General features: G+C 73.1%; 34 protein-coding genes, 3 pseudogenes and 1 riboswitch. Of the genes and pseudogenes, 20 read left to right on the forward strand and 17 right to left on the reverse strand.

Features of this window, described 5'->3' with window-relative positions; translation table 11 throughout:
* Positions 1-18 precede the first annotated feature (18 nt).
* The gene (locus ACIP93_RS35775; protein WP_401766245.1) at positions 19-213 is read left to right on the forward strand and encodes a hypothetical protein; all 195 of its coding nucleotides are present in this window, start codon (positions 19-21) and stop codon (positions 211-213) included.
* Positions 214-225: 12 nt separating this feature from the next.
* Positions 226-492: pseudogene (locus ACIP93_RS35780) on the forward strand (hypothetical protein); the annotation flags it as partial.
* Between the two features lie 2,479 nt (positions 493-2,971).
* Here the strand turns inward: ACIP93_RS35780 and ACIP93_RS35785 are convergent.
* Positions 2,972-3,427: a DUF2000 family protein gene (locus ACIP93_RS35785; protein ID WP_401766248.1), complete on the reverse strand. Its 456-nt coding sequence runs from the start codon at positions 3,425-3,427 to the stop codon at positions 2,972-2,974.
* Here ACIP93_RS35785 and ACIP93_RS35790 point away from each other — a divergent pair.
* The 3 genes from ACIP93_RS35790 to ACIP93_RS35800 all read left to right on the forward strand — a co-directional run bounded on the left by ACIP93_RS35790 (position 3,426) and on the right by ACIP93_RS35800 (position 6,051).
* Entirely contained in the window at positions 3,426-4,415 is a 990-nt protein-coding gene (locus ACIP93_RS35790) for a helix-turn-helix domain-containing protein (RefSeq protein ID WP_401766250.1), read from the forward strand. The two genes, ACIP93_RS35785 and ACIP93_RS35790, sit on opposite strands and share 2 nt — an antisense overlap.
* A 64-nt stretch (positions 4,416-4,479) precedes the next feature.
* On the forward strand, positions 4,480-5,601 hold the full coding sequence (locus tag ACIP93_RS35795; protein ID WP_401766252.1) for an FAD-dependent oxidoreductase: 1,122 nt from the start codon (positions 4,480-4,482) through the stop codon (positions 5,599-5,601).
* A gap of 66 nt (positions 5,602-5,667) precedes the next feature.
* On the forward strand, positions 5,668-6,051 hold the full coding sequence (locus tag ACIP93_RS35800) for a hypothetical protein (RefSeq protein ID WP_401766255.1): 384 nt from the start codon (positions 5,668-5,670) through the stop codon (positions 6,049-6,051).
* Here the strand turns inward: ACIP93_RS35800 and ACIP93_RS35805 are convergent.
* Positions 5,993-10,969: a hypothetical protein gene (locus ACIP93_RS35805; protein ID WP_401766258.1), complete on the reverse strand. Its 4,977-nt coding sequence runs from the start codon at positions 10,967-10,969 to the stop codon at positions 5,993-5,995. The two genes, ACIP93_RS35800 and ACIP93_RS35805, sit on opposite strands and share 59 nt — an antisense overlap.
* Before the next feature lie 57 nt (positions 10,970-11,026).
* Positions 11,027-11,611 (reverse strand): HPP family protein, encoded by a 585-nt coding sequence (locus tag ACIP93_RS35810; RefSeq protein ID WP_401766260.1) that lies wholly within the window; start codon positions 11,609-11,611, stop codon positions 11,027-11,029.
* Positions 11,612-11,846: 235 nt separating this feature from the next.
* On the opposite strand from ACIP93_RS35810, the gene ACIP93_RS35815 reads away from it, so the two are divergent.
* Complete coding sequence (locus tag ACIP93_RS35815) at positions 11,847-12,467, forward strand: CGNR zinc finger domain-containing protein (protein WP_401766263.1); 621 nt, start codon at positions 11,847-11,849, stop codon at positions 12,465-12,467.
* A gap of 91 nt (positions 12,468-12,558) precedes the next feature.
* Here the strand turns inward: ACIP93_RS35815 and ACIP93_RS35820 are convergent, their stop codons facing one another.
* Both ACIP93_RS35820 and ACIP93_RS35825 read right to left on the reverse strand, forming a co-directional pair.
* On the reverse strand, positions 12,559-13,047 hold the full coding sequence (locus ACIP93_RS35820) for an NUDIX hydrolase (RefSeq protein ID WP_401766265.1): 489 nt from the start codon (positions 13,045-13,047) through the stop codon (positions 12,559-12,561).
* Positions 13,048-13,335: 288 nt separating this feature from the next.
* The gene (locus ACIP93_RS35825) at positions 13,336-16,197 is read right to left on the reverse strand and encodes an ATP-binding protein (RefSeq protein WP_401766268.1); all 2,862 of its coding nucleotides are present in this window, start codon (positions 16,195-16,197) and stop codon (positions 13,336-13,338) included.
* 210 nt (positions 16,198-16,407) lie between these two features.
* Here ACIP93_RS35825 and ACIP93_RS35830 point away from each other — a divergent pair, with 210 nt between their 5' ends.
* Together ACIP93_RS35830 and ACIP93_RS35835 are read left to right on the forward strand one after the other, a co-directional pair.
* Positions 16,408-16,764, forward strand: coding sequence for a VOC family protein (locus tag ACIP93_RS35830; protein WP_401766271.1), 357 nt, complete (start codon positions 16,408-16,410; stop codon positions 16,762-16,764).
* Between the two features lie 114 nt (positions 16,765-16,878).
* Positions 16,879-17,331 (forward strand): pyridoxamine 5'-phosphate oxidase family protein, encoded by a 453-nt coding sequence (locus ACIP93_RS35835; RefSeq protein WP_401766273.1) that lies wholly within the window; start codon positions 16,879-16,881, stop codon positions 17,329-17,331.
* Positions 17,332-17,349: 18 nt separating this feature from the next.
* Here ACIP93_RS35835 and ACIP93_RS35840 read toward each other — a convergent pair whose 3' ends face one another.
* The 3 genes from ACIP93_RS35840 to ACIP93_RS35850 form a co-directional block, all read right to left on the reverse strand.
* The gene (locus tag ACIP93_RS35840; protein ID WP_401766276.1) at positions 17,350-17,784 is read right to left on the reverse strand and encodes a VOC family protein; all 435 of its coding nucleotides are present in this window, start codon (positions 17,782-17,784) and stop codon (positions 17,350-17,352) included.
* 55 nt (positions 17,785-17,839) lie between these two features.
* Positions 17,840-19,384, reverse strand: coding sequence for a SulP family inorganic anion transporter (locus ACIP93_RS35845; protein ID WP_401766329.1), 1,545 nt, complete (start codon positions 19,382-19,384; stop codon positions 17,840-17,842).
* Between the two features lie 96 nt (positions 19,385-19,480).
* Complete coding sequence (locus ACIP93_RS35850; protein ID WP_345227578.1) at positions 19,481-20,119, reverse strand: carbonic anhydrase; 639 nt, start codon at positions 20,117-20,119, stop codon at positions 19,481-19,483.
* Between the two features lie 359 nt (positions 20,120-20,478).
* Positions 20,479-20,552, forward strand: a riboswitch (cobalamin riboswitch).
* Between the two features lie 130 nt (positions 20,553-20,682).
* Between ACIP93_RS35850 and ACIP93_RS35855 the strand changes: the two genes are divergently transcribed.
* The 3 genes from ACIP93_RS35855 to ACIP93_RS35865 are packed head-to-tail and all read left to right on the forward strand — an operon-like array spanning position 20,683 to position 23,625.
* Positions 20,683-21,792 carry a FecCD family ABC transporter permease gene (locus ACIP93_RS35855; protein ID WP_401766278.1) on the forward strand — a complete coding sequence of 370 codons (1,110 nt, stop codon included), beginning with the start codon at positions 20,683-20,685 and terminating at the stop codon, positions 21,790-21,792.
* Positions 21,792-22,571, forward strand: coding sequence for an ABC transporter ATP-binding protein (locus ACIP93_RS35860; RefSeq protein ID WP_345227994.1), 780 nt, complete (start codon positions 21,792-21,794; stop codon positions 22,569-22,571). Before ACIP93_RS35855 ends, ACIP93_RS35860 begins: the two co-directional genes overlap by 1 nt.
* A 13-nt stretch (positions 22,572-22,584) precedes the next feature.
* Positions 22,585-23,625 carry an ABC transporter substrate-binding protein gene (locus ACIP93_RS35865; protein WP_401766281.1) on the forward strand — a complete coding sequence of 347 codons (1,041 nt, stop codon included), beginning with the start codon at positions 22,585-22,587 and terminating at the stop codon, positions 23,623-23,625.
* 111 nt (positions 23,626-23,736) lie between these two features.
* Here the strand turns inward: ACIP93_RS35865 and ACIP93_RS35870 are convergent, their stop codons facing one another.
* From ACIP93_RS35870 to ACIP93_RS35880, 3 genes are all read right to left on the reverse strand, one after another.
* A complete protein-coding gene (locus tag ACIP93_RS35870; RefSeq protein ID WP_401766284.1) occupies positions 23,737-25,209 on the reverse strand; it encodes a VWA-like domain-containing protein in 1,473 nt (490 codons plus the stop codon).
* 35 nt (positions 25,210-25,244) lie between these two features.
* Positions 25,245-26,474: an AAA family ATPase gene (locus tag ACIP93_RS35875; protein WP_401766287.1), complete on the reverse strand. Its 1,230-nt coding sequence runs from the start codon at positions 26,472-26,474 to the stop codon at positions 25,245-25,247.
* Between the two features lie 166 nt (positions 26,475-26,640).
* Positions 26,641-27,981 carry a hypothetical protein gene (locus tag ACIP93_RS35880; protein ID WP_401766332.1) on the reverse strand — a complete coding sequence of 447 codons (1,341 nt, stop codon included), beginning with the start codon at positions 27,979-27,981 and terminating at the stop codon, positions 26,641-26,643.
* Positions 27,982-28,274: 293 nt separating this feature from the next.
* Here ACIP93_RS35880 and ACIP93_RS35885 point away from each other — a divergent pair, with 293 nt between their 5' ends.
* Positions 28,275-29,201: a LysR family transcriptional regulator gene (locus ACIP93_RS35885; protein WP_401766290.1), complete on the forward strand. Its 927-nt coding sequence runs from the start codon at positions 28,275-28,277 to the stop codon at positions 29,199-29,201.
* A gap of 16 nt (positions 29,202-29,217) precedes the next feature.
* Here ACIP93_RS35885 and ACIP93_RS35890 read toward each other — a convergent pair whose 3' ends face one another.
* Positions 29,218-30,066: an NAD(P)H-binding protein gene (locus ACIP93_RS35890; RefSeq protein WP_401766293.1), complete on the reverse strand. Its 849-nt coding sequence runs from the start codon at positions 30,064-30,066 to the stop codon at positions 29,218-29,220.
* A 102-nt stretch (positions 30,067-30,168) separates the two neighbouring features.
* Between ACIP93_RS35890 and ACIP93_RS35895 the strand changes: the two genes are divergently transcribed.
* Entirely contained in the window at positions 30,169-30,651 is a 483-nt protein-coding gene (locus tag ACIP93_RS35895; RefSeq protein ID WP_401766296.1) for a MarR family winged helix-turn-helix transcriptional regulator, read from the forward strand.
* A 134-nt stretch (positions 30,652-30,785) separates the two neighbouring features.
* Positions 30,786-31,532: a GNAT family N-acetyltransferase gene (locus tag ACIP93_RS35900; RefSeq protein ID WP_401766299.1), complete on the forward strand. Its 747-nt coding sequence runs from the start codon at positions 30,786-30,788 to the stop codon at positions 31,530-31,532.
* A 74-nt stretch (positions 31,533-31,606) separates the two neighbouring features.
* Here the strand turns inward: ACIP93_RS35900 and ACIP93_RS35905 are convergent, their stop codons facing one another.
* A complete protein-coding gene (locus ACIP93_RS35905; protein WP_345227598.1) occupies positions 31,607-32,134 on the reverse strand; it encodes a GNAT family N-acetyltransferase in 528 nt (175 codons plus the stop codon).
* Positions 32,135-32,210: 76 nt separating this feature from the next.
* On the opposite strand from ACIP93_RS35905, the gene ACIP93_RS35910 reads away from it, so the two are divergent.
* Positions 32,211-32,546 carry a deoxyxylulose-5-phosphate synthase gene (locus ACIP93_RS35910; RefSeq protein WP_401766302.1) on the forward strand — a complete coding sequence of 112 codons (336 nt, stop codon included), beginning with the start codon at positions 32,211-32,213 and terminating at the stop codon, positions 32,544-32,546.
* Positions 32,547-32,587: 41 nt separating this feature from the next.
* On the opposite strand, the gene ACIP93_RS35915 is transcribed toward ACIP93_RS35910, so the two are convergent.
* Both ACIP93_RS35915 and ACIP93_RS35920 read right to left on the reverse strand, forming a co-directional pair.
* Complete coding sequence (locus tag ACIP93_RS35915) at positions 32,588-35,131, reverse strand: FtsX-like permease family protein (protein WP_401766304.1); 2,544 nt, start codon at positions 35,129-35,131, stop codon at positions 32,588-32,590.
* A complete protein-coding gene (locus tag ACIP93_RS35920; RefSeq protein WP_401766307.1) occupies positions 35,128-35,979 on the reverse strand; it encodes an ABC transporter ATP-binding protein in 852 nt (283 codons plus the stop codon). Before ACIP93_RS35920 ends, ACIP93_RS35915 begins: the two co-directional genes overlap by 4 nt.
* A gap of 388 nt (positions 35,980-36,367) precedes the next feature.
* Here ACIP93_RS35920 and ACIP93_RS35925 point away from each other — a divergent pair, with 388 nt between their 5' ends.
* From ACIP93_RS35925 to ACIP93_RS35945, 5 genes and pseudogenes are all read left to right on the forward strand, one after another.
* On the forward strand, positions 36,368-37,105 hold the full coding sequence (locus ACIP93_RS35925) for a DUF4232 domain-containing protein (RefSeq protein WP_401766309.1): 738 nt from the start codon (positions 36,368-36,370) through the stop codon (positions 37,103-37,105).
* A 285-nt stretch (positions 37,106-37,390) separates the two neighbouring features.
* Positions 37,391-38,230, forward strand: a pseudogene (locus tag ACIP93_RS35930) (RimK family alpha-L-glutamate ligase); the annotation flags it as partial.
* A 329-nt stretch (positions 38,231-38,559) separates the two neighbouring features.
* The gene (locus tag ACIP93_RS35935; protein WP_401766312.1) at positions 38,560-39,411 is read left to right on the forward strand and encodes a RimK family alpha-L-glutamate ligase; all 852 of its coding nucleotides are present in this window, start codon (positions 38,560-38,562) and stop codon (positions 39,409-39,411) included.
* Positions 39,369-40,208, forward strand: a complete 840-nt coding sequence (locus tag ACIP93_RS35940; RefSeq protein ID WP_401766335.1) for an inositol monophosphatase family protein — start codon at positions 39,369-39,371, stop codon at positions 40,206-40,208. Before ACIP93_RS35935 ends, ACIP93_RS35940 begins: the two co-directional genes overlap by 43 nt.
* Positions 40,209-40,250: 42 nt before the next feature.
* Complete coding sequence (locus ACIP93_RS35945; RefSeq protein WP_401766314.1) at positions 40,251-40,796, forward strand: hypothetical protein; 546 nt, start codon at positions 40,251-40,253, stop codon at positions 40,794-40,796.
* Here the strand turns inward: ACIP93_RS35945 and trxA are convergent.
* Positions 40,762-41,142 (reverse strand): thioredoxin, encoded by a 381-nt coding sequence (trxA, locus tag ACIP93_RS35950; protein ID WP_401766316.1) that lies wholly within the window; start codon positions 41,140-41,142, stop codon positions 40,762-40,764. The two genes, ACIP93_RS35945 and trxA, sit on opposite strands and share 35 nt — an antisense overlap.
* A 71-nt stretch (positions 41,143-41,213) precedes the next feature.
* Positions 41,214-41,558: pseudogene (locus tag ACIP93_RS35955) on the reverse strand (MerR family DNA-binding protein); the annotation flags it as partial.
* Between the last annotated feature and the right edge of the window lie 96 nt (positions 41,559-41,654).

Raw genomic sequence — 41,654 nt, forward strand, 5'->3', positions numbered from 1 at the left:
GGGCCCGCTGTGTCACGTGTGCTCGCGAAGGACGGCACCGTCTACCTGATCGGCCACTGCCGGGCGAACCGTGCAGGCAAGGGCGACAACGGGGTCCTCCAAGCGTTCATCGGCGAGAAGCCGTTCTCCCGGGCCGCGACGGCCGACAAGGACGGCAACTCGCATTTCTACAGCGGGGAATGCGAGAACCCCGACGGCGGGCGCGGCCCGTAGACGACGGCCCAGATGGAGAACATCGAGCGTGTTTCGGCGGCCGTGTGCCGGGCGCACGGCTGGAGGGCGGAGAGCGTGATCGGTCACCTGGATCAGCGAACCGGAGGAGGTCGACCCGAAGGGGTTCACGATGAGCGGGCTCCGTCAGCGCGCGGCGGCACGACTGAGAGGCAGGCCGGGGGCCGCAGGCTCCTTGACGTACACGGGTCGGGGAGGGGCGACACCCTCTCTGCGATCGGTGAACGGCACGGCGTGAACTGGCAGGCCCTCGCGCGCGAGAACGACATCGTCAAACCGTTCACCGTCCACCCGGGTCAGAACCTCAAGATCCCGCGAAGCAGGAGGCACTCATGTCTGACGCCAACCAGAGGACCCTTCGTACCGGCCTTCAGACCTTCCCGGGTATCGCGGCCGCACTGCCGCTGATCGTCGACGCGTCCGGGATTCCTTAATCCACTGCCGGTACGGCAGCCGCCGTCACGGTCGCGGCAGGCGTTACCCGTGTCATGGCCCTGCCGGTCGTCCACCAACTGCTCCTGAGCTGCCTGTACCGCAACGAGTCCGTTCACGAGCCCTGCGCCCGACACGTCGAACCGGCACGGCTTTCGCAAAGGGTGGGGTGGCTGACCGGAAGAAGCGATCTCGCCGAATCACCGGAGCACGGTGAGCCGTTGACAACGCGGCGCTCTGAGGACAGAGGCGGCGTGGCCGGCGGCGAAGGCAGCATCAGAAGCGGCATGGCCGACAGGATCGTTGAACCATGCCGAGGTTCGGGCGGCCAGTTGCCGAGATGCGTCGAGGCGGCCGATGCCTATGACAATCGCCGCAAGCTCAAGGATCAAGCCCCAGGCTCTGAGCTGAATCCGGAGGTCAGGGACAGGAACTCGGCCGGACACGGTGCAGCGGGCAAACGGTGTCGATTGCCCGTAGCGGAGCCGGGTACAGGGCGCGCGCTCACCTCAAGGTCTCCGGATAGAGCGTCAGAAGCCTGCAGGCAAGAGGCAAAAGCCATCAAACTTCTGCCGACCGTTTGTGCATTCAGTCACCCACAGGGTGTGTGCGTTAGGTCACACAACTGGGCGAGTGCCGCCAATGAGCAGGCTCCTTGCCATATTTCGCGGTCAAGCCGCGGATCAACATACGGTCAACTGTCGCGCTCTGCCGCTTCATCAAGGCAAGATGGGGACCGTCGCGTCGGGGGGTGCGTGATTACCGTCACACCTGCATCCTTTGGCTTGCTTACGCGACAGTAGTCAGTATCGGGACATGACGAAGGCCCCACCCCTTGCCCGCGAAGCTCAAGGTGGAGCCTTCTGCCACTACACCGACTGCGATGCGGCCCCGACCTTCAGGTCGGGGCTCTTCGCGTCAATGGGCCAGAAACTCTCGCACGATCTTGTAGATCGCGTAGAGCGGCCCCAGCCAGCGGATGCACTTGTAATGCCGATCCTCTGCCTCGTGCTGTCGGCGGTCCTCCGGCTTTGCGGCCATCGGATTCACCCCCCTCTCATGGGGTCCACGACCTTCGTGAACACCGCGGAGAGGTCCACGACGCTCAGGCCCCAGAGGGTGATTGGTAGAGGTACCTTAGCGTCGCGTTGCGTCCGTTGCTGTTCGAGCAACTGTGCATCAGGACAGGGGAAGCGCGGCACTCAGTGCCATAGAAGAGGCGCTCAAGATCGCCGGAGTGCCAATACGGCCGGGGGGCAACGGGCCTACCTGTGCGGCGTCCTGACGGATAGTTCGGGGACGGAGTGCCGGTTCCCGTCCCCGGGGTAGCGTAAATCACATTTGGAAGCACGCATTCCGCCACTCTTTTCGGGCCCTGTACACGACAAAGCGCACCGGGGTACGGAATCCGCACCCGCCGGAGCCGACGGAAAGCCTCTTCGTGCACCTGCAACGACCTGCATATATGCGGCACTTGCCAGGTCATCGGCAGGGCCTCCATGGGAACCATCACATTCTTCGCCGTCGGTTCCGGTTCCGACCTGCCGTCCGCCTTCTCAGCCGCCCACGACCCCGCCGCTCGGCGTCGGCGGCATCGCACCCCGGGCCGTCTCACCACCAAGACCGAAGCCGTCCCCATCGAACCCGACGTCCACACGTACAGGGTCGCTCTGCTGCGTACCGCTCTGCTGCGTACCGAAAGAACTCCTGGACGCCTTCGCCCCCCTGCACCAAGGGCAAGCGGGGCCTGCCGGAGTTTGGAGTACGACCGACGGCGACGCTGGGCGAGGACACTCCTCGCCACCCAGCGACACATCGAGGCCGCCCGCCGCCGCCCTTTCACCACCAGCGGCAAGGACAACTGACGAGGGTCAGCGACCACGTTCACCCCGACTGCCGCCCAGGAGCAGCGCCCCCTGGCCCGCCTCCCCCACCGGACCCACGGGACCCATGGGACCCACCGGACCCACCGGACCCACCGGACCCACCGGACGGTAGCCGCTCACGACGGAGATCACCTCCCGGCCATCGACCACACGGGACGGCTGTTCCTGCTGAGGCGCCGTACCGTAGCCGACGTCCGCGCCCGACTGCTCCTGGCCCCACCGCCTGGCAGGCACCTGCCGTCGGCTGGCACATGATGCGCAACCAGCGGGAACGTTGTGCCGCCGAACTGTTCAACTACGACGCCCATGGGGCGGGGGAGAACGTCGGGGCCGATGAGGGGTTCCCCCTCACACGGCCTGTCCGACGTGCTGGCCCGCGGCTACGAGGACGCCTCCGCACGGCTCCGTTGCCCCGCTTTCGGTCACGGGTGCATCCGCGCCCCCTTCAACACCTTGTCCACCGCGTTCTTCGGGCCGTACACCGCGATGCCCACCAGGTCGAGCCCGGATCGGCTCACGGCTCGTACGGCGGCGCGGTTGTCGCGGTCGTTGCCGGTGCGGAACAGGTCCGAGGTGAAGACGGAGAGAGGCAACGCCCTCGCCGTGGCCCTCGTGTGCGCGGTGGTCAGGTCTTCCTTCGTTCCTTCGAAGACCAGCACCGGCTGGCGGAACATCGGCAGGTACGCCGTGTCGTCGGCGTCCGTGTAGGGTTCGCCGATCACTTCGGGAGCGGCCGCGCCCAGGCCGCTGACCAGGAAGGCCGTGACGTTCAGCCGCTGCCAGGTCTCCAGGTCCTCGCGCAGCAGGACCGCGATCTTGGTGTCGAAGCGGACGGGGGCGGTCGCGGCGGACGCGGAGGTGGTGGTCTCGTTTCTCATGCTGCGAGACTCGCTCGTCGGGCAGCGGTCCGTCTTGTACGTTCCTGGCGTGAGCACTCCAGTCCCCCGACGTGCGAAAGCCCCGGAAGTGAAAGCCTGGCAGCCGCGGGTCCCGGGGGTCGTCGAGGTGTTCCACGCCCACTTCACGGAGCACGCGTATCCAATGCACGTCCACGACTCCTGGACGCTGCTCATCGTCGACGACGGGGCCGTACGGTACGACCTGGACCGTTTCCGGCGCGGCACGCCCGGTGACACGGTGAGCCTCCTGCCGCCACACGTCCCGCACAACGGTTCGCCCGCCACCGCGCACGGTTTCCGCAAGCGTGTCCTGTACCTGGACTCCACCCAGCTCGACGACAGCCTGATCGGCGCGGCGGTCGACGGCCCCGACCTGACGGACCCCCGCCTGCGTGCCCGAGTGGGACAGTTGCACGCCGCCCTGGCCCACCCCGGCGACTTCTTCGAGGCGGAGAGCCGACTCGCGTTGGTGCGCGAGCGGCTCCATTTCCATCTGCGGCCCCGCCTCCTGCACTCCGGCCCCGTTCCCGGCCGTCGGGTCGCCCGGGACCTCCGCGAACTCCTCGACGCCCGCCTGCACCAGGGAGTCACCCTGGACGAGGCCGCCGGCCTGGTGCACGCCCATCCGACCCATCTCATCAGGGCGTTCAGCAGTGCGTACGGAATCGCACCACACCAGTACCTGGTGTCCCGCCGGGTCGACCACGCCCGCCGACTGCTCCTCGACGGGCGGCCGCCGGGCGAGGTGGCGACGGCAGTCGGCTTCTACGACCAGTCACACCTGACCCGCCACTTCAAGAGGGTCGTGGGCACCACCCCGGGCCGTTACGCGAAGGGCCCCGCGAGAAGGACGACGCCGTGCGCTCCCGGACGACGACGGAGCGGGACGACCGGCACCGCCACAGACACCGGTGGCTTCACCGCCATCGGCAGCGGCAGCGGCAGCAATGTCGGGGCGATCTGCTGAGCTCCTGCCCCCATTTCGGTGGCGGCGTACGAAAGACGCGTCGAACGACGTACGTTGGGTCCCCATGAGCCCTCGTACAGCTGTAGTGGGCAGCGGCCCCGGCGGGCTTGCCTGCGCCCGCGTCCTGCACCGGCACGGTCTGCCCGTCACCGTCCTGGAGCGTGACCCGTCCCGCGACGCCCGACCGCCGGGCGGCACGCTCGACCTGCACGCGAACCTGGGGCAACTGGCTTTGGACAAGGCCGGGTTGCTCGCGGAGTTCCAGAAACTGTCCCGCCCCGAGGGTCAGGCCATGCGTATTTTGGACACGGACGGCACCGTCCTGCGCGACTGGCGGCCCGGCCCCGACGACCTGGCCAATCCCGAGATCGACCGCGGGTTGCTGCGCGACCTGCTGCTGGGCCCACTGGAGGTCCGATGGGGGCGGGAGGTGACGGAAGTGGTCCCGCGGGCCCCTGGCGACGGCACGCTGGTGCGCTTCTCGGACGGGCGGGAGGAGACGTACGACCTCGTGATCGGTGCGGACGGCGCCTGGTCCCGAGTCCGTCGAGCGGTTTCGTCCGTGGCCCCGCGGTACACGGGTGTCACCCTGATCGAGACCTCCCTGGACGACGTCGACGTCCGCCACCCCGAGCTCGCCCGGCTGGTGGGCGACGGTTCGGTGGCGGTGTACGGGGCGAACCGCTCAGTGGTGGCCCAGCGCAACGGCGGGGGCCACGTCAAGGTGTACGCCCAGGTCCGCACCCCGCTCGACGGGCTGAGGGGCCTCGACCCGTCCGACGCGGAGGCGGTACGGTCGCGCCTCCTGACCCTGTTCGACGGCTGGGCCGAGCCCGTCCTCGACCTCCTCCGCCACGGCACGGCCTACGTCCCCCGCGCCCTGCACGCCCTCCCGATCTCCCACACCTGGACCCATGTCCCGGGAGTGACGCTCCTGGGCGACGCCGCGCACCTGATGCCGCCGCTGGGGGCGGGCGCGAACCTCGCCCTCCTGGAGGGTGCGGAGCTCGCCGAACTCATCGCCGAGAACCCCGGGGACCTGGACGAAGCCACCCGCGCCTTCGAACAGCGCATGTGGCCTCGCGCCGAGACCTGGTCGACCATCACCAGCGCGGGCCTTGACCGCCTGATCGGCCCGGACCCCGCCGAGGCCCTTGCCCTCTTCGACGAGGTCCAGTCCCCCTGAGGTCACCACGGTCCCCTGTGCGGCCGTCCGCGGTGAGGGCCGGCATCACACCCGGTAGGAAAGGTGGTGAGCGGGATCGAGAAGGCTCCGTACAGTGCCGGCAGTCGGGCCATCGGCTGGGGCGTGTTCCTGGGGTCCGGATACGTCGCGTCCGTCCTCCTGAACAGTACGTGGACCGTGTGCGAGACAGGCGTCAATGCCTCGGCCAATCTCCTGGATCTCGTCGTGGCGTCGACAACGATGGCAGCGGTGTCCACTTCTGTGTGGTGGCTCATGCGCGGCCTCACGGGCCGGCGCGGACTGCTGCTTCCGCTGCTGTTGACCGTTCCCGTGTGCGCGGTACTGCTGTGGCCCTTGATGGCGATCTGGCATGCGCCCGATGGCTATCCGGTCAGCCACTGCCCGCCCGACAACGTGCCGCCGTGGTGGCCGGACCAGCTTCCGCTGTAGACGGCGGCGCGGGTGGGCCCGGCAGGACCGGCCGACGTGGGCCGCCCTGGCCAACGCTTCCCGCGCCGGTGCCGGTGGGGTCCGGGGAGACGTTGATGCGTCCGTCATGAGCGGGCCGCCGCCACCCCTCCCACGCCTGCGCGAACATCTCGTGCAGCGGTGCGGTCGGCAGCACCCGCAGGTACGGGGCCGCGATCCGGTCCCGCCACAGCGGGCGCACCGCGTACGCGTCCAGCTTGGCGGTCTCCAGCGGCAGGTGCGGCGCCTTGAGCTCGGTCCACTCCCCCGGCAGGAACAGGGTCCGCCCGGCCCTGGCCCGCTTCTCCTCCAGCACCGCGCCCGTCGCGAGGAGTTCGGCGCGTGCCTGCGCGTGCTGCTTGGGGTTCCAGCCGTTCCACCGGCGGACGTCGCGGTCGGTGGGCGCGGCGAGCGTGGCGAGCTGGAGGTAGAGCGCCGCCGCGTCCGCACCGGTGCCCAGGTGGGCGGCCGCCCGGGCCACGAGTTCGGGGCAGGACTGCCGGGGGTCCGCCTCGTACGCCCCGTCCGGTACGGCCCCGGAGCGCGACCGGTGCATCATGCGCTCCAGGCCGCCGCCCGCCACCAGCGGTTCCAGCCGGGCGAGTTCCTCGGTGAGGCCGGTCTCCTCGCCCAGTCTGCGCAGCGCCTCGGGGCTCTCGACGAGCGCGGGCCGCAGATAGGCGGCGCCGCCGGGAGCGCACACGACGAGCACTCCGGAGTCGTACGGGACGACGTCGAACGGCCCCTCCTTCTTGCGTGCGTCCATCGCCACCGGCAGCCGGGCCGGCCCGAACCGCCCGGCGATGTCCTCCGGTGTACCCGCGAGCTTCCCGCGCCGCACCTCCACCAGCATTTCGGGCCGGGCGAGTTCGGCACGCAGGCGTTCGTGGAGGTCGTACGATCCGGCCGTCGCCGGGTCGCCGACCGGGCGGTCCGTCCACGCCCAGGCCAGTACCGCGGCGATCACTCCGTACGGCAGGCCGACCTGCGTGCGGTGGGGCAGCGGCGGCCCGGCCGGGGGCACGGCCCTGACCTCGACCCCCGAGCCCCACGCGGTGGCCGCCAGTTCCCAGCCGACGGCGGGCACCGTCGTGCCGCCGGCCGCCGCGTAACCGCCCGCGAGGCGGCGGGCCCACACTTCGCCGAGGTCGAGACCGGATTCCAGGGCGTCGGCCGTCGCGTCGTCGACGGCGGGCATGGCCTCCAGGCGTGCACACCAGACCGCCGCCATGCGCTCCGCGGCCGCCTCGACCCCGCCGGGCCGCCACAGTTCGGTGGGGTCCTCGGGCATCGCGGCGGCCAGAAGGGCGCGGCGGCCGTGGTCGCCGAGGCGGCCGCACAGGTCTTCGTACGTTTCGACCGTCTGCGGGGACGCTCTGTACGGGGCCTTGCGGGCGAGGGCACGGGCGGCGTCGCGGTCGGGCCCGCCGACGAGACCGGCCACGACCAGTCGGGCCAATGGCCTTCGCACACCCGTCAGTTCGGCGAAGCGCGCGGCCGCCGACTCGGGCAGCGCGACCGGGCCGTCCGCGTCCACGGCGGCGACCAGTGCCCGCAGCCGGGCGGCGTCGTCGCGGGAGACGGTGACGGGACGGGCGCCGGGCAGGGGTTCCGGCGCGTTCTCAGCTTCTGCCTGTCCTTTTGTCTGCTGGTCGGCCGCTGTCACGTACCAGCTCAGTCTGCCGCCGGCCCGCAGTCCCGCCGAGGCCACCGCCGCGCCCGTGCCGCGCAGCGCGTCCAGGGCCTGCGGATCGTCCGTGCGGCCGGCCCACCAGCGGCTGCCCGCCCGGGCGAACGGCTGGTCGGCCCAGGTGTCCAGGAGGGCGAGCAGCGCGGCACGGGAGACGTCCGGGGTCGGGGCCACCGCCGCCCGCCAGGCAGCCGCGTCGATCGTGCCCAGGAGCTGCGACCAGTCGTGCGGCGGCGCGGGCGGCGAGAGGCGGCGCACTTCCTCCCCGACCGTCCCGGCCAGGCAGGCTCCGTCCGTGGCCAGGGCGGTGAGCGTCGCCGGGAGGGCCGCCTCCGGGCCGGGCCGCCGGGAGGTGGTGGAACCGTCCACGACGAGTCCGTGCAGGGCGGGGACCAGATCGGTGTCGGGGGCCGACCGGCGGGGGGAGGCGGGCGGGGCCTGGGCGAGGAGGGCGACGCGGTGGCGCAGGGCGCGGCGGCGTCGCTCGACCCGGGCCGCCCGCCGGGTCACGGCCACGACCGCCTCGACGAGGACCGGATCGGTCACGGCGGGGAGTTCACGGGCCACCACGGGCCGCAGCGTGTCGGCTCCTGCTGCTCCTGCTGCGCGCGAATCGGCCGCCGCGCGCGGGTCGGCCGCCGCCTCCCCTTCGGCGAGCGCCGCCGCGAGCAAGGTCTCCGCCGTCTGCGCGGTGACGGCGCGCAACGCCCGGGAGGCGGCCGGTTCGCGGGTGCGCAGCAGGTACCAGAAGGCGGGCGGGAGGGCCGCACCGTGGGAGACGGTGACCCGGCGGGTGGAGTTCACCGGGCGGGAGTGCTGGGGCGCGGTGTGTCCGTCGAGTTCCCACAGGAGGGTGCCGTCCGCCGTGTAGGCGCGTACTCCCGTACGGGTCTGGGCCTCGGCCAGGACGACGTCCTCCACCGCGCCCCCGGGTGCGGCCCACAGGCCCCACGGCTGTTGGCCCTGCCGGTCGACGTCGAAGCGGGCGCTGCGGCCGTCGATGCTCTCGACCAGGTAGTGGTCGGGGGCGTGGTGGCGGTGGCGGGTGCGGAAGAGGACGCGGGTGCCGACGAGTCCGTCCCTGGCTCCGAGGGGGGAGTCGGTCGTGCCCGCGGGCAGCGGAGCGAGGTGGAGGGCTTCCCGGGCGAGGGACAGGTCGGCCTCGGTGCCGGGGTCGGGGGCGCGGCCGGGGAAGTCGGGCAGGGGGCGCACGCCCTGGCGCTCGCCGGTGACCCGGTGGACGGTCTCCCAGGGCCTGCGGCCGAAGACGGCGTTGGTCCAGACGTGGACGCCGTCGCTGAGCTGGAGTTCGTCGCGGTCGATCCCGGCGGTCTCGCCGGGGCGCAGCACGCGCCCGCCACCGTGCCGTCCGCCGCCGTCGGCGGTCTCGAACTGGAAGCCGTACGCCCCGTGCAGGCTGCCGTCGAACGGGACGAGCCCGCCCGTCTTGTCCGGGGCGAACGGCTCGTCGGGGCGGTCGGCCCACACCGCGGTGTCGCAGTGGTACGGCCTCGGTTCGAGGGTCCAGCTGACGAGGAAGGACCCGCCGACGTAGTGGACGGCGTACATGGTCGCGCCGTCCGGGACCGTGAAGCGGCACGAGCCGCGCTCCCCGTCGGGGGCGACGGCGATCGCCCGGTCCCGGCCGAAGACGGTCAGCACCGGCCAGGTGGCGGTCACCCCGGCTACGCCCGGCAGCGGTCCGCCGGTGTCGTGGCCGTCCGCCGCGAGCCGGGCGTACGCCGCTTCCAGGGCGGGCCAGGCCAGTTCCTCGGGCAGGCCGGCCGTCAGCGAGCGCCGCAGGGCGCCCGCCGCGCCCGCCGCGTCGAGGGCTGCCGCGATGCCGTCGAGCGCCGACACCGTGGGCCGGTCCAGTACGGTCTCCAGCTCGGCCATCGCCTCTTCCGCACCGGCCGTGCCACCGCCCGCGACGGTGTCGAGCAGCTTGCCGACCCGGGCGGCGACGCCCTGGGCGATGCCCTCGTTGCCGGGCAGCAGCGTCACCGCGGAGCCGGGGCGGCGGCCGCGCGCCGTACGCCAGTCGGGCAGCAGACCGGCGTGCACGGTGCCTTCGAGGCGGGGTCCGAACACCGGGTCGGCGGCGAGCGCGGCGAGATCGCGGCGGGACCGGGGGCCCCAGAAGCGCATGCTGATCTGCGCGCCGGGATCGACGACCCGCGCTCCGGCCGCGAGGCAGGCGTCCAGCACGTCGGCGTCGAAGCCCTGCCAGCGGAAGCGGTTGGCGTGCAGGGCGACCGGGGTGTCCGCGGCCCGCAGCCGGGGCCCCAACCGGCCGATCAGGTGCAGGAATTCCTCCGGCAGCGGCTGTCGGGACACGCCGCCGCCGGACTGCCGCGCGTACTGGTACATCGCCGTGAAGTGGCCGACCCAGCGGGCCACTCCGCCGTCCGGCACGATCCGGCCGGACTCCATCGCCTCGCCCGCGCCGGAGGCGATGAGCAGCCGCAGCCACGCACCGCCGTCGGTGATGCCGTCCGGGAAGACGTCGAGGAGGCCGGTCGCGACGTCGTCCGTCGGCGGGTGGGCCGCGAGCAGGGGGCGGGCCGCGTTCCACAGGACGTCCGGCACCGCCTTGTCGCGGGCCCCGGCCAGGATCGCGCCGACCGTCCGGGCGGCTTCCGCGTCCCCGTGCCCGGCCGGCTTGGCGGCGGCCCGCACTCGGCGCACCAGATCGCCGGGGAGGTCAGCCGGCGAGCGCGTCCAGGCGATCAGGAACTCCTCCAGCGCCGTGTACGCCTCGGCGGGAGGCAGGGCGGCGGCGAGGAAACCCTGATGGGCGGCGAGTTCCTTGGCGGGCACGGCACCGCACCGGGCGAACAGCAGGGCGTTGGCGATGCCGTACGCGGTGTCGACGGGCAGCCCGTGCTGCGACTCGGCGGCGCGCGCCGCCGCGTAGGCACGGCCCGCGGCGCGGCGGCCGCTGCTGCCGTGGCCGAAGAGGCGGTGACCGACCGTGTCCCAGAACCACGGCAGGTGCGGCGGGGGCAGCCGCCGTGCCTTCGCGGCCATCATGTCGACGAACCGGCCCGGCTTGGACCGGGTGGTGGACAGTTCGCCGTACAGGCCGTCGACCAGGTCGCGCGCCGCCGCGGCCGTGCCGGGGGCGTGGGCGGCGGCCCAGTCGGCGTACGTGGTGGAGACGTGCGCCGTTCCGGCGAGGGGCAGAAGTCCGTCGAACGAATCGGTCATGTTCTGGATCGTCGCACGCGCCACTGACAACGCCCCGGGACCCCCTGCTCCCCCCGACTACCACCAGTACGCGGGGTACTTGTGGTCGACCCGGTCCACCTTCCCGACGAGCACTCCCGCGCCGACGACGACGAGCGTGGCCAGCGTCAGCAGCGCCAGGAAGTGCGCCGGCCGGGGGTCGGTCAGCACCACGACGACGGCGGTGGCGGAGGCGGGCGAGTGCGGGGTGCGCGCCCAGGCCATCGCGCCGATGGTGAGTCCGGCCGCGACCGCGGCCGTCCACAGCGAGTCGCCGCCCACCGCGACGGCGGCGAGCCCGAGCGCCGCCGAGACGAGGTGGCCGCCGACGATACTGCGGGGCTGGGCCAGCGGCAGGGCGGGGGCGGCGAAGACGAGGGCGGCGCTGGCGGCGAGCGGGGGTATCAGCAGGGGTTCGTGCAGGACGACGCCGAGCGCGACGAGCAGCAGCATGGCGCCGAGCCCGCAGAAGGTCATGGCCGCGAGGGTCGGCAGGGGCGCCCGGGCGGGGGCCTGTCCGGCGATGGCGGCGGCGCACCGCTGCCAACGGGTGGGACGACGACCGGAGTCCACGGACGCCTGCGCCTGGGAGGTGGCGGTGTTCAGGGTCGTGGCGTCGGGCACGAACGTTCCTTCCGTGGTGTCCGCCGGGCCGCGCGGGGCACCGGCGAGGGGCGGGGTGATCACTGAAAGCTAACGGCTCAATATAACGGCAGGCATTAGCCCGGCTCCTCCGGCGTCCACCCGGCAAGATGGCCGGATGGGCTCCCGCACCGAACCCCCGCCGCACGACCGGCCCTTGCCGGCCGCCCCCGCCGTCCCCGCGCAATCCGCTCCCCCGCCCGCCTCCCCTTCCCCCGTGGACTCCCCCGTCGACTCCCCCGTGGACCGCCTCCCCCTGTCCGGCGAGCCCCTTCCCCTCGACCTGGTCAACACCACCTTCATCAAGGGAGGCGTACGGGGACGGCTCCTCGACGCCCTCGGGCAGACGCGCGACCTGGACCGGTGGCTCGCCCTGCACCGCGAGGGCTTCGGCGCGGAACTGGCCCGCTTCCTCACCGCCGACCGGCCGCCCGCCGGGGAGGCCCACCTGGCCCGCTTCGTGGAGCTGCGGCACGCGCTGCGCGGGCTGGCGGGGGCCCGGACCCGGCGACGTACCCCTGAAGCCAGGGACGTACAGGTGATCAACACGGCGACACGGCTGGCAGCCCGCTGGTCGGAACTGGACGCGGGTTCCGCGTTCGCCGCTGTTCCGCGCTGGCCGGAACCCGATCCGCTGCTGGTGGCGCTGGGGGAGGTCGCGGCGCAGGGGGTGCGGCTGTTCACGGGCGAGGACGCGGAGAAGGTACGGGCCTGTCCGGCGCCCGGCTGCGTCCTGTACTTCCTGAAGGTGCCGGCCCGCCGGGAGTGGTGCACGGCGACCTGCGGAAACCGGGTGCGGGTGGCCCGGCACAGCAGGCGGGCGCGGGAGGGTGGCTGAGGGTTCCTGAGCGGGTCGGAGGGGGCCCGGGGGGGGATTCCCGGCGGCCCCCGAGCGCCCCGCCCCGGCGGCCCGGCGGTCCTGCCTCCGGTCAGCGCTCGTGCTCGTACCGGCGGAAGGCCTCGCGCCCGTCGGCGACGAACGGCCACGCGTCCATGACCTCGCGGAGTGCGGCCGCGGGCAGCCAGTCGTACCAGTCCACCTCGCCCGGGTCGGGGGCCACCGGCCCGTCCACCACCGCTTCGTGCACGGCGAGCCAGTACGGGCTGATCTCGCCCCGGCAGAGGAAGGTGAGCACGGGCCGCGGGACGACACGGACGCCCAATTCCTCCGTCAACTCCCGCTCCGCGGCGTCCCGGTAGCTCTCCCCGGCGCCGACGGCCCCGCCGAGCAGCCAGTTGTACTGACCGGGGAAGCGGGAGACGGTCGCGGGCCGGCGGTGGACGAGGAAGTGACCGCGCCGGTCGCGGACGGCGGTGGTGGCGACGCGGTGGAGCCAGGCGTTCCGGATGGCTTCGGCGCGGTCGACGACGCCTATGACGCGATCGTGGGCATCGACGCGGTCCACGAGTTCGGGCATACGAGGTCCTCCGGCTCGGTGGGGACGGGGGCGGGGCCGAAGTCCTCCGGCTCGGCGGGCACGGAGGTGCGGCCGTTGTCGTGGGTCGGCGTACGGCACCCGCAGCCCTTGCTACCCCCTGTCCCGTGTCCGTCACGCCGGATCGTCCCGTCCTGGTGCGGGCGGAAACAGGTTGGCCTCATGATCCGTCGGCCGCTGCGCCAGACAGGGCCCGGGCCACGTCCCGACGGGGCCCCTGCCGGGCCGCACCCGACAGAACCCATGCCAAGCCGCCCCCCAGCAGCGGCCCTATCCGGCGACCTGCAAGCCCAGTGCCGTCAGCGCCTCCGCTCCCGCCTTCGCGTGCTCGCCCCCGGCCAGGAGCAGTGTCCGTGCCGCCTGGTACCGGCAGCCCGCCGCCGCGAAGTCCCGTGCCGCGCGCAGCAGTCCGGGCACGTCCCCCGTCCGCAGCGCCTGCGCCCGGTCCACCTGCGCCGATGCCGCCGGGTTGCCCGCGACCACCGTGCGCGCGGCGGCGATGCGTGCCTCGGCCTCCGGGTGCCCGGCGAGCACGGCCGCCTCCGCGCGCAGCGCGACGTACCAGTGCAGCCAGATCCACGACACCCACTTCCACACCCGTTCCGGTTCCGGCGCGAGCCGCTCCAGCGCCGCGGCCGCCTCTCCCCGGTGCAGCAGCAGCATCGCGTCGAAGACGGCCCCGTACCCGTACCGGTACTCCGCCTCGGTGCCCGCTTCCTCGACCAGCGCCAGCCAGCGTGCCCGGGCCTGCTCGTCACCGCGCAGTCCGTGGATCATCGCGGCGGCCGCGGCGGCGGGCCCGAGCGAGAACGACCGTTGCCGGCCGCTCTGTTCCCACGCGTCGAGGAACCGCGTCCCTCCCGCGAGCACGCCCTGCGCGTCCCCCACGAACGCGTCCGCGACCAGCAGCCAGGAGGTGGCGTAGTGCCCCACCTCAGCCAGCATGGGCAGGTCCGCGAGCTCTTGGCCCCACCGCCTGGCCGCCGCCAGGTCGCCGACGCCGAAGGCCGTTCCGGCGGCCATGGCGAGTGCGTCGGTCAGTTCGTGCGCGCTTCCAGGGGTACGGGGGACTGCCGCCAGGACGTCGATACGCCGTCGGGCCGCGTCGGCGGCCGCGAAGCTCCGGCCCGCCCAGGTGCGGGCTCCGGACAGGGCGTCGAGGGCGGCGGACTCCGCCACCGGGTCGCCCGCCTGCCGGGCGAGAGCGACGGCCCGCTCGGCACGGGCGACCGTCTCCTCGGCGGAGTTGTCCGCGTCGCCCTGCACCGCGCCGAACGCGTCCGCGAGCACCGCCGCCTCGGCGAGCGCGACACCGGCAGCGGCGGCGGGGTCGTCGACCGGTCCGGCCGTCCTCCGGGCCTCCCCGAGCACGCCGGCGACCTCCGCCACGGCAGGCAGCCGCGTGAACTCGCTGGAGAAGCGGTACGCGACGGTGGCGGCGGCCGCGAGGTCCCGGGCGGCACCGGCGGCGTCCCCGCCCCGCCGGGCGGCCTCCCCGGCGGCCAGGTGCAGCCGGTACATGTCGTCGCCGTGCCGCCGGCACCCGGCGACCCCGGCGGCGTGCCGCAGCGCCTCGGCGGCGGGGACGGCGGCCGCCGCGGTTGCGGCAGACACCATGTCGTCGTCCCCCTCGGCCAGCTCCGCCGCCTGCTCGTAGCGCTGCTGGGCCTCGCCGAGCAGGTTCCCGGCGAAGGCCAGTTCGGCCAGACGCAGCGCCAGCACGTACGCCTCGGGGCGGCGGGACGGCTGTCCGGCCGCCACGGCGAGGGCGGCGCGCAGGTCCCCCGCCAGGGCGTCGAAGCGGGCACGCCAGTCGGCCCCGGTGTCCGTGGCGCCGAGGGCGACGGCCGCCGACAGGCACCACGCCGCGTGCCGGGTCTGGGTGTTCAGCGCCTCGTCCGCTTCCGTGAGGCGTTCCGCACCGTACTGGCGGATGGTCTCCAGGGCGCGGTAGCGGGTGCCGGAGGCGGCGGGGAGGGCCGTCAGCAGGCTCTGTTCGGCGAGCCTGCCGAGTCCGTCGGCGACCGCTGCGGGGGTCAGCGGGGCGTACCCCGCCACTTCGCCCGCCGCCCCGGCCGTGAACGGCGCGACGAAGACGGAGACGCGGCGCAGCAGCGCCCGGTCCGCCGGGCCGAGGAGGTCGTGGCTCCAGTCCAGCACGGCGCGCACCGACCGGTGCCGGTCGGTGGCGCGGGGGCCGCCGGACAGGACGCGCAGTTGGTCGGAGAGGCCCGCGGTGAGCCCGTCGAGGCCGAGCGTCGCCCAGCGGGCCGCCGCGAGTTCGATGGCGAGGGCCATGCCGTCAAGGCGCTCGCACAGGGCGACCACCCTGCCTCGTACGGTCGGATCGGGCGGCAGGCCGGCCGCGGCCGCACGTTCCATGAAGAGGCTGACCGCCTCGGACGCGTCGCCGCCCTCCCGGGACAGCGGCGGCACCGCGTACACCCACTCGAAGGGCGTCAGCAGGCGGGCCCGGCTGGTGGCGAGGACATGCAGGTGCGGGCAGGCGGTGAGGAGCCGTTCCAGGAAGGGGCCGACCCCGTCCCGTACTTGCTCGCAGTTGTCGAGTACGAGCAGGGCGCGGCGTCCGGCGAGCGCGGACAGGAGCGACTCGTCGATGTCACGGCCGGGCTGCTCGCCCACGCCGACGGCTGCGGCCACCGTCGCACCGAGGCGGGCCGGGTCGGTCACCGGGACCAGGTCGACGAACCACACCCCGTCGGGGAAGTCGCCTTCCGACGCGGCGATCCGGGCGGCGACCGCCAGGGCGAGGCGGGTCTTGCCGACGCCGCCGGGCCCGACCGCGGTCACCTGCCGGCGCGCCGTGACCGCCTCGGCCAGCTCCGCCCGCTCGCGCACCCGGCCGACGAACGCGGTCAGCGGGGTGGGGAGGACGGGGGCGGGCGCGGACGGCTGCGGGCGGGCCTGTTCGGCCGCGTGCCGGGAGAGCGCGCGGCGGTCCGGCACCTCCAGCTTGCGCAGCAGCGAGGAGACGTGCGACTCGACGGTGCGTACGGAGATGAACAGGCGGGCGGCTATCTCGGCGTTGCTGAGGAACTCCCCCAACAGGGCGAGCACTTCGGCCTCGCGGGCCGATATCGAAGAGGGCGGAGAAACCACGGGTCTGGGCACGGAGCCATTATCCGCAGCAGGTCCACGGGGGCTTTCCGCAGCGGGTCCACAGCGGTTTTCCACAGCGGATCCGCAGCGGCTTTCCGTAGCGGCTTCCGTGGTGGTTTTCCGTGGTGAGCACGGAGGCGGTCGCGGGGCCTTCCGCGGGAGTCTGTGACCACGAAGAACGGACACCGCCCCGCACGGGGGCCGACCTCCCACGGAGAAGCCATGACCACCGGAACCAGGACCACCGGAATCAAGACCGTCCTGCACCCCGTCTCCGACCTCGCCAGGGCACGGGCCGTGTACGCCGCGCTGCTCGGCGTCGAGCCGCAGACCGACGCCCCCTACTACGTCGGCTTCGACGTCGCGGGCCAGCACGTGGGCCTGGTGCCCGGTGGCGGGCCGCAGGGTCTGACCTCCTCCCTGGCGTACTGGCACGTGAGCGACATCGAGGCGAAGGTGGCGGAGCTGACCGCCGCCGGAGCCACGGTGCGGCAGCCCGCGCAGGACGTCGGCGGCGGCCGCCTGGTGGCGACCCTGACCGACCCGGACGGCAACCTCATCGGCGTCCTCCAGGACTGACCCGACGGCAACCTCATCGATGTTCCGCAGGGCTGACGCGCCCTCCACAGCACCGAGGCGCCCGCCCGGGCGGGCCTCTCCCCCGCCCCGACCGCCGAAGGACGGAACCCCGCCATGAGCCCTGCACCCCGCTCCCCCGCCGAGCGCCGCCGCGACACCGAGCACCGGCTCGCCCAGGACATCGACCTCTGGGTGGCCAGCGCCTCGGCGGAGGGAGTGCCGCACCTGGTGCCGCTGTCCTTCGAGTGGGACGGCGAGACCCTGCTGCTGGCCACGCCCGCGGCGAGCCCCACCGGCCGGAACCTGGCCACCGGGCGGACCGCCCGGCTGGGCCTCGGCACCACCCGCGACGTGACCGTGATCGAGGGCGAGGTCGAGGTACTGGCCCTGGACGACCTCCCGAAGGACCGGACCGACCGCTTCCACACGCGGACCGGCTTCGACCCCGGGGCGTTGACCACGGAGTACCGCTGGTTCCGCGTCACCCCGCGCTCCATCCACTCCTGGCGCGAGTCCAACGAGCTCCCGGGCCGAACACTGATGCGGGAAGGGAACTGGGTGGTCTGACGAGCCCACCCCGGGGGCTCAGCCGGCCGCCAGCGCCACGCAGAATTCGTTGCCCTCCGGGTCCGCCATGACCACATGCCGCCCCTCCACTTCCGCCAGGACGCTCCCGCCCGCCTCCTTGAGCCGCACGACTTCGGCCGCGAGGCGGGCGTTCCGCTCTGCCGCGCTGCCGTGGCCGGGTATGCGGACGTCGATGTGCAGCCGGTTCTTGGCGGTCTTGGGTTCGGGGACCTTGAGCAGGGAGAGACGGGGCCCGGCTCCTGCGGGGTCGCAGAGCCAGGCCCCGTCCTCCACCGACTCGCCCTCCGGCAGGCCGAGGCTCGCGAACCATTCCTCGGTGGTGCGGAAGGGCGCGGGCGGCGGGTTGTCGACGTATCCGAGCGCCGTCTTCCAGAAGGCGCGCAGGAGTTGGGCATCGGCGCAGTCGAGTGTCAGATCGATTCTGGTGACCATGACGAGACCTTAGCGGCCGCCACTGACAGCCCCGCCGGCCTGCGGAAACTCCCCCTCACCCCGGCGGAGCCCCCACTTCCGGCTCCGGGACGGGGGACGGGACCGGGGCAGGGGCCGGGGGCGCGGACGCGGACGGGGCCCGGTGTGGGCGGGTTCGCATGCGTACCGCCTCCGTGTCGGCGTCGTTGTGCCGGGTCGCCCAGTTCTCCAGGGTGGTGCGGCACGCGTGGTCGAGGTGGTGGACGGTGGTCAGGTCCAGCTCCATGGGCCGGTCCTGGGGCAGCGCCTCCAGCGTCTCCAGGATGCGCGGCAGCCGCAGGAAGGTGGCGTTGCCGGTGAGGGTGACGACCAGCCGGCCGCCCGTCAGCTCCCGTACGTGGACGTGGACCTGGGAGGTCTCCCAGGCGACCTTGACGATCGCCAGGGCGAGCCCGATGAGCACGCCCTCGAACATGTTGGTCACCACGATCGCGATCGCCGTGGTGACCAGCACCAGCGCCTCTCCCCGGTGCGCCCGCGCCAGCGGCACGAGGTCCTTGGCCGGCAGCAGCTTGCAGCCCGCGTGGATGAGGACGCCCGCGAGCGCGGCCAGCGGGATGACGCCGAGCGCCGCCGGGAACAGCACCGCGAAGAGCAGCAGCCAGCCGCCGTGCGCGACCCGGGAGAGCCGGGTGCGCGCGCCCGCCCGGACGTTGGCGGAGCTGCGGACGATGACGGCGGTCATGGGCAGCGCGCCGAGCACGCCGCAGACCGTGTTGCCGACGCCCTGGGCGACGAGTTCCTTGTCGTAGTGGGTGCGCGGGCCGTCATGCATGCGGTCGACGGCCGCCGCGCTGAAGAGGGATTCGGCGGAGGCGATGAGCGTGAAGGCCAGCACCGTGCCGAGGACGGCGATGCCGCCCAGGTTGGCCAGGTCGCTCGCGCCCGGCGGCTGGACGGCGTGGAAGAGGCCCTGGACGGTGACGTTCTCCAGCTGGACCGGGATCGCGAGTCCGGCCGCCGTGGCCAGGGCGACGGCGGCCAGCGGTGCGGGCACGAGGCGTGCGGCGGCGGGCAGCTTCGGCCACACCACGAGCACGGCGATGGTGCCGAGCCCGACGGCCGCGGCGGTGAGCGCGACCGGCGAGGAGAGCGTGTCGGCGACCAGGCCCGGCAGGCCGGTGAACTTCTCGACGCCCGAGCGGGGCTGGTCCGCGCCGGTCATGCTGTAGAGCTGCCCGAGGATGAGGACGAGACCGATGCCGGCCAGCATGCCCTGGACGACGGACACGGATATCGCGCGGAACCAGCGGCCGCACTTCAGCAGCCCGAGCCCGATCTGGAGCACGCCGGTGAGCAGCACGATCGCGCCGAGCATGCCGAGCCCGAACTCCCGTACCGCTTCGAAGACGAGCACGGTGAGCCCGGCGGCCGGGCCGCTGACCTGGAGTGCGCTGCCCGGCAGCAGGCCGACGACGATGCCGCCGACGATGCCGGTGACCAGGCCGAGTTCGGCGGGGACTCCGGAGGCGACCGCCACCCCGACGCACAGCGGCAGGGCGACCAGGAAGACGACGAGTGAGGCGAGGAGGTCCGCTCGGAGCACGCCCGGTTCACGCAGGGCGGCGAAGGGCGCGCGGAGGGAGGAGCTGAGGGTGGACTTCACGGTGGGGGTCCTGTCGTGAGATGCGGGCCGGACATCGGGGTTCGGCCGTCCTCACAGCGGGACGAACGCAGGCCGCACACCTGCGGAGGAGGCGTCCGCGCCGGTCGGACGGTGCGCGGTGACCGTCCCCGTGTGGACCTCGTAGTACCAGGCGTGCAGGGTCAGCGAGCCGTCCGCGACCCGCTCCCCCACGCAGGGGTACGCCCGCAGCCGCTCGACCTGCGCGAGCACGTGCGCCTGTACGGCTTCGGCGACGTCCGGGGTGGCGGGGGCGGCGGAGCGCACGGCGGCGTCGGGTGCGACGGAGTGCTCCAGCCAGTCGCGCACGGCGGGCACGGCGGACAGGTCGTCGCCCCGCGCCAGCGCGCCGACGGCGCCGCAGTGCGAGTGCCCGCAGACGACGATGTCGCGGACGCCGAGCACGCCGACCGCGTACTCGATGGTGGCGGCCTCGCCCTGCGGGAGCGGGGCCAGGTACTGCGGTACGACGTTTCCGGCGGTACGGAGTTCGAAGAGCTCGCCCGGGCGGGCCCCGGTGATCAGGGCGGGTACGACGCGCGAGTCGGAGCAGGTGATGAAGAGGGCTTCGGGCGACTGCCCGGCGCGCAGGGCCTCGAAGGCCGCCGCGTTCCGCGGGTCCGCGACATGGGTGGCGGCGAAGGAGCGTGCGTTGTCGATCAGGGACTTCATGGTGGCCTGCCTCCTGCGTCCTCGCCGTGGGGGGCGGACGCGGTGTGGTCGGGTCGATGGTCTTACGGGTGTCAGCCTGGACGGCTCCCGTGACTCTCACTTTGCCATCACATTAACCTTTGATGACAGAGTATTTTCCTGCCAAAAAATGAGTAAATACCGTCCCTGGACTGGAAGTTGGTCAAATTCTCAAGCGTTGGTCAATGTTCGATTGGGTGGAGCCGACGGGAAAGCAAGCGCATTCCGTTTCCTTTCGGCCGACTGCCGGATGAGCGGTTCCCGCTTCCCGAAAATCGAACAGCGGTCGGCCGGATGTGGCCGGTCCCCGCCGCCCACCCACTAAGCTGCAGGAACCCACGGGGGAAGCCGGTCGAAGTCCGGCGCTGACCCGCAACGGTGGGCGGACCCGGAAGGTCCGCGAGCCCGATCACCCGTGGCGCGACCCGCACCAGTCGATTCGCCGTGGACTGCGAAAGACGCTGCGCCGAAGGCGTCCCGCACGCCTCGGCCCGCCGCTTCCCTCGCCGTGCCCCCACGGCCCGAGGCGAAAGCAGCCCTGCCCCGTGGCCACCTCCGTCCCCACCGACCGTCACTCCGCCGCGCCTCCCGTCACCGCGCGCACCGGCCCCGCGCCGCCCCGCGGGACGCCCCTGCCGGTCCTCGTCCCCGCCCTCCTCCTCGCCACGCTCCTCTCCCTCGTCTGCGCCGCGGGCCTCGGGGCGTCCGGTCTGACCTGGACGGAAGTCCTCCGCTACCTCTGGGCCGGCCTGAGCGGCGGCGCCATATCCCCGGACGAGATCCCGGCGTACACGATCGTCTGGGAGCTCCGCTTCCCCCGCGCCGTGCTCGCCGCCGTCGTCGGCGCGGGTCTGTCCGCCATCGGCGTCGCGGTGCAGGCCATGGTGCGCAACGCCCTCGCCGACCCCTTCGTCCTCGGCATCTCCTCGGGCGCGGCCGTCGGCGCGAACGCCGTTCTCCTCTTCGGCGCGCTCGGCGCACTCGGCGTCTGGGCGCTGTCGACCGCCGCGTTCCTCTCGGCGCTCGCCGCGATGTCCCTCGTATACGTCGTCGCGCGCACCCCGCGCGGGCTCACGCCCCTGCGCCTGGTCCTCACCGGCACCGCCCTGTACTACGGCTTCTCGGCCGTCACCACCTTCATGGTGTTCGCCGCCGAACGCGGCGAGGCCGCCCGCTCGGCCATGATGTGGCTCCTGGGCAGCCTGGGCGGCGCGAGCTGGGCCTCCCTGCCGATCGCGGCGGGTGCCGTGCTCGCCGGGCTGGCCCATCTCGCCTGGTCGGCGCGCCGCTTGAACGCCCTCGCGATGGGCGACGAGACCGCCGCCGCGCTCGGCGTCGACGCGGGCCGGTTCCGCAAGGAGCTGTTCGTGGTGTGCGCGGCCGTGACGGGCGCCGTGGTCGCGGTCAGCGGCGCGATCGGCTTCGTGGGGCTGATGGTTCCGCATGCGGTACGGATGCTGGTGGGCGCCGACCACCGGCGACTGCTCGCGGTCGCCCCGCTGCTGGGCGCGCTGCTCCTGATCTGGGTGGACGTGCTGTCCCGTACCGTCCTGGCGCCCGTCGAACTGCCGGTCGGCGTGCTGACGGCGGCCGTCGGGGTGCCCTGCTTCGTGCTGCTGATGCGGCGCAACTCCTACAGCTTCGGGGGCGCGTGATGCGCATCGACGTCACCGGTCTGTCCGTCGAGATCGCCGGGGCGCGGCTGGTCTCGGACCTCGCGCTGCATGCCGGCACCGGCCAGTTCGTCGGCCTGGTCGGGCCGAACGGCAGCGGCAAGTCCACCTTTCTGCGCACCGTCTACCGCGCCCTGCGCCCGACCTCCGGGAGCGTCCTCCTGGACGGCGACGACCTGTACGCCATGAGCGCGCGGGAGAGCGCGCGCCGCGTGGCCGCGCTCCCCCAGGAGGCCTCCACGGAGTTCGACTTCACGGTCGCCGAGGTCGTCGCGATGGGCCGCGTCCCGCACCAGCGCGCTCTGGCCCGCGCCACCGGCACGGACTCCGACGCCTGCGCCACCGCCCTCGCCCAGGTGGGCGCGTCACACCTGGCCGAGCGGGGCTACCTCACCCTCTCCGGCGGCGAGAAGCAGCGCGTCCTGATCGCCCGGGCCCTCGCCCAGCAGCCGCGCGCCCTCATCCTCGACGAGCCCACCAACCACCTCGACATCGCCCAGCAGTTGGAGGTCCTCGCCCTGGTGCGCGGCAGCGGCCTGACCGTCCTCACCGCGCTCCACGACCTGAACCTGGCCGCCCTGCACTGCGATCTGCTGTACGTCATCGAGTCCGGCCGCATCGTCGCCTCCGGGCCGCCGCACGACGTACTGACCCCCGATCTCCTGGCGGACGTCTTCGCCGTGCGGGCCCACCGCGTCCGGCATCCGGAGACCGGCGCGGTGCAGCTCCTCTTCGACCGTCTCCTGCCCACCCCTTCCTAAGGACCCCCGTCTCATGCGCCTGCGCGCCCGCTCCCTCACCCACGCCCTCGCCCTCCCCCTCGCCGCCCTGCTCTCGGCCTCGCTGACCGGCTGCGGCGCCCAGGTCACCGACGACCGGCCCGCCGCGAAGGGCTCGGCCGGCTCCCACTACCCCGTCACCATCACCAACTGCGGTGAGAAACAGACGTACCCGAAGGCCCCGGAGCGCGTGGTCACGAACGACGTCGGCATCACCGAGATCATGTTCGCGCTCGGCCTGGAGAAGCACATGGCCGGTTTCGTGATGCCGGACGACAAGGGCGACCTGACCTCGGTCCCCTGGAAGGACGGTTACACGAAGACGACCTGGATCTCGAAGAAGCAGATCAACAAGGAGATGGCCCTCGACGCCCGCGCCGACCTGGTCTTCGCCGGCTGGAACTACGGCTTCAACGAGGGGGAGGGCTTCACGCCCGCCGACCTGAAGAAGGTCGGCATCGGCTCCTACCTGCTGAGCGAGTCCTGCCGCAACGGGATCGGCGCCCAGTCGCGCGGCGTGATGCCGCCGCTGGACGCCCTCTACACGGACCTGGCCAACCTGGGCCGCGTCTTCGCGGTCGAGGACCGTGCCCAGGCACTGATCACGAAGTTCCGCAAGCAGGTCGCGGACGCCGAGGCCAAGGCCCTCAAGGGCGCGGACCGCCCCCGCGTCTTCCTCTACGACGACGGCAGGGACAAGCCGCTCACCTCGGGCCTGTACGCGGCACCGCACGACATCATCACGCGGGCGGGCGGCGACCACGTGATGAAGGACCTGAAGGACAGTTGGGCGACGGTCGGCTGGGAGACGGTGGTCGAGCGCGACCCCGAGGTCGTCGTGATCAACGACTACGGCGACACGACGGCGGAGCAGAAGCGTGCCTTCCTGATGTCCTACGCCCCGCTGAGGAACGTCTCCGCGATCAAGAACAACCGCGTTGTGGTGCTCGACTACGCGGAACTGGTCGAAAGTCCCCGCAATCCGGAAGCGATCGCGTCCCTGTCGGTGGACCTGCGCAAGCTGATGAAGAAGTAGCGGAGCGCCCGTCCGAAGGGAGTTCCTGGGAGGACCCCGAGAAGCCCTTGGGGCCGTGGGAGGCTCTGGGAACGCCCTTGGGAAGCCGTGGGAGGCCCTGGGACGCCTCCGCTATCCGATGTGCACCACCCTCGCCCAGTCCGGCGGGCCCGTCGGCACGTAGTCGGGGTCGTCCTCCTCCAGGTACCGGGAGGAGCGTTCGTACGGGCGGTCGAAGAGGCCGACGACCGTCCGGGCGGCGGGCCGGGCCGACGGCCACGGGGTGTGACCGTCGGTGAGGGCCACGATGACGTCCGGCCGCGGGCGGGCCCGCTGTGCCGTCGCGAATCCGGTGCGGAGATCGGTCCCGCCCCCGCCCACCAGCGGGATTCCCTCCGCCCGGCACAAGGTGTGCACGGCCTGGGTGGCCGCGTCGCAGGACAGCACGGTCACCAGGTCGCGGCGCCCGCCCACCGCCCGCGCGATCGCGGCGGCTTCGAGCAGGGCGCTGCCCAGTTCCGCGTCGCTGACGGAGCCCGACGTGTCGATGACGACCGTCACCCGGGGCGGCACCCGCCGCAGACTGGGCAGCACCGCGCCGGGCACGCTCGCGGAGCGGCGCGAGGGACGCCCGTACGAGTAGTCGTCCCCGGCGCCCGTTCCCGCGGCCGCCGAGCGGATCGCCGCGCCGAGCAGCTCCCGCCAGGGCTGCGGCGGATGGAAGACCTCCTCGGCCCACCGCTGCCACCCTTCGGGGGCGTTCCCCGGCCGGGACGACAGCCCCTGTGCGACCCGGAACCGTACGGCGTCCCGCTCCTGCGCGTTGAGCCCGTGCGCCCCGTCGGGGCCCAGGTCCCAGGCCCGTTCGCGGCCGTCGGCACCGCTGCCGCAGTCCAGCCAGGTGAAGCCGGCGGTGCGCGGGCCGAGGCGGAACTGACGCAGGTAGTCCTCCATCAGTTCGCCGTCGCGGAGCCCCAGCCGACGCGGCGTGACGGCCCCCTCGGGTTCGACCAGTCCGTCCCCGAACGCGTCGTCGTTGATCTCGCAGTCGGCGGCGATGTTCATGCGCAGGCGGTCTCCGGGTGCGGTCAGCTCGCGGGCGCGGGTGACGCGGTCGCTGCGGCCGTGGTGGTCACGGAGCAGGTGGGAGACCTCGTGCACCCACACCGCGGCCAACTCCTCGACGGGCGTGCGCTCGACGAACGCGGGGGAGGCGTAGCAGCGCCAGTGCCGGTCGACGGCCATGGTGGGAACGGAGCGGGAGGCCACGGGGTGCAGCGCGAAGAGGGCGGTGGCGAGGTAGGGCCGGGCACGGACTGCCTGGAGACGGGCCGCGAGGAGTTTGTCGAGGTCGAGGAGGAGACGGGGACGGTCGTCATCGAGGGGGAGGCGGGGGCGGTCGCCGGGGGACGGGGCCTGCGGGGCGGTGGGCGAGGAGCCCTCGCCGGAAGCGATCCCACCCCCGCGTCCGGTACCGTCGATCCGCTTTCCGGCGCCTCTGGTTCCGCGGACCGCTCCCCCGTGCCCGGCACCCTCCACCCCGCTTCCGGCACCCACCGACCCGAGCCCGGCCCGGCCCCTCGGGCCGGGTCCCGGCTTGGGCACGGACTTCGCCCGCGTCCCTGGCTCCTCCCGGCCCCTCATCGGCCCGCCTGCGTCAGCGCCGCCACCCGGTCCGCCGCACGGTCCACCCGGCGGGACAACCGCACGACCCCCGCGAGCTGCTCGATCGACGCCGGAACGTCCCATTCCTCCTGCCGCAACGAGGCCAGCGTCGTCGCCGGTACGACCACCAGATCGGGCGCTCCCGTCTCCATCGCCCGTACGAGCACGTCCCACGCCGCGTCCCACCGCGCCTTCTCCGGGCGCTTGCGGACCGCCGCCACCACCCCGTCCAACACCGCCTGCCGCAGATCTCCCCGCTCGGGAAGCTCCGCGCCGGCCGGATCGGCGAGGACGCTCTCCGGGTCCGGGAGGTCCATCCGGTCCAGGCCCGCCAGGAGTTCGAGCCCAGGGCCGTCCCCGACCGTGCCCCTGACCAGCAGTGACAGTGCCTCCCGCGAAGCCCCCGCGGCCGTCGCGAACGCGATCAGGCGCAGCGTCATGTCCCAGCTCCGCGGCGACGGCCACGCCCCGCCACGCCGCGTCTCGCTGCTGGGCAGCCGGTGCACGAGTGCGGGCCTGGCCTCCAGCAGTCCGCACACCGCGCGCCGCGCGTACGCCACCGCGTCCGCGAGTTTCCCCGGGTCGAGCTGCGGCAGGCTCGCACGCGGCCACGTTCCGCCGAGTCCCCGTACGACGACGTCATGGTCATGGGTCCAGTACAGGTGCACGAAACGGTTCGCGAGCGGTGGGCTCAGCTCCCAGCCGTCGGCGGCCGAGGCGCGGGGGTTGGCGGCGGCCACGATCCGTACCCCGGGCGGCAACCGCAGCGCGCCGATCCGCCGTTCGAGCACGAGCCGCAGCAGCGCGGCCTGCACGGCGGGCGGCGCGGTCGACAACTCGTCCAGGAACAGCAGCCCCCGCCCCGCCTCCGCGAGCCGCACCGCCCAGTCCGGCGGGGCCATCGGAACGCCCTGCGTGGCGGGGTCGTCACCGATGACCGGCAGCCCGGAGAAGTCCGACGGCTCGTGGACGCTGGCGATGACCGTGGTCAGCGGCAGGCCGAGCGACTCGGCGAGCTGGGTGAGCGCGGCGGTCTTCCCGATGCCGGGCTCTCCCCACAGGAGTACGGGCAGGTCGGCGGCGACCGAGAGCGTCAAGGCCTCCAGTTGGACGTCGGGGCGGGGCTCGGTGGAGGTGGTCCCCAACAGGGCCAACAGGTCGCTCGCCACGTCGAGCTGACCGACAGAAGGGGCAGGTACGGACATACGGCATCACCTTGGGGTACGAGAAGGATCCGCCGGGCGTGCACACGACGGAGCAGAACGGACGATCGGACGGACCGGAAACGGATCGCGCCCAGGGACGGGGCAGGCGGAACGTCGTAAGGAAGGAGCGGGGCCCGCCAAGCGGCGGGACGCGAGCGGGACGACGTCAGCGGCGGCTTCGCGTCCGGCCGGACGGCGTCGGATGCCACTGCCACCCGTGCCAGGAGAGTTCCGTCCAGTCCCGTCCGGGCTCCTCGATCCCGGCGCGGAAGAACCCGTACGCGACCCGTCGCCGCGCCGCCTCGGCCAGCTCTTCCTGGAGCGCACCGCTGCGCAGCGTCGCCGCCGGTCCGAGCAGGCCCTCGACGACCGCGAGCGCGCCGGCCACGTCCCCGTGGTCGAGGCGTTCCCGCACTCCGGAGAGGCAGTGGGGGTTGCGATGTGCCTCGTCGACGACCCGCAGGCAGGGCAGCGGAGTGCCGGTCAGCTCGACCAGCAACTCCTCGCGCCGCAACTCCGCGGGGTCGTGGTCGAGCGGTGCCAGCACCCCGTCGACCAGCCCGATCCGATGCCGGGCCCCACGGCAGTCGACGTACCGGGGCCGCCCGGAACCGGAATCCAACGCCTCCGCGGCGGGCACCCACCGGTAGTCCTGCTGACAGTCCGGTACGAGTACGGGCCCGACCAGCGGATGCAGCTCCCCGGCGCCGATCAGCCCGGCACGCAGCAACGCCAGATCGGGCAGCACCCAGGTCGCCGCGTCGGGCAGCACTGGAAGCCCGGGGTCCAGGGGCCCGGGCTCGGCCCGCAACCCGTCGCCGCCTTCGGCGGTGTCCAGCAGCACCCGACGCCGACGCCCGACCCGCACCTGGACGACACCTTCGCCGCTTTCGGAACTCTCGGCTCCTTGAGTCCCTTCAGTCCCTTGAGTCCCTTCGACGCGCCCCTCCTCGCGCAGCAGGAGCCGCGCCTCCTCGCCCCACCGGTCCACCGCGCACCACTCCCGGTGCGGGAGGTCGGGCAGTTGTCCGGGGTGCGGGCCGGCTCCCGCCCGTACCGCCAGCTCTCCCCCTCTGCGGGCGTCCCACAGATGCCGGTGGAGGTCGAAGCGGAAACGCCGGTCGGGGCGGGCGGCGGTCCGGGTGCCGTCCCAGAGCGCGAGGCCGACCCGCTGGCCGGCGTCCGCCCAGGCGGGCGGTGTCCGGACCACGAGCCACAGCGCCCCGTTGTACCGGGAAAGCGGAATGGTCAGTCCGGGGCGCAGCAGCCCGTCGGGGGCGATCCGGGGAAGGTGCCAGCGCAGCAGGTCCGGCACCAGGCTCCGCAGATCCTCGCGCACCCGTGCCGCGAGGTCCTTGCCGTAGACCCGTCGCACGTCCCGCAGCGAGATGTCGACGTCGACACCCGCGGCCGCGCACGCTCCCGCCCAGTCGCCGACGCGACGGCGTTCGGCAGCGTTCTCGATCATGGACGGCGGCACGGCGTACCTGCGCACGCGCAGCCACATGGAGAGCCGGACGTCCGACGGGCCCGGCGAATTCGCCGGATGCGGCGACTGCACGGGAGATGAGGAAGAGAGAGGAGCCCCGGACCCGGGTCCGGACCCAACAGGAGGGCGGGCGTCCACCGCCGCGTACTCAGTGAGCATCAGCACTCACCTTGCGCGGACGGGGCCCCCATTCGGTTTACCGAAGAAGTAGTCATCGCCGGGAGCATAACCACACCCCGCCGACATCGACCACCCTTTTCTCCGCCCTCCCTGCCCACAACCAATGGTTGTGTGCTCCTAAAATGCACGGCGTGGACATCGAAGCCGTGCGCACCTTCGTCGCCGTCGTGGAGTTCGGGCAGTTCCGGGAGGCGGCGGCCGAGCTGCGCGTGACCCAGCAGGCGGTCTCCAAGCGGGTGGCCGGCCTGGAGCGCGCTCTGGGCGTGACCTTGTTCGTGCGGACGGCGCGCGGGGCGCGGCCCACCCTCGACGGGCAGGCGTTCCTCCCGCACGCCCGGGAGCTGCTGCACACCGTGGAGCGGGCGGCGGCTTCGGTACGTCCCGGCTCACGGGTCCTGCGCGTCGACGTGCTGCACCGGCGCATCGCCCCCGCCCTCGCCCTGCACGGCTTCCGCGCCTCGCACCCCGGCACGGACGTGGACGTGGTCGCGCTCGGGGACGCGGACGCGACGTACGCGATGGAGGCGCTGCTCGCGGGCGACATCGACGTGACCTTCCGTGCCGTGCCCGGGTACGACCTGCCCAGGGGCATCCGGGCCGAACGCGTCCTGCACGATCCGCTGGACCTGCTGGTCGGGCCGCGTCATCAGCTCGCGTCCGTACGGTCGTTGACCCCTGCCGACGTGGCGGGCCACCGCATCTGGGTGCGCGGAGACAAGCGGGGCGCCGAGTGGGCCGCGTACTACGACGGGCTCGGCAAGGCCTTCGGGCTGCGGATCGACGCGGTCGGACCGGACTTCGGAACGGAGGCGCTGATGGACGCGATCGCCGAGTCCGACGCGCTGGCCACGCTGGTCGGCTCGCGGGACCGACACGTCTGGCCGGACACGCACGACCTGCGCAGGATCCCGCTGCACGGGCCGACTCCGCTCTACCCGCACTCGTTCCTGTACCGGACGGGCGACCGGCACCCGGGGCTCACGGCGCTGCTCCAGCACCTCGTCCGGACCCGGCCCGCGCCACCGGCGGACGCGTGGACGCCGAGCTGGGCCCGCTGACACGGCGCGGCACGGACTAGGAGGCAGCCGACGCGAAGGTGTGGGCGTTCTCCCGCGCCCACTGCGCGAACGTACGAGCCGGCCGCCCCAGCAGCGAAGCCGTCGTCTCGGCCACGGCTTCCGGTGTGCCGTCGGCGGCCTCCCACCCCTTGAGCAGTGAGGAGACCATCGGCCCGGGCATGAAGGCGGCCATCTGCCGCTCCTGTTCGGCACGGGAGATCCGCTCGACGGCGATCTCGCGGCCGAGCGCGTCCCCGAGGGCGGCGAGCTGCTGCCGGAAGCTGAGCGACTCGGGCCCGGTGAGGGTGATCGAACGGCCGGTGAGGGAGTCACCGGTGAGCGCCGCCACCGCGACATCGGCGACGTCGTCCGGGTGGATGAACGCGAACTCGGCGTCCGGGAAGGCGAGCTGGACCGGCAGCGACTGGCCGATGGTGCGCGCCCAGCCGCGTGCATTGCTGTCGAAGGCGCCCGGCCGCAGGAAGGTGCAGGCGAGTTCCGAGTCCGCGAGAGCGCGCTCGACCTGGAGGTGGTGGAGGGCGAGCGGTTCGTTCTCGGCGCCCGGCGCGAGCACCGAGGAGGACGACAGCAGTACGACGTGCTCGACCCCGGCGGCGACGGCCGCCTTGATCAGCTCGTCGATGCCTGCGGGGTTCGGATAGAGGAAGACCTGCCGGACGCCGTCGAGCGCGGCGCCGAAGGTCTCCGGCCGGTCGAGCACCACTTCCACGGTGTCGACCCCGTCGGGAACGGACAGTTCGGCGGGGCGGGCACTGGCGGCACGGACGGGAAGACCGGCGGCGTGCAGCCGGTCGACGACGGCGCGGCCGATCTGGCCGCGAGCGCCGGTGATGAGGATGGTCACGAAGAACTCCATTGCTTGTTTTCCAACATATGCATGCTCACATGCACACGTTTTTACGTCAACACATGTCTGTGCGAACTCATCCTCTGTACGATGTCGGCCATGACGAAGCGCGCACCGGAATCGGCCGACGACCTGCTCAACGCCGCAGGTCCAGCCCTCGGCAAGTTGCGCCGGTCCTCCCTCCTGGACGTGGAGAACCCCATCTCCGCCAAGGACCTGAGCCGCACGCTGGTGCTCAACATCGTGCTGGAGGCGGAGCAGGAAGAGCCCGAGGAGCCGCGCGAGATCACCGTCGGCGGCATCGCCGCCCATCTCGGCACGGACCCGTCCGTCGCCAGCCGGATGGTCTCGGACTGCATCGCGGCGGGCTACCTGGTCCGCGCCGCCTCCCAGCAGGACGGCCGCCGCACGGTCCTGCACCTCAACGAGGCGGGCCGCGACCTGATGACACGCTTCCGCCGCCACCAGCGCTCCGCCTTCGAGGCCATCACCGCGGACTGGCCGACATCCGAACGCCTCGAATTCGCCCGCCTCCTGCTGAAGTACGTGACCTCCCAGGACGCCCTGCGCCCCACCCGCTGACGAGGGCCCACTCCTCATGCCCCACTGACGACGCCCCGCCCCTACGGCTTGCGCCACACCAGCGTGTACCGCCTCACCCAGGGATCCCATCGTCCCAGCCGGACCGTCCTGCACCGCCCGGCGAACATGGGCGTATGCAGCAACGCGACGCCGAGCACCCGCCGGCCCCCCTTCTCGACCGCGCCCGTGCCTTGTGGACCGAACTCGCGGGCGTGCCCGTGCGGTTCGGTTCCACCGGCGACGACCGGGTCGTGGTCGCGCCCGCGTCCCGGTGGTGTCCGCCGTCCTGGTGCGGTTTTGTACGACTGGGCGACGCGGCCCTGGTGACCACACCGGACCGGAGGACTGCCGTCCGCGTGGCCGGGGCGACCCGGGGCCTGCCGGCCGAGGCGCTCCTCGACCCGGCGCGTATCCCCCTGCCCGTCCGCGAAGTCCTCGGCCCCGTCTCGCTGTTCTACGCGGACCGGAGCACCTTCCTCCCCACCCATGAGCACGCGGAAGCAGAGAAGCGCCCTGCCTCCGCCCTGGACGGGCTCCTCGCCCGGGTCGATCCGGCGGACGCCGACGAGAGCGCGCTGGCGGACATCGACTCACCGGCCTTCTGCCTCAGCACGAACGGCGAGGTCGTGGCGGCGGCGGGTTATCAGGTCTGGCCGGCACGCACCGCGCACCTGAGCGTGCTGGTCGCGTCCGGCTTCCGGGGGCGGGGCCTGGCCCGTGCGGTGGCTTCGGCAGCCGTGGCCCACGCCCTGGGCGAGGGACTGCTGGCGCAGTGGAGGGCCGGGTCGCTGCCTTCGCAGCGAGTGGCGCGGGCCCTGGGTTTCCGGGAGTCGGGGGCGCAGGTCAGCATGCGGCTGTGGAGGGATCCGGCGGAGCAGTAGCCCGCGACCCCCGTGCCGTACGACCGTGGGAGTCTCCGCACACGACCCCGGTTCCGGGTCCGGCGTCGCCCCGCTCACCCCATCCGCATCTCCAGCACCTGGCCCGGCCACTCCCCCACCATGAACGGGTCGGTGCGGACGAATCCGTTCCGCTCGTAGTACGCGACCAGCTCGCCTCCGCCGCCCGCCCAGCAGTCCACCCGGAGCAGGTCCACTTCGGCCTTCCGGGTCAGCTCCACCGCGTGGGCCAGCAGCACCGAGCCCACGCCCTGGCCGGTCCGCTGCCGGTCGGTGATCAGCAGCCGGACGTACCGCTCGGGTTCGGTGACCCGGGGGATCGTCTCGTGGCCGGGGCCGGTGGCGAGCACCACCGCGCCGGCCAACTCGCCGTCCGTCTCGGCGACGTACGCCTCCTGCTCGGTCATGTACCCCTCGATCCGCTGCACGCCGCCGGGTTTCTGCGAGTACGGGGTGGTGCCCCACTGCTGGGTGTTGCCGCGTGCGTTCATCCAGGCCACGGCACCGTCGAGCAGGTCGAGGACGGCGGGCGCGTCATCGATGCCGCCGGGGCGTATGCGAACAGCGGGGCTCGTGTGTGTCATGGCGGAAGCCTAGGGACCGGTGGCGCGCCGGTAAACCGTTGGCCGGTCCCCGCCGGGAGTCCCTACGATGCCGCCCATGAGCCATGGGAAGACCTCGTACGTCTGCCTCGCCTGCCGGGTCTCGTACAAGCAGCCGTACGAGGGGAGGTACGAGCGGCAGCGGATCTGTCCGTGCTGCACCGAGCCGTTGATCCACGCCGGGTCGGCCTTCGCCGCACCCAGGCGACGGGACGTCAACGCCTGGCGGACGCTCGGCGTGCTGCTCAACGCCGGGGTCGGATTCCACAAGAGCTGCTGCGGCGGCCCCGGCTTCCGGCCCCGCACCGTACGCGAAGTGCGCGAGCGCCTCACCGTGGGCCGCCGCACGGGCACGCCGGACGCCCGCGCACTCACCTGGCAGAACATGCCGTAAGGGGAGGAGCCGGACCGGCCCCTCCCCTGGTGCGCGGGCGGTTACTGCTTGCCCGCCCCCGCCTCCAGCGGCCGCACCCTGAGCAGCGCCCGGGTCGGGAACGCCGTCGCGGCCACCGTGAGCAGGACCGCCCCCGCCGCCAGCGGCACGGCCACCGCCAACGGGATGTGCGGGCCCGACCCCGTGATGCCCCGGGCGATCGGCAGCAGCGTGATCCAGGCGATGGCGGATCCGAGGATCAGCCCGGTCCCGGCGACCAGCAGCGCTTCCCAGCGCATCATGCCCCTGACCTGGCGGCGCGTCGTGCCGGAGAGCCGCAGCAGACCGACCTCGCGACGGCGCTCCAGGACCGTCATCACGAGGGTGTTGACGGCGGCGATGGCGGCGAATCCGCCCAGGACGGCAGCCATCACGGTGTTCGCCCACGCGCCGAGTTCCTGGGCGATGTCCGCCTGGACGCCGTACCCTGCGGCGTCGGCGACCGACGCGGCGGGGACGAGCCGCTGCAAGTCCTTCGTGAGGGCGACCTGCTCGGCCCCGGGCTTCGCCGCGACGAGGACCTGCGAGTCGTACGGGGCGGTCACATGCGTCGCCACATCGGCACGCGGCATCAGCACCTGCCCGACTCCCAGGCCCCTGCTGTACGTCGCCACCACCTTCGGCGTCACCTTCGTCCCGTCGCCGAGCCGCAGCGGAACGCGGTCACCGGTGCGCACGCCGAGGTTCTCGGCGAGCTTGCCGTCCAGCGCGACGGTGCCCTTGGCCAGGGCGGCGAAGGAACCGTTCTCCAGCCCCAGGTCGAGAACCTTGGGCAGGTCGCCGGGGTTGCCGGAGACGCCGAGGGCGGTGGCCGTCACCAGGTTCTGCAAGGACTCGTAGACCACTCCGGTACGGAGGATTCCGGTGGCGCTCTCGACGCCCGGCAGCGCGGCGGCGTGACCGGCGGTCGCGGCCGGAAGCCCGGAGGGCGACGTCAGGACGCGGTCGGCGACGACGGCCGAGGAGACGTTGCGCGCGGAGGCCTCGCGGATGCTGCTCTGCATGAAGACGAGGGTTCCGCAGAAGGCGATCACCATCACGATGGGCGTGATCGCGGACGCCAGACGCCGCGCATTGGCCCGGGTGTTGTCCGCGGACAACGATCCGGCCGCCCCCAACGCACCTGATTTGAGGGGAAAAGCGAGGAATCCGGTGCCGATTTGTGCGATCATCGGGCCGAGCAGCGCCACTCCGACCAGGAAGCACATGACGACGCCGAGCGCGGTCGTCGCCGCCGCGTCCCCGCCGAGCTGGGAGGCGACGGCAGCCATCGCCGCCCCCGCCGCACAGAAGCCGATGCCGAAGCCGACCCGTGTCCTGCCCAGCGTCGCGGAGGGCACGGCCGCCTGACCGAGCGCGAGTCCCGGCCGCAGGTTCGACGGCTTGCTGGCGGCGAGCCGCCCGGCACCGAGCGCCGCGAGCACGCTGATCAGCACCGCCGCGACGACCGGCAGCACTCCCGTCTCCAGGGAGATCTGCGGAGGAACCGCGCCTCGCTCCACCAGTTCGCCGAACCACCAGTGCGCCAGGCCGTAACCGGGGACCGCCCCCAGGAGTCCGGCCGCCGGGGCCAGCATCATCGCTTCGGTCGCGATGGTCCGCCGGATCTGCTTCGGGGTCGCTCCGATCGCCCTGAGCAGGGCGAACTCGCGGGCGCGCTGATTCGTGGCGAGGGCGAGGGTGCCCATGATGACGAAGACGGCGGTCATGGCGGCGATCCCGCCGAAGGAGGCGCCGAGGCCCAGCAGATACGTCTTGCCGGCCGCCAGGGCCGGGAGTTCGGCACCACCCCGGTCCTTGCCGGTCAGCACCTGCGCCGAGTCCCCGACCACCTTTCCGACCTGCGCGGCGAGCGCGTCGGGGGTCGTCCCCTCCTTCGGGGTGACGAGGATCGCGTCGGCCTTTCCGGGGTGGCCGGAGAGCCGGTCGGCGGTCCGCGCGGCGAACCAGGCCTGCGTACCGAGCGGGGAGGGGGCGGCGAGTCCGGAGACGGTGTAGGTCCCCGCGCCGCCGGGCGCGGTGATGCGGACGCGGTCGCCGGTCTTCAGCCCGGCGGTCGCCGCCGCCTGCCGGTCCAGGACGACCTCACGAGCGGCGGGCGCGCGCCCCGAAGCGAGGGGGCCCGCGGCGGCGATGCTCCCACCGGTCAGCGCCCGGACGCCCTGCTCCTGCGCGGACGAGGGCTTCCGCGCGGAAGAGTGCTGCTGCACGGGGAAGGGCGCGTCCGGCACCGCCGAGGCGACGCCGGGGCGGGCGGCGATCCGTGCCGCCAGCCCGGCGTCCACCCGGCCCCGTTCGGGCAGCGGGACCGAGATGTCCTGCTCGTCCTCGCCGCCCCGGCCCACGGTCAGGGTGGTGTACGGGTCGGCCGCGACGACGACGGGAGCGTGCGCGTACCGCACCGGATCGACCTTCGCGAGGAGGCCGGTCTGGAGGAGGGCGCCGCAGCCCGCGATGACGGCGGCGCCGAGGAGGAGGGCGACGAAACTGCCCACGAAGGAGGCCGGGCGGAAGCGGACCGCCGCCCGGGCGAGGCCGTTGCTCACGCCGCTGCCCCCGCGAAGGAGACGGGACGGAAGGCGGCGAGGTCGGCCATGCGCGCGGCCACCGACTGCGGGTCGGGGCGGTGGAGTTCGCCCGCGAACGCGCCGTCGGCGAGGAAGAGCACGCGGTCGGCGTGCGAGGCGGCGACCGGGTCGTGGGTGACCATGACGACGGTCGCGCCCATGGAGTCGACGGCCCGGCGCAGCAGTCCCAGCACCTCCTGCGCGGCCTGGGTGTCGAGCGCGCCGGTCGGTTCGTCGGCGAAGACCACCTCGGGGCGGGTGATCAGTGCGCGGGCGATGGCGACGCGCTGCTGCTGGCCGCCGGAGAGCTGGCCGGGACGGCGGTCGCCGTGCGCGGGCAGGCCGACCTCGGTGAGGAGCTGCTGCGCGAGCCGGTGGTCCTGCTTGACGCCCGCGAGGCGCTGCGGCAGCAGGACGTTCTGGGCGACGGTCAGCGAGGGCAGCAGGTTGAAGGACTGGAAGACGAAGCCGATGCGGGAGCGGCGGAGTTCGGTGAGCCGGTCCTCGCGCAGGCCGGAGATGGACTCACCGCCCAGCAGCACGTCCCCGGAGCTGGGCCGGTCGAGGCCCGCCGCGCACTGGAGGAAGGTCGACTTCCCGGAACCGGAGGGGCCCATCACCGCGGTGAAACCGCCGCGCGGCAGGGCCAGGTCGATGCCGCGCAGGGCGTGCACGGTGGCGGAGCCGCGCCCGTACGTACGGACGACGGAACGCAGCTCGACGGCGGCGGGCACGGGCTGGTGGGAAGAGGCCGGGTACGCCGGTGCCTCGCTCCTGGGGCGCTTCGTACGCGTCTCGGTGTGCGTGCGGTGTCGACGCAAGGCCATGACGTCCCTTTCTGCACGGTTCGCTCGCGAAGCGCCGAAGCCGTGGGTGGTGTGGTGCTGTTGGTGCGTGATGCCTCCACCGTAGAAATTCGGGGGCCCGGAAGAAATGGGGCCAACCAGGCTCTGTGGGGTGGTGCTAGCCCCCCGTGGGTGCGGGGTTCAAGCCCTCGGTTCCCACTTTTGAGGAAAGAAAGGCAAAGCCTTGCGAGGACGCGGACAGACAGCAAAACCGCAGGTCAGACGGGTAACAGCAAAGCGTTAGCGGAACGTAAGCGGAACGACAGGGCGGGGGCTGAGGCTGAAGGCGGAGCAGGTGCTTGCACCGTGCACCAACCAATTCGCCACACCGCGGACCGACCAGTCCGCCGCATCTCAGGGGGAGCCCCACATGCGTACGTCCACCCGTCGCCCCGCAGTTCTCGCCGCCGCCGCGATCGCCGCTCTGAGCCTCTCGCTCACCGCCTGCGGCGGTGACGACAAGGCCGCCGGCAGCGCCGCCTCGCCGTCCTCCGCCTCGGAGCAGTCCTCCCCCGGCGCGTCCTCCCCCGGCGCGTCCTCGGCCGGCAAGGGCCAGACCGACGGCCAGGGTCAGGGCCAGGGCAAGGACGACGCGGCCCCGGGCAGCACGACCGGCTCCGGCGCGCCCGGCTCCTCCGCCACCCAGACCGGCTCGAAGAAGCCCGGCAAGGGCAAGGTTCCCGCCTGCACCGTCGACGACGTGAAGATGTCCGCCACGACGAACGCCGAGCCGCCCTTCAGCTACCTCGAACTGACCGCGAAGAACACCTCCGGCCGCACGTGCCAGTTGGTCGCCTACCCGCAGGTCACCTTCGGCGACTTCCACACCGCCAAGGTCATCCCGGCCGTCGCCAAGAGCAAGCCGGCGGCTCCGGTCGTGCTGGAGCCGGGCGCGCCCGCCTACGCCAAGATCAAGATCAACTACGGCGGGGTGGACGAGGCGGGCGTCGAGCGCAAGGAGTTCAACGTGCAGGTCTTCGCCGCGGGCGGCGGAGCCCAGGAGGGCGCCGAGATCGTCACCGTGCCGCGCGCCTTCCACGTCGACGAGAAGAACGCCAAGACCGGCTACTGGACGCACGAGTTCCGCAACGGCGCCGACGACTTCTAGCCACCCCCGGGCGCGACGCCGACGGCCTCTTCGTCGCGCGAGCGCCCTCCCCCGAACAGCCGCCCCGTCGGAATCCCCCATCCCGACGGGGCGGCTCCCTTTCTCCCGCCCACGCGGTCGCCGCTCCCGGCCTCCTCGATGACGCCCGTGCCCCGGAAAAAGCCACCGGAAGATCACTTGCTGACGGGTCATGACATCCTGGGACGTCACGACCCGCCGAAGGGGATCGGCGGGCGTCCGGGAGCTCTGAGGCTCCTGGGGGCTTTGGGGTTACGGGGAACATCGATGAGGCTCTGCTTCCTGGTGGAAGAGCACTACCGGCACGACGGCATGCCCCGTGAGGTGATCGGCCGGCTGACCTCCTGGGGCCACCGGGTGGACGTGGTGCGGCCGGGCGGCTCCCTGCTGGAGATGGGCGAGGCGGTACGCGCGGGGGTCCACGACGCCTGGGTCCTGAAGACCGTCTCCGGCGGACCCGGGCTCACCCTCCTGGAGGCCGCCGCCGAGGCCGGGCTCACCACCGTCAACGACGCCCGCGCGATACGCCGCGTGCGCGACAAGGCCCTGGCCGCGGCGATCGGCCGCAGCCACGGCTTGCCCCTCCCGCCGACCTACGCGGCGGCCTCCCCGGAACTCCTCGCCGCGATCCCCGAATCCGCGTACCCGCTGGTCGTCAAGCCTGCCGACGGCAGCGCGGGCCGCTCGGTCCACCTCGTTCCCACGCCCGGTCGGCTCGCCGCCCTGCTCCCCGAACTCGCCGGCGAGGGCATGCTGATCGCCCAGCCGTACGTGCCCAACGCGGGCGTCGACCTCAAGGTCTACAGCGTCGGCGGCGAGCTGTACGCGACCGAACGCCGCTCACCGCTCCATCCCGACCACCCGGCGCGCGAACGCCGCGTGGCGCTCCCGGCCGAGGTCGCGCGGACCGTCGTACGGGTCGGAGAGGTGTACGGACTCGATCTGTACGGAGTGGACGTGCTGCTGGGCCCGGACGGGCCGGTGGTCGTGGACGTGAACGACTTCCCCAGCTTCCGCCGGGTTCCGGACGCGGCGGGGCAGGTGGCGCGGGCGGTGCTGGAACTCGCCCGGCGGGGACCGGTGTCGCCGGTGCCCGGCGACACCGGGGTTCCGAGACTTCAGTCCCTTCAGTCCCTTTCGGGCGCGAATCGACATATTTCAGGCGCGGAAAAGGTCGTTTCCGGCCCCGAACGGCTTCATTCGGCCCGCCCCGGACAGACTCGGTCCCTCCCCGGCGCCTCCCGGTCCCTTTCCGGCAGCACGCAGTCCCCGGGCGCCGCCCAGCCCCTCCCCGACATCCCCCGGTCCCTCCCCGGCGCCGGCCAGTCCCTCCCGGACCCTGGCGAGTCCCTGGCGCGATCCGCATCCCTCGGCGTGCCCGTGCCCGTACCCGTGCCCGTACCCGTACCCGTGCCGGCCGTCGCGGGTGAGGGCGCATGAGGGTCGGTCTGATCACCCCCCGGCCGGACCATCCGCTCCTGGCCGCGACCGCCGTGCTGCTCACCGACGCCGGTCACCAGGTGCTCGTACACGATCCGTCGTCGGCACACACGGAATCGGAACAACCGGACACCGGGCCGGTGGCGGACGTCTACCTCCTCAAGGCCCGGACGCCGCGCGCACTCGCCCTCGCCCGTGTGCTGGAGCGGCGCGGTGCGCGCGTGCTGAATTCCGCCGCCTCCACCACGCTCCTCCAGGACCGTGCGGTCATGGCGGACGTGGCCCGGAGTGCCGGACTCCCCTTCGCCCGCACCACCGCCTTCGCCACGCTCACCGAACTCGCGGCGGGCCCCGCGCCCGCCGGGCCCGTGGTGGTCAAGAGCCGTCACAGCCGCAAGGACGACCTCGTCGTACGCGTCGACAACCCGGCTGAACTGCGACGACTCGCCGAACAGCACCCGCACGAGCCCGTCGTGGTGCAGGAGTTCGTCCCCAACGACGGCTGGGACGAGAAGCTGTGGGCGGTCGGCCGACAGGTCTTCGCCGCACGCCGCCGCTCCGAACTGGCCCGCGAGGACCTCGGCTCGCCGCCTCCGCCCCTCGACCGCACGGACCTGGTGCGCCGGGTGGGCGAGGTGTTCGCGCTCCAGGTGTACGGGGTCGATGTCGTCGGCGCGCGGGAGGGCACCCCGCTGATCGTGGACATCAACGCCTTCCCCGGCGTCCGGGGGCAGGCGGGAGCCCCCGAGGCACTGGCGGCGCTGGTGCTCGACGCCTGCGGGAAGGCCCCGGCTACCCTTCCCGCATACCGACCACGAGCCCAGCCGACGACGCCCGACTCGCCCTGACGGCCGCCCAGTCGGGGGCCGCGGTGGTCCGGGAGCTGTACGGCGCCCCGCTGGCCCGGGTCGAGAAGTCCGCCGGGGACTTCGCCACCGAGGCGGACCTCGCGGCGGAGCGCACCATGCTGGACCTGTTGCGCGCCGCTCGTCCCGAGGACGCCGTGACGGGTGAGGAGAGCGGGGCCACGGGGGCGGCCGGCACACGACGCCGCTGGTTGGTCGATCCGCTGTGCGGCACCCTGAACTACGCCGTGCGGAACATGCTGGTCGGCGTGAACGTCGCCCTGCGCGAGACCGGGTCGGGCATCACGGCGGCAGCGACGGCCGACCCGTTCCACGACGAGGTGTTCTGGACGGACGGCACCCGGGCCCTGCTCCGCAGAAACGGTTCGGACACCGTCCTCCGACCGTCCCCCGACTCCCGCCTGGTCGACCTGAACCTGGACCCGCCGTTCCCCGCCTTCCCGCCCGCCCGTCTGCTCACCGCCCCCGGATTCGCCGCGCGCTTCCGTCCACGGGTGGTCTCCACCTCCCTGGCACTGGCCTGGGTGGCGGCCGGCCGGCGCGCCGCGTACGTCACCGACGGCGGCGATCTGCGCGAAAGCGTGCACTTCGCGGCGGGGATCGCCCTGTGCGAGGCGGCGGGGTGCACGGTGACGGGCCTCGACGGCCTGCCGCCGGCGGCGAGCGCGGGGGGCCTGGTGGCGGCGGCGGACGCCCGGACGCATGCGGTACTGATGCGGCTGATCGAAGAGCAACGCCACGTGCCCAGCAGCGGCCCCGGCCTGCCCCGAACGGAGTGACTCCGGACGGCCGACGGTCCGGCGTCGCGCAGGATGTTCCTCATGCACCGCTTCGAGTTCCTCAGCCACTCCGCGAGCAGAGAAGCCCCCGAGTACGTCCTGTGCGGCTTCCGCATCGACGGCGTCGACCTGCGTACGTACGTCATCGAGGCCACCCGCGAACACTGGCACCGCGAGCACGAGGCCGACGGCCTGGACCCGGCCGAACGGGAACGGTCCCTGCTCGCGCAGCACCGGGGACTGCCACTCAGCCGACTCGAGGACCCCGTACGGCACTTCCTCGGCGAGCCGGCCGGGGACTTCTCCCGTGCGGCCGTGGCGGAACTGATCGGTGACTCCACCGGCCTGCCGCCCGGAACCACCCCGCTGCTCGGCTGCTCGTGCAGCGTCTGGGAGTGCTGGCACCTGCTGGGCACCGTCACCCTCGCCCCGCAGACCGTCACCTGGTCCGGCCTCCGCGAGGGGCGCCGACCGGAATGGGGCGACCTCGCCATCGGCCCGTTCGTCTTCGACCGGCCCTCCTACGAGCACGCGCTCGCGCACCCGGTCCGCCTCATGGACGACCCGTCGGCCCACCTGTACGAGTGACCGCCGCCCCCTCTCGGCACACGTCCGCCAACTCCTCCAGCAACCGTCGCTTCGGGCGCGCGCCCACCATCGACTTCACCGGTTCACCGCCGCGGAAGAGCATCAGCGTCGGCATCGACAGCACCCCGTAGGCCACAGCCGTCTGCGGGTTGGCGTCGACATCGATCTGCACGACCTTCAGCCGGCCGCATTCCTCGTCCGCGATCGCACGCAGCACCGGAGCCAACTGGCGGCACGGCCCGCACCAGTCGGCGGTGAATTCCACCAGTACCGGAAGCTCCGCCTCCAGCACCTCGTGCCCGAAGGTCGCGTCCGTGACCTCGTCCACCCCTGCTGCCTTGATCATCCCGATCCCCTTCTCGACGCACTTCTTCTCGGTGCTCTTCTTCTCGGCGCTCTTCTTCGGCGTTCTTCGCGTCAGCCCGGTTCGTCCTGCCCCGCCCGGCCCAGCTCGCAGAGCGGCTCGGGACCTCGCGGAAGTTCCGCCTCCGCCCGGACGAGCTGGGCGCCGACCTGTTCCCGCACCGCCTGCAACTCCCCGATCAGCACATCGAGTTCCGCCAGCTTGCGCCGGTAGACGTCGAGCGAGGCCGGGCAGGAGTCTCCCGCCGGGTGCCCTGCCTGCAGGCACTCCACGAACGGACGGGTCTCCTCCAACCCGAATCCGACGTCCTGCAAGGTACGGATCTGCTCCACCAGCCGCAGGTCGTCGTCCCCGTACACGCGGTACCCGTTGACCGAGCGGCGGGGGGGGGGGCGGCCCCCCCCCCCCCCCGGGGCCCCCCGGGGGGGGGGGGGCCCCCCCCCCCCCCCCCCCGCGCCCCCCCCCCCCCGGGCGACCCCCCAACTATGGCCCCG

It is taken from the genome of Streptomyces sp. NPDC088745 (genome assembly GCF_044751045.1).
GTDB classification, from domain to species: domain Bacteria; phylum Actinomycetota; class Actinomycetes; order Streptomycetales; family Streptomycetaceae; genus Streptomyces; species Streptomyces cremeus.

What these genes read in the sequence shown, in the direction of transcription:
- ACIP93_RS35790 (WP_401766250.1), top strand. Translation starts at nt 3,426, where the DNA reads ATGCTGCGAGACTCGCTCGTCGGGCAGCGGTCCGTCTTGTACGTTCCT.
- ACIP93_RS35785 (WP_401766248.1), bottom strand. Translation starts at nt 3,427, where the DNA reads ATGAGAAACGAGACCACCACCTCCGCGTCCGCCGCGACCGCCCCCGTC.
- ACIP93_RS35795 (WP_401766252.1), top strand. Translation starts at nt 4,480, where the DNA reads ATGAGCCCTCGTACAGCTGTAGTGGGCAGCGGCCCCGGCGGGCTTGCC.
- ACIP93_RS35805 (WP_401766258.1), bottom strand. Translation starts at nt 10,969, where the DNA reads ATGACCGATTCGTTCGACGGACTTCTGCCCCTCGCCGGAACGGCGCAC.
- ACIP93_RS35820 (WP_401766265.1), bottom strand. Translation starts at nt 13,047, where the DNA reads ATGCCCGAACTCGTGGACCGCGTCGATGCCCACGATCGCGTCATAGGC.
- ACIP93_RS35830 (WP_401766271.1), top strand. Translation starts at nt 16,408, where the DNA reads ATGACCACCGGAACCAGGACCACCGGAATCAAGACCGTCCTGCACCCC.
- ACIP93_RS35835 (WP_401766273.1), top strand. Translation starts at nt 16,879, where the DNA reads ATGAGCCCTGCACCCCGCTCCCCCGCCGAGCGCCGCCGCGACACCGAG.
- ACIP93_RS35840 (WP_401766276.1), bottom strand. Translation starts at nt 17,784, where the DNA reads ATGGTCACCAGAATCGATCTGACACTCGACTGCGCCGATGCCCAACTC.
- ACIP93_RS35850 (WP_345227578.1), bottom strand. Translation starts at nt 20,119, where the DNA reads ATGAAGTCCCTGATCGACAACGCACGCTCCTTCGCCGCCACCCATGTC.
- ACIP93_RS35860 (WP_345227994.1), top strand. Translation starts at nt 21,792, where the DNA reads ATGCGCATCGACGTCACCGGTCTGTCCGTCGAGATCGCCGGGGCGCGG.
- ACIP93_RS35865 (WP_401766281.1), top strand. Translation starts at nt 22,585, where the DNA reads ATGCGCCTGCGCGCCCGCTCCCTCACCCACGCCCTCGCCCTCCCCCTC.
- ACIP93_RS35875 (WP_401766287.1), bottom strand. Translation starts at nt 26,474, where the DNA reads ATGTCCGTACCTGCCCCTTCTGTCGGTCAGCTCGACGTGGCGAGCGAC.
- ACIP93_RS35880 (WP_401766332.1), bottom strand. Translation starts at nt 27,981, where the DNA reads ATGTGGCTGCGCGTGCGCAGGTACGCCGTGCCGCCGTCCATGATCGAG.
- ACIP93_RS35895 (WP_401766296.1), top strand. Translation starts at nt 30,169, where the DNA reads ATGACGAAGCGCGCACCGGAATCGGCCGACGACCTGCTCAACGCCGCA.
- ACIP93_RS35900 (WP_401766299.1), top strand. Translation starts at nt 30,786, where the DNA reads ATGCAGCAACGCGACGCCGAGCACCCGCCGGCCCCCCTTCTCGACCGC.
- ACIP93_RS35905 (WP_345227598.1), bottom strand. Translation starts at nt 32,134, where the DNA reads ATGACACACACGAGCCCCGCTGTTCGCATACGCCCCGGCGGCATCGAT.
- ACIP93_RS35910 (WP_401766302.1), top strand. Translation starts at nt 32,211, where the DNA reads ATGAGCCATGGGAAGACCTCGTACGTCTGCCTCGCCTGCCGGGTCTCG.
- ACIP93_RS35920 (WP_401766307.1), bottom strand. Translation starts at nt 35,979, where the DNA reads ATGGCCTTGCGTCGACACCGCACGCACACCGAGACGCGTACGAAGCGC.
- ACIP93_RS35925 (WP_401766309.1), top strand. Translation starts at nt 36,368, where the DNA reads ATGCGTACGTCCACCCGTCGCCCCGCAGTTCTCGCCGCCGCCGCGATC.
- ACIP93_RS35935 (WP_401766312.1), top strand. Translation starts at nt 38,560, where the DNA reads ATGAGGGTCGGTCTGATCACCCCCCGGCCGGACCATCCGCTCCTGGCC.
- ACIP93_RS35945 (WP_401766314.1), top strand. Translation starts at nt 40,251, where the DNA reads ATGCACCGCTTCGAGTTCCTCAGCCACTCCGCGAGCAGAGAAGCCCCC.
- trxA (WP_401766316.1), bottom strand. Translation starts at nt 41,142, where the DNA reads ATGATCAAGGCAGCAGGGGTGGACGAGGTCACGGACGCGACCTTCGGG.